At 70.0% G+C, this 56,718-nt stretch carries 51 protein-coding genes and 2 tRNA genes (1 of these 53 running past the window's edge); 42 read left to right on the top strand and 11 right to left on the bottom strand.

Annotation, left to right across the window (positions count from 1 at the left end; all coding sequences use genetic code 11):
- The 15 genes from GTZ93_RS11055 to GTZ93_RS11125 all read left to right on the top strand — a co-directional run.
- A protein-coding gene (locus GTZ93_RS11055; RefSeq protein ID WP_139917351.1) for an MlaD family protein crosses the window boundary here: on the top strand, nt 1-907 show its 3' portion. 623 nt of this gene lie to the left of the window's left edge; 907 of the gene's 1,530 nt are visible here — the last part of the coding sequence; its start codon lies beyond the left edge, outside the window; it ends in the stop codon at nt 905-907.
- Nucleotides 908-1,034: 127 nt separating this feature from the next.
- Entirely contained in the window at nt 1,035-1,964 is a 930-nt protein-coding gene (locus GTZ93_RS11060; protein WP_120596391.1) for a PfkB family carbohydrate kinase, read from the top strand.
- A 161-nt stretch (nt 1,965-2,125) separates the two neighbouring features.
- A complete protein-coding gene (locus tag GTZ93_RS11065; RefSeq protein WP_120577481.1) occupies nt 2,126-2,464 on the top strand; it encodes a TIGR02266 family protein in 339 nt (112 codons plus the stop codon).
- Nucleotides 2,465-2,471: 7 nt separating this feature from the next.
- The gene (locus GTZ93_RS11070) at nt 2,472-3,203 is read left to right on the top strand and encodes a metallophosphoesterase family protein (protein ID WP_120526312.1); all 732 of its coding nucleotides are present in this window, start codon (nt 2,472-2,474) and stop codon (nt 3,201-3,203) included.
- A gap of 102 nt (nt 3,204-3,305) precedes the next feature.
- Complete coding sequence (locus tag GTZ93_RS11075) at nt 3,306-3,980, top strand: hypothetical protein (protein ID WP_126934940.1); 675 nt, start codon at nt 3,306-3,308, stop codon at nt 3,978-3,980.
- 31 nt (nt 3,981-4,011) lie between these two features.
- Nucleotides 4,012-4,854 carry an archaetidylserine decarboxylase gene (asd, locus tag GTZ93_RS11080; protein WP_139917349.1) on the top strand — a complete coding sequence of 281 codons (843 nt, stop codon included), beginning with the start codon at nt 4,012-4,014 and terminating at the stop codon, nt 4,852-4,854.
- A gap of 26 nt (nt 4,855-4,880) precedes the next feature.
- On the top strand, nt 4,881-6,143 hold the full coding sequence (gene hisS, locus GTZ93_RS11085) for a histidine--tRNA ligase (RefSeq protein ID WP_167548045.1): 1,263 nt from the start codon (nt 4,881-4,883) through the stop codon (nt 6,141-6,143).
- Nucleotides 6,144-6,343: 200 nt separating this feature from the next.
- Nucleotides 6,344-6,727, top strand: a complete 384-nt coding sequence (locus GTZ93_RS11090) for a S24/S26 family peptidase (RefSeq protein WP_219629062.1) — start codon at nt 6,344-6,346, stop codon at nt 6,725-6,727.
- A complete protein-coding gene (locus GTZ93_RS11095; protein WP_120577474.1) occupies nt 6,724-7,038 on the top strand; it encodes a PqqD family protein in 315 nt (104 codons plus the stop codon). The genes GTZ93_RS11090 and GTZ93_RS11095 overlap by 4 nt, the downstream gene beginning before the upstream one ends.
- Nucleotides 7,035-7,613 carry a hypothetical protein gene (locus GTZ93_RS11100; protein WP_139917343.1) on the top strand — a complete coding sequence of 193 codons (579 nt, stop codon included), beginning with the start codon at nt 7,035-7,037 and terminating at the stop codon, nt 7,611-7,613. Before GTZ93_RS11095 ends, GTZ93_RS11100 begins: the two co-directional genes overlap by 4 nt.
- Nucleotides 7,614-7,626: 13 nt before the next feature.
- Entirely contained in the window at nt 7,627-10,644 is a 3,018-nt protein-coding gene (locus GTZ93_RS11105) for an outer membrane protein assembly factor BamB family protein (protein ID WP_139917341.1), read from the top strand.
- 12 nt (nt 10,645-10,656) lie between these two features.
- Entirely contained in the window at nt 10,657-10,821 is a 165-nt protein-coding gene (locus GTZ93_RS11110) for a hypothetical protein (RefSeq protein WP_158624425.1), read from the top strand.
- The gene (locus GTZ93_RS11115; RefSeq protein WP_315967320.1) at nt 10,818-11,654 is read left to right on the top strand and encodes a hypothetical protein; all 837 of its coding nucleotides are present in this window, start codon (nt 10,818-10,820) and stop codon (nt 11,652-11,654) included. The genes GTZ93_RS11110 and GTZ93_RS11115 overlap by 4 nt, the downstream gene beginning before the upstream one ends.
- A 72-nt stretch (nt 11,655-11,726) precedes the next feature.
- Nucleotides 11,727-12,608 (top strand): tRNA (adenosine(37)-N6)-dimethylallyltransferase MiaA, encoded by an 882-nt coding sequence (miaA, locus tag GTZ93_RS11120; RefSeq protein WP_139920626.1) that lies wholly within the window; start codon nt 11,727-11,729, stop codon nt 12,606-12,608.
- Between the two features lie 181 nt (nt 12,609-12,789).
- A complete protein-coding gene (locus tag GTZ93_RS11125; protein WP_257979362.1) occupies nt 12,790-13,383 on the top strand; it encodes an HdeD family acid-resistance protein in 594 nt (197 codons plus the stop codon).
- A gap of 117 nt (nt 13,384-13,500) precedes the next feature.
- Here the strand turns inward: GTZ93_RS11125 and GTZ93_RS11130 are convergent, their stop codons facing one another.
- From GTZ93_RS11130 to GTZ93_RS11145, 4 genes are all read right to left on the bottom strand, one after another.
- Nucleotides 13,501-14,382: a hypothetical protein gene (locus GTZ93_RS11130; protein WP_139920621.1), complete on the bottom strand. Its 882-nt coding sequence runs from the start codon at nt 14,380-14,382 to the stop codon at nt 13,501-13,503.
- Between the two features lie 95 nt (nt 14,383-14,477).
- Nucleotides 14,478-16,214 carry a response regulator gene (locus GTZ93_RS11135; protein WP_139920619.1) on the bottom strand — a complete coding sequence of 579 codons (1,737 nt, stop codon included), beginning with the start codon at nt 16,212-16,214 and terminating at the stop codon, nt 14,478-14,480.
- A 26-nt stretch (nt 16,215-16,240) separates the two neighbouring features.
- Nucleotides 16,241-17,197, bottom strand: a complete 957-nt coding sequence (locus tag GTZ93_RS11140) for a diguanylate cyclase (RefSeq protein WP_120580134.1) — start codon at nt 17,195-17,197, stop codon at nt 16,241-16,243.
- Nucleotides 17,198-17,735: 538 nt separating this feature from the next.
- The gene (locus tag GTZ93_RS11145; RefSeq protein ID WP_120580133.1) at nt 17,736-18,482 is read right to left on the bottom strand and encodes a tetratricopeptide repeat protein; all 747 of its coding nucleotides are present in this window, start codon (nt 18,480-18,482) and stop codon (nt 17,736-17,738) included.
- 99 nt (nt 18,483-18,581) lie between these two features.
- Between GTZ93_RS11145 and GTZ93_RS11150 the strand changes: the two genes are divergently transcribed.
- The 5 genes from GTZ93_RS11150 (at nt 18,582) to GTZ93_RS11170 (ending at nt 21,419) form a co-directional block, all read left to right on the top strand.
- A tRNA-Leu gene (locus GTZ93_RS11150) sits at nt 18,582-18,667 on the top strand.
- A gap of 92 nt (nt 18,668-18,759) precedes the next feature.
- The gene (locus tag GTZ93_RS11155) at nt 18,760-19,425 is read left to right on the top strand and encodes a response regulator (RefSeq protein WP_139920618.1); all 666 of its coding nucleotides are present in this window, start codon (nt 18,760-18,762) and stop codon (nt 19,423-19,425) included.
- Nucleotides 19,426-19,440: 15 nt separating this feature from the next.
- Nucleotides 19,441-20,820 carry an RsmB/NOP family class I SAM-dependent RNA methyltransferase gene (locus GTZ93_RS11160; protein WP_180946128.1) on the top strand — a complete coding sequence of 460 codons (1,380 nt, stop codon included), beginning with the start codon at nt 19,441-19,443 and terminating at the stop codon, nt 20,818-20,820.
- A gap of 60 nt (nt 20,821-20,880) precedes the next feature.
- Nucleotides 20,881-21,279: a hypothetical protein gene (locus GTZ93_RS11165; RefSeq protein WP_120580131.1), complete on the top strand. Its 399-nt coding sequence runs from the start codon at nt 20,881-20,883 to the stop codon at nt 21,277-21,279.
- A 67-nt stretch (nt 21,280-21,346) separates the two neighbouring features.
- A tRNA-Ala gene (locus tag GTZ93_RS11170) sits at nt 21,347-21,419 on the top strand.
- Nucleotides 21,420-21,509: 90 nt separating this feature from the next.
- Here the strand turns inward: GTZ93_RS11170 and GTZ93_RS11175 are convergent.
- Nucleotides 21,510-25,205 (bottom strand): ATP-binding protein, encoded by a 3,696-nt coding sequence (locus tag GTZ93_RS11175; RefSeq protein WP_257979361.1) that lies wholly within the window; start codon nt 25,203-25,205, stop codon nt 21,510-21,512.
- 287 nt (nt 25,206-25,492) lie between these two features.
- Entirely contained in the window at nt 25,493-26,413 is a 921-nt protein-coding gene (locus GTZ93_RS11180; RefSeq protein ID WP_139920614.1) for a class I fructose-bisphosphate aldolase, read from the bottom strand.
- A 232-nt stretch (nt 26,414-26,645) separates the two neighbouring features.
- Between GTZ93_RS11180 and GTZ93_RS11185 the strand changes: the two genes are divergently transcribed.
- Nucleotides 26,646-28,454 (top strand): TolC family protein, encoded by a 1,809-nt coding sequence (locus tag GTZ93_RS11185; RefSeq protein WP_161662768.1) that lies wholly within the window; start codon nt 26,646-26,648, stop codon nt 28,452-28,454.
- A 66-nt stretch (nt 28,455-28,520) separates the two neighbouring features.
- Nucleotides 28,521-29,156: an MlaC/ttg2D family ABC transporter substrate-binding protein gene (locus GTZ93_RS11190; RefSeq protein ID WP_120579411.1), complete on the top strand. Its 636-nt coding sequence runs from the start codon at nt 28,521-28,523 to the stop codon at nt 29,154-29,156.
- An 85-nt stretch (nt 29,157-29,241) separates the two neighbouring features.
- Here the strand turns inward: GTZ93_RS11190 and GTZ93_RS11195 are convergent, their stop codons facing one another.
- Nucleotides 29,242-30,423, bottom strand: a complete 1,182-nt coding sequence (locus GTZ93_RS11195; RefSeq protein ID WP_139923891.1) for an N-acetyltransferase — start codon at nt 30,421-30,423, stop codon at nt 29,242-29,244.
- A 9-nt stretch (nt 30,424-30,432) separates the two neighbouring features.
- The gene (locus tag GTZ93_RS11200) at nt 30,433-31,989 is read right to left on the bottom strand and encodes an aminotransferase class I/II-fold pyridoxal phosphate-dependent enzyme (protein ID WP_120579413.1); all 1,557 of its coding nucleotides are present in this window, start codon (nt 31,987-31,989) and stop codon (nt 30,433-30,435) included.
- Nucleotides 31,990-32,420: 431 nt separating this feature from the next.
- On the opposite strand from GTZ93_RS11200, the gene GTZ93_RS11205 reads away from it, so the two are divergent.
- The 5 genes from GTZ93_RS11205 to GTZ93_RS11225 all read left to right on the top strand — a co-directional run bounded on the left by GTZ93_RS11205 (nt 32,421) and on the right by GTZ93_RS11225 (nt 38,868).
- Nucleotides 32,421-34,901: an efflux RND transporter permease subunit gene (locus GTZ93_RS11205; RefSeq protein WP_139920206.1), complete on the top strand. Its 2,481-nt coding sequence runs from the start codon at nt 32,421-32,423 to the stop codon at nt 34,899-34,901.
- Complete coding sequence (locus tag GTZ93_RS11210) at nt 34,898-35,878, top strand: phosphatase PAP2 family protein (RefSeq protein ID WP_180946115.1); 981 nt, start codon at nt 34,898-34,900, stop codon at nt 35,876-35,878. The genes GTZ93_RS11205 and GTZ93_RS11210 overlap by 4 nt, the downstream gene beginning before the upstream one ends.
- A 62-nt stretch (nt 35,879-35,940) precedes the next feature.
- Entirely contained in the window at nt 35,941-37,140 is a 1,200-nt protein-coding gene (locus GTZ93_RS11215) for an aminotransferase class I/II-fold pyridoxal phosphate-dependent enzyme (protein WP_121755245.1), read from the top strand.
- A gap of 13 nt (nt 37,141-37,153) precedes the next feature.
- Nucleotides 37,154-37,873, top strand: a complete 720-nt coding sequence (locus GTZ93_RS11220; RefSeq protein WP_121755246.1) for a methyltransferase domain-containing protein — start codon at nt 37,154-37,156, stop codon at nt 37,871-37,873.
- Nucleotides 37,874-37,893: 20 nt separating this feature from the next.
- Nucleotides 37,894-38,868, top strand: a complete 975-nt coding sequence (locus GTZ93_RS11225) for a hydroxymethylglutaryl-CoA lyase (RefSeq protein ID WP_120579417.1) — start codon at nt 37,894-37,896, stop codon at nt 38,866-38,868.
- Between the two features lie 24 nt (nt 38,869-38,892).
- Here the strand turns inward: GTZ93_RS11225 and GTZ93_RS11230 are convergent, their stop codons facing one another.
- A complete protein-coding gene (locus GTZ93_RS11230) occupies nt 38,893-40,887 on the bottom strand; it encodes a TIM44-like domain-containing protein (RefSeq protein ID WP_139920198.1) in 1,995 nt (664 codons plus the stop codon).
- 104 nt (nt 40,888-40,991) lie between these two features.
- Between GTZ93_RS11230 and GTZ93_RS11235 the strand changes: the two genes are divergently transcribed.
- A complete protein-coding gene (locus tag GTZ93_RS11235) occupies nt 40,992-41,768 on the top strand; it encodes an enoyl-CoA hydratase-related protein (RefSeq protein WP_139920200.1) in 777 nt (258 codons plus the stop codon).
- A gap of 80 nt (nt 41,769-41,848) precedes the next feature.
- On the opposite strand, the gene GTZ93_RS11240 is transcribed toward GTZ93_RS11235, so the two are convergent.
- Nucleotides 41,849-42,229: a YtxH domain-containing protein gene (locus GTZ93_RS11240; protein WP_120597835.1), complete on the bottom strand. Its 381-nt coding sequence runs from the start codon at nt 42,227-42,229 to the stop codon at nt 41,849-41,851.
- Between the two features lie 217 nt (nt 42,230-42,446).
- Here GTZ93_RS11240 and GTZ93_RS11245 point away from each other — a divergent pair, with 217 nt between their 5' ends.
- The 14 genes from GTZ93_RS11245 to GTZ93_RS11310 all read left to right on the top strand — a co-directional run bounded on the left by GTZ93_RS11245 (nt 42,447) and on the right by GTZ93_RS11310 (nt 56,050).
- Nucleotides 42,447-43,976, top strand: a complete 1,530-nt coding sequence (locus GTZ93_RS11245; RefSeq protein WP_120579421.1) for an acyl-CoA carboxylase subunit beta — start codon at nt 42,447-42,449, stop codon at nt 43,974-43,976.
- Nucleotides 43,977-44,019: 43 nt separating this feature from the next.
- A complete protein-coding gene (locus GTZ93_RS11250) occupies nt 44,020-45,165 on the top strand; it encodes an acyl-CoA dehydrogenase family protein (RefSeq protein WP_139920202.1) in 1,146 nt (381 codons plus the stop codon).
- The gene (locus tag GTZ93_RS11255; RefSeq protein ID WP_180946116.1) at nt 45,165-46,028 is read left to right on the top strand and encodes a hypothetical protein; all 864 of its coding nucleotides are present in this window, start codon (nt 45,165-45,167) and stop codon (nt 46,026-46,028) included. The genes GTZ93_RS11250 and GTZ93_RS11255 overlap by 1 nt, the downstream gene beginning before the upstream one ends.
- Before the next feature lie 14 nt (nt 46,029-46,042).
- Nucleotides 46,043-46,816, top strand: a complete 774-nt coding sequence (gene rnc, locus GTZ93_RS11260; RefSeq protein WP_167548050.1) for a ribonuclease III — start codon at nt 46,043-46,045, stop codon at nt 46,814-46,816.
- 67 nt (nt 46,817-46,883) lie between these two features.
- A complete protein-coding gene (locus tag GTZ93_RS11265; protein WP_139921190.1) occupies nt 46,884-47,555 on the top strand; it encodes a peptidylprolyl isomerase in 672 nt (223 codons plus the stop codon).
- A complete protein-coding gene (locus tag GTZ93_RS11270; RefSeq protein WP_120576875.1) occupies nt 47,552-48,109 on the top strand; it encodes a peptidylprolyl isomerase in 558 nt (185 codons plus the stop codon). Before GTZ93_RS11265 ends, GTZ93_RS11270 begins: the two co-directional genes overlap by 4 nt.
- 83 nt (nt 48,110-48,192) lie before the next feature.
- Nucleotides 48,193-49,146, top strand: a complete 954-nt coding sequence (gene era, locus GTZ93_RS11275) for a GTPase Era (protein ID WP_120576876.1) — start codon at nt 48,193-48,195, stop codon at nt 49,144-49,146.
- A gap of 70 nt (nt 49,147-49,216) precedes the next feature.
- Nucleotides 49,217-50,626: a ribosome biogenesis GTPase Der gene (der, locus tag GTZ93_RS11280; RefSeq protein ID WP_139921192.1), complete on the top strand. Its 1,410-nt coding sequence runs from the start codon at nt 49,217-49,219 to the stop codon at nt 50,624-50,626.
- A gap of 95 nt (nt 50,627-50,721) precedes the next feature.
- Nucleotides 50,722-51,531: a tetratricopeptide repeat protein gene (locus GTZ93_RS11285; protein WP_390624862.1), complete on the top strand. Its 810-nt coding sequence runs from the start codon at nt 50,722-50,724 to the stop codon at nt 51,529-51,531.
- A 46-nt stretch (nt 51,532-51,577) separates the two neighbouring features.
- Nucleotides 51,578-52,717 (top strand): outer membrane protein assembly factor BamB family protein, encoded by a 1,140-nt coding sequence (locus tag GTZ93_RS11290; protein ID WP_257979398.1) that lies wholly within the window; start codon nt 51,578-51,580, stop codon nt 52,715-52,717.
- Nucleotides 52,714-53,151, top strand: a complete 438-nt coding sequence (locus tag GTZ93_RS11295; RefSeq protein WP_120576879.1) for a (deoxy)nucleoside triphosphate pyrophosphohydrolase — start codon at nt 52,714-52,716, stop codon at nt 53,149-53,151. The genes GTZ93_RS11290 and GTZ93_RS11295 overlap by 4 nt, the downstream gene beginning before the upstream one ends.
- The gene (locus GTZ93_RS11300; protein WP_120576880.1) at nt 53,151-54,026 is read left to right on the top strand and encodes a ribonuclease H-like domain-containing protein; all 876 of its coding nucleotides are present in this window, start codon (nt 53,151-53,153) and stop codon (nt 54,024-54,026) included. Before GTZ93_RS11295 ends, GTZ93_RS11300 begins: the two co-directional genes overlap by 1 nt.
- Before the next feature lie 11 nt (nt 54,027-54,037).
- Nucleotides 54,038-55,102 carry a hypothetical protein gene (locus GTZ93_RS11305; RefSeq protein ID WP_139921198.1) on the top strand — a complete coding sequence of 355 codons (1,065 nt, stop codon included), beginning with the start codon at nt 54,038-54,040 and terminating at the stop codon, nt 55,100-55,102.
- Nucleotides 55,103-55,171: 69 nt separating this feature from the next.
- Complete coding sequence (locus GTZ93_RS11310) at nt 55,172-56,050, top strand: DUF3014 domain-containing protein (protein ID WP_139921200.1); 879 nt, start codon at nt 55,172-55,174, stop codon at nt 56,048-56,050.
- 3 nt (nt 56,051-56,053) lie between these two features.
- Here the strand turns inward: GTZ93_RS11310 and GTZ93_RS11315 are convergent, their stop codons facing one another.
- A complete protein-coding gene (locus GTZ93_RS11315; RefSeq protein WP_139921201.1) occupies nt 56,054-56,611 on the bottom strand; it encodes a hypothetical protein in 558 nt (185 codons plus the stop codon).
- Nucleotides 56,612-56,718 lie beyond the last annotated feature (107 nt).

The following is a 56,718-nucleotide window of genomic DNA, read 5'->3' on the forward strand; positions in this document are numbered from 1 at the left end:
GCGCGCCCTCACCCAGGGCAACGGCGCGGAGGTGACGCGCATCGTCACCAACGTGGAGCGCATCACCCAGGACGTCCGCGAGGTGCTGGGCACCGTCAAGAACATCGTGGGCAGCGGGGAAGGGGAGTTCAAGGAGAGCGTCTCCAGCCTCAAGCAGACGCTGGGCCGGCTGGACAACACCCTGGCCAACCTGGAGGACATCACCCGCAAGGTGAAGGACGGCGAGGGCGCCGCCGGCGCGCTGCTCACCGACGAGCAGCTGGGCCAGCGCCTCAGCGAGGCCGTCACGGACGTCAGCGAGTTCGCCACCCGCCTGAGCACCCTCCAGACGGAGGTGGGCCTGTTCAGCAGCTACCTGCTGTCCCAGGGCGCGTCGAAGAACGGCCTGACGCTGAAGCTCATCCCCAAGCCGGACAAGTACTACCTGCTGGAGATCATCGACGACCCGCGCGGCTCCGTCAGCACGCAGGTGGTGCAGACGAACCCGCCGTCGGAAGGGGACCCGGTCATCCAGACGCAGAAGGTGACCCGGGAGTCCTTCAAGGTCAGCCTCCAGTTCGCCAAGCGCTACTACTTCACCACCCTGCGCGTGGGCCTCATTGAATCCACGGGCGGTGTGGGCGCGGACCTGCACCTCTTCGACGACGTGCTGACCCTGAAGATGGACGCGTTCAACTTCACCGCGGACGAGCTGCGCTACCCGCGCCTGCGCGCCATGCTGAAGGCCCAGGCGTTCGACCACCTGTACGTCATGGCGGGCATGGACGACATCCTCAACGCCAGGCAGCGCGACGCGGCGACCCGGCGCCTGATCGCCGGCCGCGACTTCTTCTTCGGCGCGGGCTTCTTCTTCACCGACGACGACCTGAAGTCCCTCATCACCGCCACGGGCATCCCGACCTTCTAGACCGTTGTCCCCTTGACGTTACCGGGAAGGTGTCGTACCCGGCACGGGCACGGGGTTTCCCCTGGAATGCGCCGTGCCCTGACGCGATGCCGTACCCGCGCCGGGTCACCCCCAGGAAGAAGCCTTCATGTCTCTGCTCGTCGTCGGTTCAATCGCGCTGGACTCGCTGGAAACGCCCTTCGGCAAGAAGGAGGACGTGCTGGGTGGCTCGGCCACCTACTTCTCCACGTCCGCGTCCTTCTTCAGCCCCGTTCAGCTGGTGGCGGTGATTGGCGAGGACTTCCCGGAGGCGCACCTGCAGTTCCTGCGCGGGCGCGGAATCGACCTGGAGGGGCTCACCCGTGAGGCCGGCCGCACCTTCCGCTGGAAGGGCAAGTACGGCTGGGAGCTCAACGAGGCGCAGACGCTGGACACCCAGCTCAACGTCTTCGAGTCCTTCTCGCCCAACCTGCCGGCCGCCTACCGCGAGACGCCCTACGTCTTCCTGGGCAACATCCACCCGGAGCTCCAGTCGCGCGTGCTGGACCAGGTGAAGGCGCCCAAGCTGGTGGCCGCGGACACGATGAACTTCTGGATCCAGGGCAGCCGCCCCGCGCTGCTCAAGACGCTCCAGCGCGTGAACCTGCTCTTCATCAACGACGCGGAGGCGCGCCAGCTGTCCGGCGAGCACAACGTGGTGAAGGCCGCCCGCGCCATCCTGGCCATGGGCCCGTCCCGCGTGGTCATCAAGCGCGGCGAGCACGGCGCGCTGCTCTTCGACCAGGACCACATCTTCGCCTGCCCGGCGTTCCCCCTGTCGGAGGTGTTCGACCCCACCGGCGCGGGTGACACCTTCGCCGGCGGCTTCATGGGCACCCTGGCCAGCTCCGGCGCCGGCAAGGTGGATCAGCAGGTGCTGCGCAAGGCCATGGTCATGGGCAGCGTGATGGCGTCCTTCACCGTGGAGAAGTTCAGCCTGGAGCGCCTGCGCGAGGTGCAGCGCCCGGAGATCCACGCCCGCTTCGCCGAGTTCAAGAAGCTCACCCACTTCGACGACCTGGGCCCGCTGGGCGGGTAGGGGAGCACGGGCGAGAGGACGGATGGCCCGGTGTGGAACTTGACGGGCCGCACCCACCCTCCCTAGGCTCGGGCGGACGCAGTGGATGAATAAATCCGGTGCGGACGTCCTTTTTCAGCGCCGACGTGGACGGGAAGGTGCCACGTCGGGAGGTCCCCGGGTTGAGCGACAATCGAAAGTACGCGCGGGTCGGCACCCACCTGCGCTGCTGGTGCGAGGGTGAGAACGTGACCCTGTATGCACGCATCGCCAACCTGAGCGAGGGCGGCCTCTTCTTGAGGACGAGCACCCCGCTGGCGGCGGGGACGCGGACGCAGGTTCGGCTCACCCAGCAGGCGACGGACACGCAGTTGCAGGCGCAGGCCACGGTCGTCTGGTTGCGGCAGGAAGTGCAGCCGGCCGGCCGCCCTCCGGGCATGGGCCTGAGATTCGAAGCGTTGGACGCGGACGCGCTGACGAGTCTGCGGCGCATCATCTCCCAGCAGCAAACCCACCCCTAGGGTTCCCATGCGCATCGCCGTCATCTCCGACATCCACTCCAACATCGAGGCCCTCACGGAGGTGCTGAGGGTGGCGGAGCACCAGAAGGTGGACCGCTTCGTGTCGCTGGGGGACATCGTCGGTTACGGGGCGTCCCCCAACCCGTGCTGCGACCTGGTGCGCTCGGTGGCGGAGATCACGCTGCTGGGCAACCACGACGCGGCGGTGGCGGGGCGGATGGACTACTCGTACTACTACGACGCCGCCCGGCACGCGCTCGACTGGAGCGCCAACGTCATCTCCGACGAGAACCTGGCCTGGCTGCGCAGCCTCCCGTACACGTACCGCATTGGCGAGGTGGGCTTCTGCCACGGTTCGCCCATCGACCCGAAGGCGTACGAGTACATCTTCGCGCTGGAGCAGGCGCGGGAGCTGACGCCGTACGTGGCGGAGCTTCCGGAAGTCACCTTCATTGGCCACAGCCACCTGTGCCGCGCGTTCGCCATTGGCAACGGCGAGGTGAACGACGTGGTCGCGCAGAAGTTCGTGCTGCGCAAGGGCTACAAGTACATCGTGTCCGTGGGGAGCGTGGGCCAGCCGCGCGACTACGACAACCGGGCCTGCTTCGTCATCTGCGACACGGACGCGCGCACGGTGGAGTACCTGCGCGTGGAGTACGACATCGAGACCTCCGCGCAGAAGATCTTCGACGCGGACCTGGCGCTCAACTTCGGCAAGCGGCTGTTCCTGGGCGTGTAGGTGCGCCTGCCCGCGCCCGTGCGGAAAAGGGGCGCGGCTGGACGGAAGGTGGCATAAACCGGGGCCGTGCGCCCCCAGGTCCCCCGTTCGAAGCGGCCCTTCATGGGCCTTGGCCTCGCAGTCTTCCTGTTCGCCGCCGGATGCAGCCGCTCGCCCGCGCCGCCCTCGCCCGAGTTCGAGCAGGCCAGCCGCCGGTGGACGGCGCTCTACGCCCAGAAGCTGGACGACGCGTACCTGGACCCCTCCATCGGGGAGATTGAAGCGCAGCTGCAGCGCGTGCCCGCGGACAGCGTGGACTCCCTCGCGTCCCAGTCCCTGCTCCAGCGCATCCAGGAGGGCCGCACGCGCATGCAGGCGGCCCAGGAGGAGCAGCGCCGCGCGGTGGCCAGCGCCAGCGCGCTGCCCACGATGGACCCCTCTTCGACGGACTTTCCGCGCCAGGCCGAGCCCGTGGCGGCGGAGCCGGTGGACGCCGGGCCGGCGGACGCCGGGGTGATTGCCGGGCCCCAGACGGGCACCCCGGCCTCCGAGCTGGTGGCCGGCTTCGAGGGCTGCTTTACCCGCGGCACGGCCGTGACCGTGGAGGGGCGGGGAATGCGGGACACCTGGCAGCTGAGCGACCGGGCGTCCTGCCAGCTGGGGTACCCCTCTCACCGGGACTCCGTGCTGGTGGTTGAAGACGGCCGTGTGCTGGCGCTGTTACCCAAGAGCGCCGTGCGGACCGTGCGCCGTTATGAGGACGGCGGCACGGTGCCCGTGGACGATGGCGGGCGTTGAACTTCTCTCTTTCAAGAGCTGACGACCTTCGATGAACGAACAGACCTTCATGAAGTTGATGCGCGTGCTCCCCAAGTCGGCGGTGTCCTCCGCGGTGGGGCTGGCCACGCGCCTGCCCGCGCCCGCGCCGGTGCACCACTGGGCCATGCGCACCTTCGCCAAGGCGTACAACGTGGACATGGAGGAGGCGGAGCACTCCTTCGAGAAGTACCCGACCTTCGCCCAGTTCTTCACCCGCGGCCTGAAGCCGGGCCTGCGCCCGGTGGACGACGGCGAGAAGGTCGTCGTGTCCCCGGTGGACGGCCGGGTGTCCCAGGTGGGCTACGCGGACAACGGCCGCTGCCTGCAGGCCAAGGGCATCGAGTACACGGTGGACGAGCTCCTGGGTGACTCGCAGGCGGCGAAGCCCTTCCACGGCGGCGCCTGGACGACGGTGTACCTGTCCCCGCGCGACTACCACCGCATCCACTCGCCGCTGGGCGGAACCATCACCGGGTACGCGTACATCCCGGGTGAGTTCTGGCCGGTGAACCCCGCGTCGGTGAAGAACAAGCAGTCGCTGTTCTGCGTGAACGAGCGGCTCGTCACGTACCTGGACACCGTGGCCGGCAAGGTGGCCGTGGTGAAGGTGGGCGCCACCTGCGTGTCGCGCATCAAGGCGTCCTACGAGGACATCACCACGCACGTGGGCCAGCCCGGCAAGGTGCACAACTACGGCGCGGGCATCCCGGTGGAGAAGGGCGGCGAGCTGGGCCGCTTCGAGATGGGCTCCACCGTCATCCTCTGCTTCGAGCCCGGCCGCGTGCGTTGGGATGACAGCATGCAGCCGGAGGCGGTGGTGCGCATGGGCACGCGTATCGGAGTCATCACGTGAGCCAGAAGATCAACGGCGTGAAGGGGATGAACGACCTTCTGCCGGGCGAGATTGAGGTCTGGCAGTTCGTGGAGTCGACCGCGCGCACGCTGTTCGGCCGCTTCGGCTACGGCGAGGTGCGTACGCCGATGGTGGAGGACACGGCCCTCTTCGTGCGCAGCGTGGGCGAGGAGACGGACATCGTCGGCAAGGAGATGTACACCTTCGAGGACAAGGGCGGCCGCAGCCTGTCCCTGCGTCCGGAGGGCACGGCGCCCGCGGCGCGCGCGTACATCGAGCACTCGGTGAACAACCAGGAGCCGGTGTCGCGCTGGTTCTACATGGGGCCCATGTTCCGCTACGAGCGGATGAAGACGGGCCGCTACCGTCAGTTCTCCCAGATTGGCGCGGAGGCCTACGGCGCCAAGGAGCCCGCGCAGGACGCGGAGCTGATGGACGTGGTGGTGCAGTTCCTGGAGGCCCTGGGCCTCACGGACGTCACCCTGAACATCAACTCGCTGGGCGACGACAACTGCCGGCCCGCGTACCACGCGAAGCTGGTGGAGTACCTCAACGCGCACAAAGAAGAGCTGTGCGCGGACTGCCAGCAGCGGCTGGAGCGCAACCCGCTGCGAGTCCTGGACTGCAAGAACGAGAAGTGCCAGGCGGTGGCCGGGGCCGGGCCCAACGTGCTGGAGTTCCTCTGTGAGCCGTGCCGCACGCACTTCACGGACCTGCAGCGCAAGCTGGGCGCGCTGGGCATCCGCTACGTGGTGAACCACCGGCTGGTGCGCGGCCTGGACTACTACACGCGCACCGTCTTCGAGTTCATCGCCTCGCACCCCGCGCTGGGTACCGCCAGCACGGTGGGCGGCGGCGGGCGCTACGACAAGATGATGAAGGGCCTGGGCGGGCCGGACGTGCCCGCGGTGGGCTACGCCATGGGCCTGGACCGGCTGGTGCTGCTCTTGAAGGAGAGCGGCAAGACGTTCACCCAGCGGCCGGACCTGTTCATCGCCGTGGCGGACGAGGGCTCGCAGGACGAGGGCCTGAAGCTCGCCAGCCGCCTGCGCCGCGAAGGCCTCAAGGTGGACTTCGACACGCGTGGCGGCAGCCTCAAGAGCCAGATGAAGCGCGCGGACAAGTCCGGTGCCCGCTTCACGCTGGTGCTGGGCGAGCAGGAGCGCACCAGCGGCCAGGCGAAGCTCAAGCCCATGGCCGGGGGTGAGCCCGTTCCCGTGGCGCTCGACAGCGTCGCCGCCACCGTGCGCGCGCAGCCAGATGCCCCGGCTCCGGCCCCCGCGGCCTGATCCAACCGCCCCCTCCGGCATGACGCGCCAGGCCGGAGGGGAGGGGGGCGGCCCGTCTTCCCAGAAAACCCGGGAGTAAAGGTGTTAAGCAGCGTAAGTCCTGGGAATCGCTGGGGGATTGAGGCCTCGGAGATTCGCGGACATTGAGAGGGTGGAGTAAGATTCCATCCGCAATGTCGAGCGCTCCCCAGCCCGTTTCCATGATCGATGGCCCACGTTGGATCCCTGTCGCCGGGGACAGCATGTGGCCGTCGTTGCGGGCGGGTGACGTGGCGGAGGTGGAGCCGCTGATGGAGGCGCCGCGCCCGGGTGAGGTGGTGCTGGCGCGCTTCGAGTCCTCGCTGGTCCTGCACCGGGTGCGGTGGTGCGACGGCAGCCTCTGTGCGCTTCGTGGGGACAATGGCGCCATGGAAGATCCGCCGCTGCCTCTCGTCCGTATCCTCGGGCGGGCGCGGCGTGTGCGCCGGGGCGGCACGCTGCTGGAGATGGACCGTTGGGACGTGGGGCCCCAGCGGCTGGGCCGCTGGCGCGCGACGCTGAAGCGCCAGGTGGCCGCGTGGCTGGGAAGGACGGGCCGCGCATGAGCTTTCAGGAAGGCAGCGTTCCCCGGAAGCGTTTGGGGACCTCGGGGGAGGGCTTCGGCGCGGACTTCCTGGTGCTGGACGCGGAGGGGCGCACGCTGCGCGGGCTCAACCCGACGGCGGCGCGCATCTGGGCGCTGTGCGACGGAAAGCGCACGGCCCGGGCGGTGGCGGAGCAGGTGGCTTCCGAGTTTTCGACCGACGTCGGTCCGGTGCTGACCGACACGCTGGGCTTCCTGGGGGAGCTTCAGCGGCGAGGTCTGTTGGACGAAGTGCGCGCGCCGGCCGGTGCCGCGCCTCTGGAGGAGACATGATGCGGGCGCTCGTGGCCGTGCTGGCGGGGGCGATGGTGCTGTCGGCGTGCTCGGAAGGGGTGTCCCCCCTGCCGCCGTCGTCGGCCGTGAAACCAGGGCAGGGCAGCGGCCCCGTCACCCCCGTGGATCCAACGGACGTGCTGGCCGGTGGCGGGAGCGTGGCCCGGCCGCCGCCTCCAGCCCCCACGGACGAAGAGCCGCCTCCGGAAGAAGTCTTCGAGGAGGAGCCGCCGCCGGTGCCGCTGCCGCCCCCGACCGGGAGCGCGGAGGTGGTGGGCGTGGGCTCGGAGCCCGCGGCTTTGTCCGAGGTGCAGCAGGTGGACGTGGACTTCGTGGTGAGCGGCGTGCGGAACAAGGGCCTGGTGGACGTGGAGTTCATCGCGCCGGGCGGACGTCCGTACGAAAAGCGCAGCGCGACGGTGGAGGCACCGCCGGACGAGACGCGCACGCTGCGCTATTCGCTGCCGGTGGCGGGCACGCCGGTGTCCATGACGCGCATGACGGGCACCTGGCAGGTGCGCTTCTTCCTGGATGGGGCGCAGCTGGCCGCCACGTCCTTCACCCTGGAGCCGTGACGTGAGGCACGCCATGAACGTCCGCATCCTCGCGCTCTTCGCCGTGCTGTTGCCCGCGGTGGGCTTCTCCCAGACCTGGACCGTGCGCCCCGTCCCTTCCGCCGGAGAGACCGTCGCGCGCGTGGTGATGGAAGACGCGTCCGACCTCGTTCTGGAGGTGACGAACACGACCACGGCCACGAGCGACGCCCGTGTGTCGGAGGTGTCCTTCGTCCTTCCGACGGGCTACCAGATCCTGGGGGGCCTGCCCGCGGAGGAGAACCCGAACTGGAAGGTCGAGTACATCGACGCCAACGAGCGGCGCATCACCTTCCAGTCCACGTGGGGCTGCGTGGACGAGGGGCGCGGCCTGGCTCGGAATGAGACCGCACGCTTCGTGCTGAGCGTGGTGGGCCCGTCGAACCGCACCACCGACAACACCACCGAGCGCCTGGCGGCGGGCACGTACGCCCGCGACCAGTGCGACGGCACGAGCTACACGTTCAACGTCAACAACATGACCGCATGGACTCGCGGCATCCTGGCCGCGAACGTGACGCTGGTGCCGCGCGTGCTGGCGGTCAACGGCTCCACCGTGGCGCGCGTGGTGGTGGAGAACCGCGGCACCGGCGCCGCGACCGTGAGCGTGGACAACCCCACCTCCACGAGCAGCGTGCCCCTCACCACCGTGAACAAGGACGGTGGCAGGTCCGTGGCGGTGCGGTCCGCGGGCGTCTTCGCGGTCAATCTGAGGCCTACCGCCGCCGGCGCCGTGGCCGCGCGCGTCCGGGCGCGCACGAGCAACTCGAACGCGCCGCTGGTGGACTCGCCCCTGGCGAACGTGGGCAACCTGGTCGCGGCGGCGGACATGGACGTCGTGGACGCGTTCGCCGGTGAGCAGGTGACGCTGCGCCTGATTGTGTTCAACACGTCCACGACGAACGCGTACACGCAGGTGCGCCCGCGCGCGCCGGTGCCGCTGGGCAACGCGACGGCGTCGCTCGTGTCCGGTCCGTCGCCGGAGAGCGTGGCGCAGCTGGCGCCGGGGGCTTCCGCGCAGTTCACGTGGCGCTATCAGGTGTCGGGCGCGCCCGGCGCCAGCTACCAGTTCCAGGCGCAGGTGGACGGGACGCTCAACGGTTCGGCGGTGGCGGGGGACCTGGTCACGGCTCGCAAGGGCCGCATCGTGGAGCACCGCGTGCGGCTGAGCCATGAGACGGTGTCCACGGCGGCTACGTCCCTGACGGTGGGCTACACGGTACAGAACCGGGGCACGCTGCCCATCTACGAGGTGAAGCTGTTCAAGCCCGCGGTGAACTACTTCTCCGTGGCCGCGTCGGGGCCACAGGCGTTCGGGGACTGGAACGTCTACACGGACACGACCAGCTACCTCTGGGAGTCGGAGTCCGGCATCCCGGTGGGCGGCGAGGCCACCTTCCGCATCACCTATTCGGGCTTCACCGCCGTCCTCGCGGACACGGCGTTCCGCCACCGGTTGGAGCTGAACCAGGGCTGGAACGATCCGCGCATCCGCGTGGAGGCGACGATGACGCTGCTCGCGGTCACCGCGGCACCGGACGTGGATCGCCTCACGGGCGTGGCCCGCGACGGCAGCGTGACGCTCACCTGGGACAACCCCTTCAACCACGGTGGCACGCTGGTGCTGCGCGCCCAGGGGACGAATCCGCCCAACACCGCGCCGACCAGCGGCGTGCGCTACGCGGTGGGTGACGTGCTGGGCAACGCGACGGTGGCCTACGAGGACGAGTTCAGCTCCGCGTCGTCCATGACGGACACGGCGGTGACGAACGGCACGACGTACACCTACCGCGTGTTCAACGCGGATGATCAGCTGCGCTACGGGCCGGGCAACCAGCCCACCTCGCAGGGGCTGCTGGCCACGCCCCGGGCGCGCGTGGCGGGCAACCCGCTGTGGTGCTACTCGGTGGGGTTGGACACGACGCTGCAGCCCGTGACGGAGCTGGGCGTGGGCATCTTCAGCTCCTTCAACGATTCGGTGGTGGCCACGCTCACCCACACCGTGAACCCGTCCGAGGACGGCGCGGAGCGCTTCCGGCCGGTGAAGATGGCGGGCAAGATCGCCACTCGCTTCCCGGTGGTGCCGCTGCTGGGCCGGCCCGGGCAGCAGTGGATCGTCGTGGGAGATCAGACCGGCGTGCCGGCGGTCCTCAACGCGGCCACGGGCGAGTTCCTCTGGAGGAACAACACGCTGGGCCTGGGGAACATCAGCTCGTTCCCGGTGACGCAGCTGCTCGACTACGCGAACCCGGAATACCGGACGACGTACTCGAACGTGGACCTGGCCATCTTCGCCACGCGCAACACGTCCGCGCAGAACCAGGTGGTCGCGCTGAACGCGGCGACGGGCGCGCTCATCTGGCGCTACCGGCCCGGGGACCTGGGCATGGTGAGCGGCGGCATGCTGATGGACTACACGACGAACCGGCTCTACGTGCCGACCCGGTCGGGCACGAGCGCGGCCACGCTGCGCGTGCTCAACAGCCTCACGGGCGCGGAGGTGGCGCGGCTGTCGCTGGGCGACCTGGAGTTCGGTGTCGTCCGCAACGCCACGAGCAACCAGATCCTGGTCACCGCCAACGACGGCCGGGTGCACGGCGTGACTCCGTCCACCTTCGCGCTTGCGTGGACCGTCCAGGTGGACAGCGCCTCGCAGCGGACGTTCTCCCACTTCGCGCGACCCCAGGGGCGCGGCTTCGTGGTGAGCCGGACGAACAACACGGTGGAGCGCTATGAGATGGACGCGACCAACGTGCCGAAGCTGCTGTGGACGACGCCTGTCGAGAACCCGTCCGGCTCCTTCACCCTCAACCAGAACGGGGTGGCGCGCCTCTACGTCGGCAGCACGGACGGAAAGGTCCACCAACTGGAGCTGGAGGGTGGGGCGGACACCGGGCAGGTGACCGTGGGGCCGGCGCAGGCCATTGGCGTGCCGACCATCGACCACACCGTAAGCCGGTTGCATGTCGGCACCACGGATGGTCGAATCTGTGCCTTCCCGGTGCCCTTCTAGGTGGGCCATCACGTGAGCCAACGACCTTCACAGCCTCCCGCGGGTCCCTCCGTGCCGAAGCCGCCGGCCGCGCCCGCCGTGTACGTGGCTCCCGCCATCCTGTGGGAGCAGCCCTTCGTCGCGCTGGCGCAGCTGTCCATGTGCACCATCCCCGGCGAATCGGAGTGCATGCCGTGAACGGCGGGGACCCCCTGTCGGGTCCCCGTGACGGCGCGCTCCGGATCACCCTGGCCGGGTGGACCGTGGCGCTCGATGTGGAGGATGACGCGCTCGCCGGTCCGCTCCGGCGCGTGTTCGGCGCGTTCCTCGCTCCGGATGCCGTGGCTCCCGATGCCCGGCTGGTGATGCGGAACCCTCCCAGCCCGATTGCTCCCCCCACCGTGCAGGAGCTGCCCCGGCTGGAGCCTGGCGACTCGGGGACGCTGCGCGTGGAGGGCGCCGGGTACTCCGCGTTGCTCTCCCCGGACCGGTGCCACGCGGACGTCATTGGAGCCGGGCGGTACCCGGTGGAGAACGTCATCAAGGTGATGCTCGCGTCCTCGCTGGCGAAGCGTGGCGGGCTGCTCATCCACGGCGTGGGGCTGGTGCACGAGGGCCGGGCCGCGCTGTTCGTGGGGCACTCCGGCGCGGGCAAGAGCACCCTCGGCGGGCTGTGGCTTGAGGCGGGCGGGACGGTGCTCGCGGATGAGCTGGTCGCGGTGTGGCCCGTGGAGGGGGGTGGGTGGAGGGCCGCGGGGACGCCCTGGAATGTGCCGACCCGGACGGCCGAGGCGGCGCTCGTCGCGGTGGGCACGCTGGGCTGGGATTCGACTTCGCGGTGGGACGCGCAGGGGGCGGGGGAGGTGGCCCGCGTGCTGCTGCTGAATGCGTTGTTGCCCGAGCCCACGCCCGCGGGCCGGGGGGCGCTGGTGGGCGCGGCTGGACACGTGCTGTCGTCCGTGGAGACCACCCGGCTCGTGTTCTCGCGGGATGCCAGCGCGGCGGAAGTGGTGCGGGCGCGGCTGGCATAGCGGGGGCTCGCGCTCGCCTCGCGTCTGCGTTACAGCGGGCGTGGGAGGCGGACGCTGGTGGCTGAGACGCGGGTGCCGTTGACGGTGATCGCTGGACCCACGGCGTCGGGGAAGACGGCGTTGGCCATCGCCTGGGCTCGCGACGCGGGCGGGGAGATCGTCAGCGCGGACTCGCAGCAGGTGTACCGCGCCTTCGACATCGGCACCGCGAAGCCGTCCGCCGAGGAGCTGGCCGCCGTGCCGCACCACCTGGTCTCCTGCGTGGATCCGCTCGAGCCCTTCTCCGCCGCCGAGTACCAACGCCGTGCGGACGCGGCCATCGCGGACATCGCCTCGCGGGGCCGGCCGGTGTTCATCGTCGGCGGCACCGGCCTGTACCTGCGCATCCTGCTGCACGGCGTGGTGGACGCGCCCGGCGCCCTGCCTTCGCTGCGCGCGGAGCTGGAGACGCTCGCGGCGGAGCAGGGGAGGGAGGCCGTGCACCGCCGGCTGGCCGAGGTGGATCCGGAGACCGCGGCGAAGCTGCCCCCCCAGGACCTGGTGCGCGTCGTCCGCGCCCTGGAGATCCACGCGCAGACAGGCGTGCCCGCGTCCGAGTTCCGCCGCGCCCATGCCTTCGCGCCGGACCGCTATCCCTTCCAGCTCTACGTGCTCGACCCGCCGCGCGAGTCCCTCTACGCCGCCATCAACGCGCGCACGGAGGCGCTCTTCTCCCGGGGGCTCGTGGAGGAGACACGGGCCTTGTTGGAGCAGGGCTACGCCGACGCGGCACCCATGCGCAGCGTCGGCTACGTGCAGGCCCGCGCCGTGGTGGAGGGGCGGATGACCCGCGAAGAGGCCATCGCCGACACCGCGCAGGAAACCCGGCGCTACGCCAAGCGGCAACTCACCTGGTTCCGCAAGGAGCCCGGCGCGGTGTTCCTGTCGCCACCGTACGCTCGTCCTGCCCTCTAGGCGCGGCAGGCCGCCCTGGCCCCTGCTCGCCGTTCCGCCTCATTTCGTCCCGCGGCGCCGATTGTTCGCGCCCGGTCGCGCGCCCATCTTCCACGAGGAAGCGCTACCCCCACCACGTCCACTCCCGGACCGACAGGCGGCCGAGGGCCCGAGGCGGGCAGCCATCACCGTGGAGATCGCCATGCGAACAAACGTTGAACGCGCGCCGGAAACCCAGCCGGACCGTCCCTCCCGGGGAGCCTCCGCCATGTGGGGCGGCCCCTTCCTCCTGGGCCTGCTGACGGCGATCGCGGGGGTCGTGCTGCTGGGCGCCACGTTCTTCACCAGCATGGTCACCGTCTTCTTCGTGGGGATGATGCTGGTGATTGGTGGCGTCCTGGAGATCGCCGCGGCCGTCCGCTCACGCAGCGAAAGCAGGAGTGCCTTCTGGTCCTTCATGCTGGGAGGCGTCCTCACCACCGTGGTCGGCATCCTCACCGTCATGTACCCGGCCGCGGGGCTGGCCTCCCTCACGCTGCTGATCGCCGGCTACTTCTTCGCCACCGGCCTCTTCCACGTCATCACCTCCGTCATGGACCGCTACTTCCAGTGGGGATGGGACCTGGCCTACGGCCTCATCTCCCTGGTCCTGGGCCTCAGCGTGATGGCCAGATGGCCCGCGTCCTCCGTGTGGCTCGTGGGCACGATGGTGGGGCTCGCCGTCTTCTTCCGAGGCATCTCGATGATGTCCGGCTCGCTCATCCTGCGGCGGGGACTGCATCGCGTGGAGGCTTGAGCACCAGGATGACACCCTCTGGCGCTCATTCACCGTGGGTGAAGTAGGGATATCGGCGGGTGAAGTCTCGGCCGGGGGGGACCGGCGCCGGTGCTCGGCGCCGGACCGGTTCGCGGCCTACTTCGTCTTCTTGTGCGCGTCGTCGAACTGGTCGGAGAACTGATCCCGCGACACGTGCTTCAGGTCGCCCTTGGCGTCCGGGCGCTCCAGCGAGAAGTCGTGGATGGTGCCGCGCACCAGGTACTCCTGATCCCGCGCGGAGTTCATGCTCGCGCGCTCGCGGTAGGTGAAGCTGGGCTTCGTCGGATCCACGCCGACGTCCGCGAGGATCGGCCGCTCGTGGGGCTCCGGCTGCCACACCGGCGTGCCGGGCTGGCTGCGGTTCACGGCCGTCTCGTCCAGGCCCGGATGCGTGGACGTGCGGATGTCCCGCTGGATGTCGAACTGATCGAAGACGTCCCCGCCCTTCGCGTCGCGCGCAGGGTTGTGGACGATGCGGCTCTGGCCGTAGTCCGGGTTGTCCACGAGCTTCTTCTCCGTGGCCTGGCCATCCACGCCCACGGGCACGCCGCTGAAGGACGTGAAGGGTGAGTGGGCCTTCGTCTCCTTCGCGCCGTCCACGTGCGCCGTCAGCGTCACCGTGCGGTCCTTCGCATCCACCGGCTGCAGCTTGCCGTCGCGGTCGATGGCCGACTTCGGCGTGTCGTACTTCGGCTGGACCTCGTTGAAGGGGAAGTTGTCCCGGCGGGTCAGCTCTACTTCCGGCCGGATGCGCGGCGCGAACTGGTTGTTGCCGCCGTCACGCCGATCCTCGACGTCCATGATGTCGCTCATGATGTCGTGCTGCTGGAACTTGATCCGGTTCTGCTCGGCGCGGAGCTTGAGCGACTGATCCTCCTGCGAGGGAACCTTCGTGGAGAACGAACGGGTGATCTCCGGCGCGTGCTTGAGCAACCGCGACGACGTCTGGGTGGCGCGAAAGAACTTCGAGGCGAGCATGAGGGATTCCCTTTTGATGGAGCATGAAGTGCGAAGTTTCATGCGTTTGTAGGGATTATCCCGTCAGCGTGATTGTGGTTGCGTGAAGGTGGGTGTCAGGACGCAAAACGGTCTTCGCCGAAGGTTTCCGCGACCGAGGGGCGGATGACGTCGCGCAGCGAGCCGAGCGGGTCCGGCACGCGGCCGGTGAGCTGGCACAGGAGGCGGTCCGGGTTCACCGGCTTGGGCAGGAAGGCCTCCGCCCCCGCGTCGAGCGCGCGCTGACGCACGTGCGGACGGTTGAGGCCGCTCATCACCAGCACTCGCGTGTCGCGGGTGAGCGGGTGCTGCTTGAGGCCTTCACACAGACGCAGGCCGTCCACCCAGTGCAGCACCACGTCCAACAGGATGGCGGTGGGCGGACGGCGCGCCACCGCGCAGAACAGCGCCAGCTCGTCCGCGAAGGACACCACGCGCGCGCCGGTGCTCTCCAAAAGCAGCGTGAGCGCCTCGCGCGTGTCCGCGTCGTCGTCCACCACGTAGTAGAGGTCCGGCTCCACCTCCGGCACCAGCGTGGGCACGGGCTCGATGGGCGTGCGCAGCCACGAGCCCACCACTTCCCGCACGCCCGACCAGCGCGCCGCGGACAAGAGACCCAGCGGAGTAGGGGAGCTCAACCCCAGCACGCCACCGCCGTACACGCCGCCCGCCGTGTGCTTCGCGCGTGCCGCGACGAACGCCGCCGGAGCCCGCTTGCCCGCGCGGCGCAGCCACGTGAGGGAGCGCGCTCCCGCCGCCGCGTCCTCCATCAACTCGCCCAGCCCGTCGCGCACGTAGCGGCGCTCCAGCGACGGTGCGTCCAGCCCGCCATCCAGCAGCGCCACCGCGGCGCGGCTGCACGACGCCAGCGTCTCCGACAGGCCCAACTGCAGCGGATGGCCGAAGGCCGCGGGGCCTACCACCAGCTGCCCGGGCGCCACCAGCATGCGGCCGGGGCCGAAGGGCAGGCGCGTCGTCTCCAGGGTGGTGAGCTCGAAGCCTTCATCGAGCAGGCCGTCGCGCGCGGCCATCATCAGCACCTGGCACAGGTCCGCGGGCGTCACCGCCGCGCCAAAGGCCAGCGCGTACACGGACGACGCGCCCGGGATGAGGAACAGCGCATCCACGGTGGGCAGCGGCGCCACCCACAGCCGCGCCACCGGCGCCAGGTCCCGGCCCGGCATCCCGCCCTGGATGCGCGCCTGCACCGCCGGCATGGACGGCGCCGGCTTGAAGCCCTTGAAGAAGGCGTCACCCAACAGCGGCCCCGCGCCCGCGGCCAGCGCCACCGCGTGGAAGCGCTCACCGCTGCCCTGCGCGCGGACGACCAGGGGGCCCGCGTTGCGCACCGCCGTGGGCGCGTCCGGGGCGGGCGCCTGCCGCTCCACGCGCTCCACGTGGCGGTTCACGAACCGGGCGCCCTGCGCGCTGGCCGCCGTGGACAGCACGTGGCGCACCATGTCCAGGCCGCCTTCGCCGCGGGGCCAGCCATCCACGACCCAGAGGCCGCCGGCCGCGCAGGGCAACAGCTCGCGTTCGCCCTGGGAGATGATCTCCACGCCGCGCAGTTCGTGCGCGCGCCACTCCGGAGGAATCCGGCAGCCCAGCGCGGCGAGCCGCGAGCGGCACTCCGGCGTGAGCAGGGCAGGGGGCGCGGTGCGCTCCTCGGTGCCTCCCGCGTAGACGCGCACGTCCAGGGCCACGCCCCGCGCGCGGCCGTTGAAGAGAAGAGAGGCCGCCAGCCCCGCCCCGGCGATGCCGCCGCCGACGATCGCCACCCTCGAACCACTCGCCAGCTTGCTGGTTCCGCTCATCGCGCGCCCTCGTTCCCTTCCCGCCGTCAGTGCCGCTGCGCCGCCGGTGAGTGGACCGACTGGCCGTACACCACCACCCGGTCGCGCCCCTCCCGCTTGGCCTCGTAGAGCGCGGCGTCCGCCGCCTTCAGCAAGGCCTCCGTGCTCTCACGCGGGGAGTCGGCCGTGTGGTCCGCCACGCCCACGCTGATGCTCAACCCGAAGGGCGCCGGGCGCCCGTCACCGCGCTGCACGTTCACGCCGCGCAGCTCCGTTCGCAGGCGCTCCGCGAACACCGCGGCCTCATGCGACGTCTGGTGCGGCAGCAGCACGACGAACTCGTCTCCGCCGAAGCGCGCCGCGAAGTCGGACTCGCGCAGGTTGCCCTGCATCAGCGTGGCCAGGGCCAGGATGGCGCGGTTGCCCACGTCGTGGCCCATGCCGTCGTTGATGGCCTTCAGGTGATCCAGGTCGATGACCACCACGCTCATCGCGTAGCCGTAGCGCAGGGCGCGCTTGAACTCGTCCTCCAGCCGCACCGACAGCGCCCGGAAGTTCGCCAGGCCCGTGAGCGCGTCCGTCTGCGCCAGCACCTGGAGCTTGCGCTGCTGCTCGCTCTGGCGAACCGCGCGGTCGATGCGGGCGAGCAGTTCGCGCGAGCTCGCCGGCTTGTGGATGAAGTCCACGGCGCCCATCTCCAGGCATCGCTCCAGGGTCGCCTCGTCCGCGTCCCCCGTGAGGAAGATGACCGGCACCATCTCCGTGCGCACGTCGCCCTGGAGCGTCTCCAGGACCGCCAGCCCATCCCCGGAGGGCAGGAAGCGATCCAGCAGCACCAGGTCCGGGCGGTGCTCGCGCGCCAGCTCCACGCCCGCGTCCGCGTCCGAAGCGGCCAGCACGTCGAAGCGTGGAGCGAGCAGGTCCATCAGGCCTTCGCGCACGCCGGTGTCGTCCTCGATGATGAGCAGGAGCGCGCGCTCACTGCTGCGGCCGTGCCGTTCCATGAACTGGTTCGCTCCGCTCGCCTGACCCGAAATGGCAGGCCGAAAGTCTCGGGCGCCACGCCCTTCCAGGTGCTCCCCACGCCCTTGCGCCCCACGCGCACCCGCCGCCGCCTCGTCCTGCAAGCACCCACCCACCCATCCAAACTTCACCCGAGACCTCCGGCTGCCAAGCCCGTCCGCCTCCGCGGGGGCTTTGGGAACCATCCGTTCCGATCACCCGCGTGCCCCTGCCCGAGAGCAAGCCTTGTGCCCCGCGCTTCACCTGCGGGACGGCCTCTTTTCAGGGGGTTGCATGGGGGCCGGCGAGACAGCCAACAAGACAGCCGGAAGACGTTGCAGCGTGGAGCCCGCGCGCACGGTAGGAATTGCCGGACGCGCGTCGCTCCGGCGCCGTGCGCGGAGGTGGGGTAGAGCGGCTGATCCGTTGGGAACTCCCCGGAAGCGCGCTCAACGAGGCGCCTCGACGGGGTTGCTGCAAGCAGCGAAAGGGGGCCCTGGCGCCATTGCATTGGCGCCGGGCCGTCACTCCGCCGGGAGTTCAGCGCCGGTTCGTGAACTGCACGCGGCGGCCACCACCCGCGGGAGGCATCATCGGGGGCGCCTCGAGGCCGAACTGCCACCAGAGCGGCTCGTAGGGCTTCATCTTGAGACGCTTGTCGTTCTGCAACTGAGCGAGGCTGCCCTTGAGCTTCTCGTCGGAGGGGTTCTGCTCCACGCCGCGCGCGAGCACTCGCTGGGCGCTGTCCTTGTCCTTCAGCTGGAGGAGGCACCACGCGTACGCGGCCCAGACGATGGACTCCTTCTTGCCGCTCTTCACCGCGGCCTCGAAGGAGGTCTTCATGGCGGGCACGTCATTGCGGCGGAAGTGCAGGGCGCCCTCCATGGCCTTGGCCATGTAGTTGCGGCCGCTGGCCTTCTCCAGGTGGGGCTTCGCGCCGTCCAGGTCCTTCACCATGTACTTCAGCATCCCGATCTGAGCGTGGAGCTCCGGCCCGATCAGGAACTGCCACTTGTCCCAGACAAGGCCCTGCTCCAGCGTCTTGACGGCGCGGTCCACGCGTCCCTGGGCCTCCTTCTGGTTGGCGGGCTGACCCTGGAGATCATTCTGCACCGTCGTCATCAGCGCCTGGACCCGGGTGGAGACCCGGCGGGCGAGCACGATGTAGGCAGCGAAGAAGACGATGACGCCGGGCACGATGCCGGCCCACCACGAGAAGCCGCCGGCGAACTTCACCAGCACGCCGACCGCCAGCCCGATGGCCAGGGAGATGAGGAGGTTGTACATGCGCTGCCCCTTTAGCGGTGTGCGTGGACAGCCGCAATCTTCGGATGCACACGAACCGAAGGCGCGATATACGTTCGGCCGCCTCGCTCACACCCAAGGGGCCCTCTGTCGAAATTGGTAGACGAGGCGGACTCAAAATCCGCTGCGGCTGACCCCGCGTCCCGGTTCGAGTCCGGGGAGGGCCATCTTCAAACGCAGACCCGGCGCCCGAGATGCCGTCGTTTACGGGCCGCCCGAACGTGAAAGCGCTCCCCTGTTCCCCGCGCTGGAAGATGCGATGAAGGTCCTGCTGGTCGAGGATGATCCGAGCCTACGCGAAGGAATGGGAGAGCTGGTCTCCGAGCTGGCGGACGTGCAGGCGGTGGGCACCCTCGACGAAGCGCTGCGCGCCCTGGCGGCGGGCCGCTTCGAGCTGGTGATGACCGACATGCGCATCGCTGGGGGGCACACGGACGGCCGGGGCGTCCTGGAGGCCGCGCGCCGGCAGCGCCACCCGGTGGCCATCGTCAGCGCCGCCAGTTCGGACGAGGTCGCCCAGGTCCTGCACCCCTCGGTGCCGGACGCGCTGCTGATCAAGCCCTTCCAGGTCGACGACATCATGGAGCTGGTGGAGCGCTTCCTGACGCTCAAGCGCCAGGTGGTCGCCGCCTCCCAGGCGCCCGTGGACGGGGACTCACCGGAGTGGATTGAATCATCACCCGGAGTGAAGTGTGCCGGTGCGGCGCCGGACAGCGACCGGATGTGGATGAGGTTGGCCGCCGAAGCCGCCTTTCTCTGGAGCCGTTCCCGGTCCGCCCATGGGGTCCTCCTGTTGGAGGGCGACCTGGAGCTGGACGGCGAGCGTTATTCGGCACCGTGCTACCTGTTCCTCTCCCAGGGCGCGTCGCCCCAGGTGAAGACGTGGGCCGGTGCGCTGGCCGTGTGCGTTCCGCTGCGCGGCTAGGCAAAGAGGTCACCCGTGGACATTCCCCTCTGGCCCACGCCGCATGAGCCGTCACGTCTGGGGCGTCCGTCCCGGCGCGCGGCCACCGCGGCGGTGGAGACGCACATCGCTGTCCTCAAGGGCGAGCCGTTGAAGGCCGCGCTCGCCACCGCGCTGAGGGAGGCGGAAGGCCTGGGCGGACAGGAGCGGCGCTTCGTGGCCCTGGCGGCGCGCGAGCTGTCCCGGCACACGCGGCTGTTGGACCTGGCGGCGCGGCAGCTGGGGCATTCCCCGGGCAAGCACGCGCTCACGGAAGATACAGCGCTGGTGCGCTACACGCTCTGGCGGCGCCTCTTCTGTGGCGAGGGCTGGGCGCGCATCGGGCCAGAGGTGAAGCTGCCGGGACCGGTGCGGCCGCGCACGCTGCATGACGCGGTGCTGGAGGGGCTGGCGACGAAGCCCCTCGCGGAGCCCGCCGCGGCGGAGGGCTCGGAGGCCGTCATCGAGCGGCTGGCCACCCGGTACTCGTTCCCCGGTTGGCTCACGCAGCGGCTGGCGCAGGTGTATCCGGAAGCGACGCTCGCGGGGCTGATGGCGTCCCTGGATGACGAGCCGTCGCTGCACTTCCGCGCGCGGCCCCCGGGCACTCGCGACGCGGTGCTCGCGGCGCTGGCGGAGGAGGGCGTGGCGGTGGAGGCGGTGCCCTGCGCTCCAGACGCGCTGCGGGTCGCGGACTCCAGCCACCGCATCTTCGAGTCGCGGACGATGAAGGCCCGGCGGCTCCAGGTGCAGGACGTGGGCAGTCAGCTCATCGTCCTGGCGTGCCTGCCTCCCGGGGCGACCTTGGAGGGGCTCGCCGTGGCGGACGTATGCGCGGGGGCTGGCGGCAAGACGCTGGGGCTCGCGGACCTGGTGGGCGCGAAGGGGAAGGTGCTCGCGGGAGACCGCTCCAAGCGGCGGCTCTCGGACGCGCGCGACCGGGTGCGCGAGTTCGGCCTGAAGCAGGTGACGTTCCCGCACCCGGTTCCGCTGGAGGCGGTGGACGTGGTGCTGGTGGACGCGCCGTGCAGCGGCACGGGGTCCCTGGCGCGCGAGCCGGATCAGAAGTGGAAGCTGTCCGCGAAGGCCATCACGGAGTTCCAGGCCACGCAGTCCAAGCTGCTCGCGGAGGTGGCCGCGCAGGTGAAGCCGGGGGCGCGCATCATCTACGCCACGTGCTCCGTGCTGCCGGAGGAGAACGACGCGGTGGTGGAGGGCTTCCTCCAGAAGCACCCGGGCTTCGCCCTGGAGCCGGTGGGGGAGGGCTGGGCGCCGGAGCTCCTGGTGGGAGTGGACGGTCCCTACCTGCGCGCCCTGCCGCCCCGGGTCCCTGGCGGGGGCTTCTTCGCCGCCCGGCTGGTCCGCAAGGCGGGTTGACAGTCGCCGAGCCGCCACGTTACGCACGAACGACCTTCTCCTCTCCCGAGGGTGACAGCCGTGGCGGCAGATCCGAAGCAGAACGAAGTGATGCAGCAGATCAACGAGGCCTTCCAGGCGGCCGAGGCCAAGCTGGCCAAGCTGCGGGAAGCCGTCGAGCGCAACACGGAACTGGCGCGGGCCAACGGCAAGGCGGCCTTCCTCAAGGACAAGAAGGAGCAGACCCACCGCGAGCTGGGCGAGGCCGTCTGGCAGTCCGTCCAGGCAGGCCGGCTGGAGCTGCCCGCGAGCTTTGCCCGGCTGCTGCAGAACATCGCGGCGGCGGAGAAGGCGGCGGCGGACCACGCCGCGTCCCTCACCGACCTGCTTCGGGAAGGAGAAGAGGTGGCGGATCGTTTGAAGGTAAAAACCGTCGCGAAGCCGCAAAAAGTTGTGGCGTCCGGAACGAAGAAGCCGTAGAAGTCGCGCCGCCTCACGGCACGGACCGCCCCCCACGGCGGAACGGGCAGCACGCAGTAGAAGAGACGGGGCTATAGCTCAGCTGGGAGAGCGCTTGAATGGCATTCAAGAGGTCACCGGTTCGATCCCGGTTAGCTCCACACTGAATTGAGAGAGGCCCGCGAGAGAAATCTCGCGGGCCTTTCGCTTTTGGGGCCTCCGACAGAGGGGGCCGCGTCTCGGCGCCCTCGCTACGGGTTCGCCGGGACGTCGCGGGGAAGCCGCACGGTGAAGGTGGTCCCCGCCTCGGCGGTGGACTCCACGGTGATGATGCCCCCGTGGGCCTCCACCAGCTTCTTCACGATGTAGAGCCCCAGGCCGATGCTCCGGCTGCTGTGGTCCACCTCGCCGCTGGGGCGCTGCAGTGGCTGGAAGAGGCGGCCCATTTGCTCCGGGGAGATGGGGGCCCCCGCGTTGTGGATGGACAGCGTCACGGTGTCGGCCGTGCCGTGGGTCTCCACCCGGATGGCGCTGTCCCGGGGGCTGTACTTCAGCGCGTTGGTCACCAGGTTCTGGGCCAGCTGCCCCAGCCGGTCCGGATCCCACGCGCCCAGGCCGCTGCCGCTCCGGCGCCGGCGGATCTCCCGGTCCGGGTGCGTGGCTTCAATCTCCTCGAGCACGCCGTCCACGATTTCGTGCAGGTCCGACGCGCGCCGCTGGATGTGCAGCCCGCCGCCCAGGCGCGCCTGGGTGAAGTCGAGCAGGTCGCGGATCATCCGGTGGGCCCGCTCCGCGGCGGACTGGATCCGGCTGACGGCCTTGGTGCTGCGCTCGTCCAGCTCCTCGCGGCGCATCAGGCTGGCGGCGCCCAGGAGGATGGCGCTCACGGGGTTGCGCAGGTCGTGGCTGACGATGCCGATGAGCTGCTGCTCGAAGTCCGCGCGCTGCTGCTGCTGGGCCTGGGCCTGGCGCAGCTCGTGGACGTCCATGGAGGTGCCCACCCACTTGGTGATCCGGCCCTCCGCGTCCCTCACGGACAGGGCGCGCACCAGGTGCCAGCGGTACAGGCCGTCCCGGTAGCGCACCCGGTGCTCGGACTGGAAGCGGTCGCCGCGCAGCAGGGCCTCCCCCCAGGCCTGGGCGCTGGAGGCAAGGTCGTCGGGATGGATGACGTGCCGGTAACCCCGGTCCAACAGCGTCTCCGCGCTCACGCCGGTCTCCTCCGTCAGCACGCCGTTCACGTAGATGACCGAGCCATCCGGGGCGGTGACGAAGACGGCCTCCGGCAGCGCCTCCGCGAGCGTGCGGAACTCCTCCTCGCTGCGGCGCAGGGCGTCCTCCGCGGCCTTGCGCAGGGTGACGTCCTGCATGGCGCCCACCATGCGGATGGCGGTCCCGGCCTCGTCGCGCACCACCCAGCCACGGTCCTCCACCTGGGCATAGGTGCCATCCGCCTTGCGGAAGCGGTACTCGGCGCGCCAGTCGCTGCCTTCGGGCGCGTCCGCGAGGGCGTGGAGGCTTTCGACGGCCTGCGCGCGGTCCTCCGGATGGACGGCGTCCGTCCACCAGTCCAGCTCGGGGGGCACCGCGTCGAGCGGGTAGCCGAAGAGCGTGTGGACGCCCTCGCTCCAGGTGAGCTGCTGGGTACTCAGGTCCAGGTCCCAGACGGCGTCCTTCGTGGCCCGGGTGGCCAGCCGGTAGCGCGTCTCCGATAGCTTGAGCGCCTGGAGCAGCTCCTCGCGTTGGGCGCGGGCCCGCGCGGCGTTCACCGTTCCCTCCAGGCGGGCCACCAGCTCGCGCACGCCGAAGGGCTTCACCAGGTAGTCGTCCGCGCCGGCGGTGAGGCCCTCCACCTTCGCCTCCTCGCCCGCGCGCGCGGACAGGAGGATGACGGGGACGTGCGCCGTGCGTGCATCCTCCTTCAGCGCGCGCAGGAGCCCGAAGCCGTCCAGCCCCGGCATCATCACGTCCGACAGCACCACGTCTGGTGGATGCGCCCGCACCGCGGCCAGGGCGGAGGCGCCGTCCGCCACCGACTCCACCGTGAAGCGGCCCTCCAGCGACCGCCGCACGTAGTCGCGCATGTCCGCGTTGTCGTCCGCCACGAGCACGTGCCCCCGCACGACTCCCGGGGGCGCCTTCGGGACGGGCACGGGAGCGGGCGCTTCCTCTGCGTCCGACAGCCACTGCGCCGCCTCCTGAACGAAGACCTCCGGATTCGGGGCCCGGACGGCTTCCCGCGAGGAATGCCTCAGCTGCTCGGGCGGCAGGTGCGCCGTGCCGGTGGGCAGGGACACGGTGAAGGTGCTGCCCCGGCCCAGCGTGCTCTCCACGGCGACGCGGCCGCCGTGCAGCTCCACCAGCTCCCGCACGAGCGCCAGCCCGATGCCGCTGCCTTCATGACTGCGCCCCCGCGTGCCCTCCACCCGGTGGAAGCGGTCGAAGACGCGGGGCAGTTCGTGCGCGGGGATGCCCGTGCCCGTGTCGCTGATGGACAGCTCCACCCGGCCTTCCTGCTCGCGGAGCCGGACGGTGAGGGTTCCGTGGAAGGTGAACTTGAAGGCGTTGGAGAGGAGGTTGAGGACGACCTTCTCCCAGAGATCGCGGTCCACCCAGACAGGGGTGGACAGGGAAGGGCAGTCCACCTGGAGCCCCAGCTCCGCCTTCTTCGCCAGCGAGTCGAACGCGCTCGCGAGCCCCGCGGTGAGCGGTCCCAGGTCCGTGGGCTCGAAGGTGGCCCGCATGCGGCCCGCCTCCAGGCGGCTGAAGTCGAGCAGGCTGTTCACCAGCTTGTGCAACCGCTGGCTGTTGCGCTGGACGAGCATCAGCCGCTCGCGGTGCGCGGGCTGCAGCGGATGATCCACGTCCGCGAGCGCGTCCCCCAGCGGCCCCAGCATCAGCGTCAGCGGCGTGCGGAACTCGTGGCTGACGTTGGAGAAGAAGGCCGTCTTCGCCCGATCCAACTCCGTCAGGGCCTCCGCCTGCCGCCGGGCGTCCTCGTGCGCGCGGGCCCCGGCGATGGCGGCGTCCAGGCTCCCGGCGACGAGCTCCAGGAACGATTGGTACGACGCATCCGCGGGCAACCGCGGGGACATGCCCAGCACGAGCACGCCCGTGGGATTCGACTCGCCGGGGCGGGCCATGGGCAGGACGAGCGCGGAGCCCGGCTGAGGCACGCCGTCCCGCAGGGGGAGGGGCCCGAAGCGGGCCTCGAGCCCCTGGACCCGCTCGGCCTGCCCGGAGCGGATCGCCTGGGCCAGGGGCCAGGGGGAGGCCGCGCCCGCCTCCAGGCCCACCTCACCAGGGCAGAAGGCGCCGTCCGCCTCCAGGCCCATGCGCCCCTCCAGCCGCGCCCGGGCGCCGTCCGCGTCCACGCGGTAGAGCAGCGCGAACGGGAGGTCCGCGGGGTTGGTGGCGAGCGCCTCCATTCCGCGCGTGGAGGCGTCATGGACGCGGAGGCTCCCGCCCGCGCGTGAAGCCACCTCCTGCAGCGTCCGGAGGCGGCGCGCGTCCAGCACCTGGCTGGTGGTCTCCACCACCGTGTCGAGCACGCCGTTGATGGCCCCGGATTCGTCGCGGACGGGGCTGTAGGCGAAGGTGAAGTAGGTCTCCTCCAGGAAGCCGTTGCGCACCATGAAGAGGCACTGGTTCTCCGCCATGATGGCGCGGCCCTCGCGGCGGACCTGCTCGACCCACGGACCAATCTCGTCCCAGATCTCCGTCCAGACCTCGCGCCCGGGCCGCCCCATGGCGAAGGGGTGCTTGTTGCCCAGGATGGGCAGGTAGGCGTCGTTGTAGAGCTTCACCGCGTCCGGTCCCCAGAACACCATCATGGGGAAGCCCGAGTTCAGGCAGACGCTGGCGATGGTGCGCAGGGACTGCGGCCAGGAGGACACCGGACCCAGCGGGGTCTTGGACCAGTCCATGGAGCGCATCAGGGCGCCCATCTCGCCACCTCCGGCGAGCACCCCCCGGGCCGCCGCGCGGTCGGCGTCGTCCGGCCGGGGCGCGGGTGCGTTCGCACCGTGCCCACCGGACGTCCTGGAACCGTGACTCATCCCCGTTGCGTAATCGAAGCCCCTCTGGGAGGCCATGGGACGAACGTGGGAGGCCGACCGCTCCAGCGCCTGCCAGCCTGCCAGCGTTCACGGCGAAACGGTCCCGTGAGCCTGGCGCCCGTCCCGCGAAGTACGGGGCCGGGAAGGGCGCCACGCCACGGATGACCGCGCGGGGACTACTTGCCCGCGAAGACGTTCATCACGTCCTTGAGCAGCTTGAGCGACTCGCCGTGGGGACGCTGGAAGGCGTTGCGGCCCATGATGGAGCCGAAGCCGCCACCCTGGTGGATCTGCTTGATGTCCTCCATGAGGGCGGACGTCTCCTTCGCCTCGCCGCCGGAGAAGATGACGATGCGCTTGCCGTTGAACGCGGAGCGCACCACCTCGCGCACGCGGTCCGAGAGCGTCTTGGTGGAGATGTTCGCCTTCTCGAAGGCCTTCTTCGCCTCCGCCTGCTCCAGGAAGTCCGTGGGCGGCTTCACCTTGATGATGTGCGCGCCCATCTGCGCGCTGATCTGCGCCGCGTACGCCACCACGTCGATGGCCGTCTCGCCCTCCTTGCTCAGGGCGCCGCGCGGGTAGGCCCAGAGCACCGTGGGCAGGCCGTAGGACTTGGCCTCCGCGATGATGTCGCGCAGGTCTTCGTACTGCTCGTTGCGGGCCGCGGAGCCCGGGTAGATGGTGTAGCCCACCGCCGCGCAGCCCAGGCGCACCGCGTCCTTCACGGACGACGTCACCGCGGACATGGGCGCGGCCGTCTTGGCCAGCGAGTCGGAGTTGTTCACCTTCAGGATGAGGGGAATCTCACCGGCCAGCTTGCCCGCGATGGCCTCCAGGAAGCCCAGCGGCGCCGCGTACGCGTTGCAGCCGGAGTCGATGGCCAGCTGCGCGTGGTAGTCCGGATCATACCCCGCGGGGTTGGGACCGAAGGAGCGCGCGGGGCCGTGCTCGAAGCCCTGATCCACCGGCAGGATGACCAGCTTGCCCGTGCCCGCGAGCGTGCCGTGGTTCAGCAGGCGCGCCAGGTTCGTCAACGTGCCGGGATTGTCGGAGGGATACCAGGAGAGGATCTGCTTGACGCGGTCGGTGTAGGCCATGGGTTTTCCTTGAAGGAAGGCGTCGAAACTGGCGCGGGATTCTGCGGTCCTTGTCCGCGCCCACCAAGCACTGTCTGAACGGAATGTCCGCGACTGTCACGCCCTCTACGCGCCGTCCCGCGCGAGCCGACTGGAGGGAAGCCGACATCCGGCCCCCCGGGTAGGTGCACAGAAATGCTGCGCCGTCGCGGGCTTCCGGATATGCCCGGCGGCACACGAGGCGGACCACAGCATGGGCAGAGAAGTCGGCAGGGTCGTCGCAGTGGCAATGATGCTCACCGGTGGCGTGGCGGGCGCGCAGATCTCGCCCACGACAGCCCCCTCGAATGCTCCTGGAACGGGGGCGCCGGGGACCGCGGCTCCCTCGCCCGGCAACCTGTCCCCGGGCACCGTGCCCACCCCTTCGCCCGGCACCACTCCGGCCCCCGGCCCCTCGGGCACCGGTTCGTCCGCCGCCAACCCCACCCCTGGCACGCGCGCGCCGCTGCCGGGCCCCGCCGCCGTGAACCCCGGTCCGGCCGCCGAGCCGGGCAACGCCGCCGCCCAGGGTGCCACCGCCGGCACGCCCAAGCCGGCCTCCGCCACGCCGGGCGCGCAGGACCTGGGCACGTCACCCATCGCCCCCGGCTCGGGAGACGGCGCTCGGGGTGACCTCACCCCTGGCGCTCCCAGGGGCGCCCCGGAGGAAGCCCAGACCCAGGCCCCGGGCACCTCCCAGGCCACGAAGCCCTTGAAGGGGCCCATCACCCTGGCCCAGCTGGTGGCGCGGGCTCGCACGCAGGACGCGCGCGTGGCGGAGGCCAGCGCGGAGCTGCGCAAGTTCCAGGCGCTCTATGATCAGGCCCGCTGGGCCTGGTTCCCCCGGTTCGAGATCACCCTGGGCGCGGGCGGTCCCGTCCCCGAGGCGCGCAACAACGGCCTGGGCGGCCCGCCCACCACGGAGGCGTCGCTGGAAGGCGACTGGAACTTCGGCAAGGTGGGCGTGACGGTGTTCTCCACCGGCAACGCGGTGCTGCCGCTGTACACGTTCGGCAAGCTCTCCGCGCTGGAGAAGGCGGGCGAGCAGGGCCCCAAGGTGGGCGCGGCGCTGCGTGAGCGCGTGCGCGCGGAGGCCGGCTTCCAGGCCGCGCAGGCGTACTACGGCTACCAGCTGGCCCGTGCCGGCCTGAAGCAGCTGGAGGACGTGTCCAAGCGCCTCAAGGACGCGGGCGACAAGATCGACGCGCTCCTCAAGGAGGACTCGGATCAGGTGACGAAGCTGGACACCTACAAGCTGGGGTACTTCCGCCATCTGGTGGAGTCGCAGCGCGCCACCGCCGTCCAGGGCGAGCAGTTCGCGCTCACCGCCATCCGGCTCCTCGCCAGCGCGGGTCCGGACGAGCAGGTGGAGGTGATGGAGGAGGACCTGCCGCTCCAGGGTGACGTGAACGTGCCCGACCTGGAGACCTCGCTGAAGCAGGCCAACGAGCGCCGCCCGGAGCTGAAGGCCATCGCCGCGGGCATCATCGCGCGCGAGCAGGAGGTCATCATCCGCGAGCGCAGCTACTACCCGGACCTGGGGCTCGCGGGTTACTACGACGTGCGCTGGACGAGCAGCGCCACGCGCCAGCGCAGCCCCTTCGCGTACGACCCGTTCAACGACCGCACCGCGGGCCTGGGCCTGGTCATCCGGGGCACCTTCGACATCCCCATCAAGGACGCGCAGCTGGAGCAGGCCCGCGCGGAGCTGGACAAGCTGCGCGCGCAGGAGCTGACGCTCAAGGCCGGCATCCAGCTGGAAGTCACGCAGGTGCAGAGCCAGCTCGCCGCGTCCTACTCGCGCGCGAAGTCCTTCACGGAGGCGGAGAAGAACGCGAAGCGCTGGGCCACCGCCGCCTACGCCGCCTTCGACCTGGGCACCGGAGACACGCGTGAGCTGGTGGACGCCTTCACCGCGCTGGCCCAGGCCTCCGCCGAGCGCGGCAAGAGCTGGCACGACGTGCGCGTCGGATTGGCGTCACTCGCCCGCGTCACCGGTGCCGTCCCCGCGACGGATGAATAACCCTTCCAGGCTGCCAGTCCTCACAGGTGTCGTCACACCTGAACTTCAACCCGGAGCTTCATCGATATGATTGCTTCCCTGCTTGCCGCCACGCTGCTCGCCGCCGCTCCCGTGAGCCCGCTCAACGTGGTGAAGAACGGCAACGCCGCCGTGCAGAAGGCGGCCAACGCCCCTGGCGCCAATGTGCAGTCCCTGGCGACCGTCGTGGAGTCCTTCGTGGACTTCGAGGAGCTCGCCAAGCGAGCCCTGGGTGAGAAGGCCTGGGCGGGCCTCACCGCCGCCCAGCGCAAGGACTTCACGGAAACCATGACGGGCCTGCTGCGCGCCTCGTACGCCCAGAAGGCCATCGGCCAGGCGAAGGCGGACGTGAAGTACGGCAAGGAGAGCGTGCAGGGGACCGAGGCCACGGTCGACACGGAGCTCACCGTGAAGACGGACCAGGTGCCCGTGAACTACCGCCTCTACAAGGCCTCGCCCAAGGCCGACTGGCGCATCTACGACGTGATCACCGACGAGGTCTCCCTGGTGGACACCTACAGCGGCCAGTTCAAGAAGATCCTCTCCACCAAGGGCTTTGACGGCCTGCTGACGACGCTCAAGTCCAAGCGCGCCCAGCTGGAGAAGGAGAACGCCGGCACCAGCGCGGCCTCCGTGAAGGAGTCCGCCGCCGGGGGTTCGGGCGCCGCGCCGCAGGTGAAGTAGGGCAGGGCGCTTCCAAACGACTTTCAAGCAGTGACCTTCCGCCCGGGTGCCTCAAGCGCCCGGGCGGAAGCGTTTCAGGACGACGTCAGACGGGCCGCTGGAACACGCGGTACGTCTTGGAGCGCTGGCCGCCCATGGACTCGATGGCGCGGTTGACCAGGTGGTTGTCCTCCAGCGTCCACGAAATCTCGCCGCCCGAGTACCCCAGCTCCTTCGCGGTGCGCAGGGTGTCCAGGTAGAGGATGGCGTCCAGGCCGCGGCGCCGGTAGCCCTCCTTGATGCCCAGCGTGAGCAGGCGCAGCCGCTTGAGCTTGCGCGACGCCAGCACCAGCTTCACCAGGCCAATGGGCAGGCCGAACGTCGTGAGCCGTCCGTTGGCCGCCTTGAACGCCGCGTTGGCGTCCGGCAGCGTCATGGAGAAGGCGACGGGCTCACCCTTCACCTCGGCGATGAGCACCAGCTCCGGACGCACGATGGCCTTCATCTCCTTGGCCATGTGCTCGAACTCGCGGTCCGTGAAGGGGATGAAGCCCCAGTTCTTCTCCCAGGCCGCGTTGTAGATCTGCTTGATGCGGGCGACCTCCGCGGGGAAGTCCTTCAGGTTCACCGGGCGCACGGTGACGCCCTCGCGCTGACGGATCTTCTCCGCGATGCGCGCCACCTTCTCCGGCGGCGGCGTGGACGCGGACAGCTCGAAGGCGAACAGGTCCTTCGCCTTGGTGAAGCCGCACGTCTCCAGCAGCCCCGCGTAGTACGTGGGGTTGTAGGGCATCATCAGCGCGGGAGGGCTCTCGTAGCCCTCCACGAGCAGGCCCCAGTCCTGATTGGAGGAGAAGTTGGCCGGCCCCAGCACGGAGTCGATGCCGCGCGCCTTCAGCCACGCGCTGGCCGCGTCCAGGAGGCCCCGGGCCACGCCCGCGTCGTTCACGCACTCGAAGAGGCCGAAGAAGCCCTCCTTCGTGCCGTGGAACTCCATGTGGCGTGGGTTCTTGATGGCGGCCACCCGGCCCACCACGTCCTGCCCGCGACGCGCGAGGAACAGCTCCACCTCCGCGTAGTCGAAGAAGGGGTTCTTCTTCGGGTCCAGGAAGTCGCGGCGCTCCATCTCCAGCGGCGGCACCCAGTTCGGGTTGTCACGGTAGAGCGAGTACGGCAGCCGGATGAACGCCGTCCGGTCCGCCGCGCCGCGCACTGGGGTCACCTGCACGTCGGTGGTCATGGGAGTAGGGGAGGCGGAGGCGTCTTCGTGCTTGGCGGGGTGGGCCATGGGTGGGGATCAGTTCCTTTCGGCCTGGTTGCCGCCGTCGGAACTGTCGCTGCCGTTGCGCATGAACAGCTGGGCGCCCTTCTCCAGGAGCACGCCACCCAGCTCGCTGCGCTTCTCCCACAGCTTCTTGGGCGCGCCGCCCAGCCGCCGCAGGTCCTCCGGCTGCAGGTTCGCCGCGCGCCAGGTGAGCTGCTCCACCGCGTCGAAGAACTTCCCGGCCATCTCCCGCGACGACATCCGCGACAGCTGCTCCAGGCTGAAGCCCTTGTCCGCGAGCAGGCCCGCGCTGCCCGCCGCCCACGTCTCGCTCGCCTTGTTGCTGCGCACCGCGCTGCCCGGCCGGGCGATCTTCACCGGCTCGTACACCGTGGGGCGCGTCTCCGGGATGACGTTGAGCTTGCGGCCGATCTTCTCGAACGTGTCCAGCACCTGATCCAGCTGCGCGTCCGTGTGCGTGGCCATGTAGCTGGTGCGGATGAGCGCGTGGCCCGCCTCCACCGCCGGCGGAATCACGGGGTTGGCGAACACACCCGCCTCGTGCAGCGCGCGCCAGAAGCGGAAGCACTTCACCTGGTCGCCAATGTGCACGGGCACCACCGGCGTCACCGACACGCCCGTGTCGAAGCCCATGGCGCGGAAGCCGTTGTGCATCTTCTCCGCGATGTCCAGCAGGCGCTCGCGGCGCTGCGGCTCCGCCTCGATGATCTCCGTGGACTTGAGCGCCGCCGCGATGGACGCGGGCGTCATGGACGCGGAGAAGATGACCGAGCGCGCCTTGTGGCGGATGTAGTTGATGACCTCGAAGGGGCCCGCGAGCACGCCGCCCAGCGACGCGAAGCTCTTGGAGAACGTGCCCATGACCAGGTCCACGTCCTTCTCCAGGCCGAAGTACTCGGAGGTGCCCCGGCCCAGCTCGCCCAGCACGCCCATGGCGTGGGCGTCATCCGTCATCACGCGGGCGTTGTACTGCTTGGACAGCTCCACGATGCGGGGCAGGTTGCAGACGTCGCCCTCCATGGAGAACACGCCGTCCGTGACGATGATCTTCCCGGCGCCCGGCTCCGCCGCGGCGAGCAGCTGCTCCAGGTGGTCCATGTCGTTGTGGCGGAACTTGCGCTCGGTCGCGAACGACAGGCGCACGCCGTCCACCAGCGACGCGTGGTTCGCGCGGTCGCTGAACACGATGTCGTGACGGCCCAGGATGGACGCCAGCGCCAGGTTCGTCTGGAACCCGGTGGAGATGACGATGGCCGCCTCGCGGTTGAGGAACTTGGCCAGCCGCGCCTCCAGCTCCTCATGCAGCGCCAGCGTGCCGTTGAGCAGGCGCGAACCGGAGCACGTGGTGCCGAACTTCTCCGTCGCCTTGATGGCCGCTTCCTTCACGCGCGGATCCGCCGCCAGGCCCAGGTAGTTGTTCGAACCCACCATGATGACCCGCCGTCCCTCGATCTCCACCTCCGTGGAACCGTGCGACGCCTCGATGGCCCGGAAGTACGGATACAGCCCCGTGGCCTTGGCGATGCGGTAGTCCTTCCAGGTACGGCACTTGTCGAACACGTCGCTCATGGTGGTCTTTCTTACGCGTCGGAGGGTGTGATCCGAGCCGCTTTCCATGTGCAGGGCGCGTTCCAGGATCGGATTGCCCGGCCGCGTGAACACCCAGGGGGTACGACGCGAGGGGGTCAATAAAGAGGGAAAACCGCACTGTCAAGGCGGGGACGGTCCCATTGCACCGGGTGTGGGGCATCCGTGTCAGGGCGCGCCTTGACAGTCATGCCGCATTGGTGGCACGCCGCGCCCCCGGGCCTTCGTTCGCCAGTGGATGCTTCCGCACCCCGGGCACACATGGGTTCACACGGGGAATGGGTCGAGAGGGGCCATCTGTTCCGGGGGCCTGGATCATGGCTGGGTTATTGCTACGCCGGCCAGCATCAGAGGAGCAGACGGTGTCTCAAGCACGACGGCAGCGGTGGTTCGAGGGCTTCATCCAGGCAGCGATGTCGCGCCCCTGGCAGGTGCTGCTCGCTGTCGCCCTGGTGACGGTCGCCGCGGGCTTCTTTGCCTCTCGCCTGGAGTTCAGGGGATCCTTCGTGGAGCTGCTCCCGGAGGGTGCCCCCGAGGTCCGGGATCTGACACGCGTGTCAGAGAAGGCGGGCGGAGACGGCTACCTGGTCATCATGGCCAAGGGGGCGGCCCCGGAGGCCCTGAAGGCCTACGCCACGGAGTTCCAGCGGCGGCTGGAGGCCCTGCCGACGGTCCGCTACGTCGAGCACCACTATGACGTGGCCTTCTTCCGCCGCCACGGACTGCTTCTGCTGCCCACGGCGGAGGTCGCCTCCCTGCGTCAGGACCTGGAGGCCCGCGTCCGCTACGAAAGGGAGCGCGCCAGCCCCCTCTTCGTGGACCTGGGCACGGAGGAGGCGCCGCCCACCTTCGAGGAGATCGCGAAGAAGCACACCCCGGACACGGCGCTGCCGGAGACGCTGGCGAACAAGGAGGGCACCGAGGTCTACCTGATGATCAAGCCGTCGGGGACGGCGGGGGACCTGGAGTTCGCGCGGAACTTCGTGGCCACGGTGTTCGACACGGGCCGCAAGCTCGCGGCGGAGAAGTACCCGGGCGTGACGCTGGAGGCGACGGGCAACTTCCAGAACCGCATCGAAGAGGACGCGGTGATGCGCGGTGACCTGTCCAACGCGGGCATGCTGTCCGCGCTCATCGCCGTGGGCCTCATCCTGCTGGCCACCCGGCGCATCTCCGCGCTGGCGGTGGTGGGTGTGCCGGTGATGGTGGGGCTGGTGCTGACGTTCGCGTTCGCGCAGGGCGCCATCGGTCACCTCAACATCGTGACGGGCTTCCTGGTCGCCATCCTCATCGGCCTGGGCATCGAGTACGGCGTCCACCTGACCATGCGTTACTGGGAGGAGCGCGAGCGGCTCGGCGTGAAGGAGGCGCTCACGGCGGCGGTGCGCGGCACCTTCAGCGGGGCGCTCACGTCCGCCTTCACCAACGCGGCGGCGTTCTTCGTGCTGGTGCTGGCGCAGTTCCATGCCTTCCAGCAGTTCGGCCTGCTCGCGGGCGTGGGCGTGCTGATGGCCGTGCTGTCCGCGTACGCGCTGGGCCCGTCGCTGCTCGCCATCGCGGAGCGCATCCGCCCGTTCCGTCGCGATGCGGCGCCTGGCGCCCAGGCCTCCGCGCCCGCCGCGGCTCAGAGCGTCGAGCGGGCTCCGGCTCCGGCGAAGGAGTGGCGGCGCTGGCCCACGGGCGTCATCGTCGCGGTGGCGCTGTCGGTGGTGGGCTTCGCGGCGTACTCGGTGGGCATCGCGCCCCGGTTGGGCTTCGAGACCAACCTGCGCAACCTGAAGGGTGACTCGCCGGCGTCGCGGTTGGACGACCACATCACGGAGCAGATTGGCGCGCCGCTCAACCCGGCCATCCTCTCCGTGGACACGCTGGAGCAGGTCCGCGAGGTGGAGGCCGTCATCGCCCAGGTGAAGGCGAAGAACGGCGCCAACTCCGTGTTCCTGCGCACCGCGTCGTTGAGCGACCTGGTGCCCTCCGACGTGGCGGGCCACGAGGCGGAGATGGGCCGCATCCGGACGCTCCTGGACGGGCTGCCGAAGTCCGCCCAGGAGGACCCGCGCGTGAAGGACCTGCGCGGGATGGTGGACGCGAAGCCCTACGGCCTGGACCAGCTGCCGGTGGAGGCCCGCCGCCGCTTCGAGGCGCTGGACGGCAAGGGGATGTTCCTCCTGCTGTTCCCGTCCGTGTCCAACTACGACACGCAGGACCTGAATCGCTGGGCGGGGCAGCTGGATGAGGTGATTGCCGGGGCGAAGGCGAAGGGCATCGACCTGGCGGTGCTGGACAGCAACCGCATCGCGGCGCGCATCTTCTCCCTGGTGCGCATGGACGGGCCGTTCATCCTCTGGTCCGCGGCGGTGGTGGTGTTCCTGGTCATCTTCGCCAGCCTGCGCAGCTTCAAGCGCGCGCTGCTGGTGGCGGGCCCGCTGTTCCTGGGCATGACGTGCCTGGCGGGCGGGATGTACCTGTTCGACGTCCAGCTCAACTTCATCAACGCGGTGGTGCTGCCCAACCTGTTGGCCATCGCGGTGGACAACTCGGTGCACCTGTTCCACCGGTACGAGGAAGAGGGCCCCGGGTCGCTGGGCCGGGTGGTGCGCAACACCGGCTTCGCGGCGGTGGTGGCGACCCTGTCCAACGCGGCGGGCTACGGAGCGCTCCTCGTGGCGAACCACCAGGGCTTGCGCAGCATCGGACAGATTGCCCTACTAGGGGTCGTGAGCACCTTCCTGGGAACGACGGTGTTCTTCCCGGCCATGCTGGCGCTGTTGGAGCGGTGGAAGGGGCGGCGGTCCGCGGTGGCGCCGGAGTCGGGCGCGGTGGTGCGGAGCCTCAATCTCGGGGGGGCCGGCGAGCTGCCGGCCGAGTCGCCGGGGGAGCGCAAATCGGCGTGAGCATCTGGTCATTCAGCGAAGGCCGCGTGCGGCCCGTCGTGACGTCATCGGACGAAGCGCTCGTGCGCTTCCGGCAGGTGGACCTCGTCCTCATGGTGGCCTGCTCGGTGGCCGCCCTGGTGTGCGTGGGCCCGGCCCGCTGGGCGCCGCACTCCGGCCGCAACGCGCTCCTCTTCCTCTTCTTCGCGCTGGGCCTGCCGGCCATGCGCATGCTGGAGGCGCGCTTCCCGCGCCAGCCGCTCATCGCCATCTTGGCGGACTTCTGGCTCCTGCCAGTGTCGGCGCTGGCCCACGGATGGCTGGGGCCCATCGTGGACTGGATGAACCCGGTGGTGAAGGACGCCCAGCTCATCGCGGTGGATCAGAAGCTGTTCGGCTTCCAGACCGCGGTGGCGCTGGCGCACGTGATTCCGCCCTGGGTCAACGACGTGCTGATGCTCTGCTACTACGGGCACTTCATGTGGCCGCTGCTGCTGGGCGTCTACCTGTACGCCCGGGGCAGGGGGTCCACGCCCGCCTTCGACGAGTACCTGCTGGGTCTGGGCCTGCTCCTGGGCTTCAACTACGCGGCGTACTCGCTGGTGCCCGCGGTGGGGCCCCGGTACTTCCTCATCGGCGCGTTCGACGGGCCGGCGACGCAGGGGTGGATCCTCACGCCGCTGTTGGAGTCCATGATGCGCACGCCGGTGTACACCCGGGACTGCTTCCCGTCCGGGCACACCGGGGTGATGCTGGTGGTGCTCTTCTACGCGTTCCGGTTTGCCCGCCGCTTCTTCTGGGTGATGCTCTTCCCGGGCATGGGGCTCATCTTCGCGACGCTGGCGGGGCGGTTCCACTACGCCATCGACCTCATCTGCGCGGTGCCCCTGGTGATGGTGGTGACGGGGCTGGCGCTGGCCCTGTCCCGCTCCGCCCGGCAGCGCGCGGTGGAACAAGGCGCGCGTTCCGTGCCCGCGGACGCTATCGTCCGGCCCTGAACCGCCAGCCGGTCGCCCCGGGGGTCGGGGTGGACGTGCGCTGGCCTCCAGAGGCCTGACCCATGTCCCCCCGGCCCGTGCTCGCGCAACGCGTCTCCCGCTTCGGCACCACCGTCTTCTCCGAGTTCAGCGCGCTCGCCCTGAAGCACCAGGCCGTGAACCTGGGGCAGGGCTTCCCGGACTTCGACGGGCCGGACGCGGTGAAGGAAGCGGCGTGGAAGGCCATCCAGGGCGGCGTCAACCAGTACGCCCCCGGCATGGGCGCCAAGGACCTGCGCAACGCCATCGCCGAGCACGCGCAGCGCTTCTACAACCACGCCGTGGACCCGGACACGATGGTCACCGTCACCAGCGGCGCGACGGAGGCCATCCTCGACGTCATCCTGGGCCTGGTGGATCCGGGCGATGAAGTGGTGGCCTTCGAGCCGTTCTACGACTCGTACGACGCCAACATCGCCTTCGTGGGCGCCACGCCGCGCTTCGTGCCGCTGCGCCCGCCGGACGCGGAGCACACCACCTGGTGGTTCGACCGGGACGAAGTGCGCGCCGCCTTCGGTCCGAAGACGCGGCTGCTGATCCTCAACTCGCCGCACAACCCCACGGGCAAGGTCTTCACGCGCGAGGAGCTGGAGTTCCTGGGCAACCTCTGCGCCGAGCACGACGTGAAGGTGCTGGCGGATGAAGTCTACGAGCACATCGTCTTCGCCCCCGCGAAGCACATCCGCGCGGCCACGGTGCCGGTGCTCGCGGACCGCACGGTGACGGTGAGCAGCGCGGGCAAGTCCTTCAGCCTGACGGGGTGGAAGGTCGGCTGGATCATCGCGCCGCCGCCGCTGCGGGACGCGGTGCAGCGCGCGCACCAGTTCGTCACCTTCGCCACCGCGTCGCCGTTCCAGGCCGCCATGGCCGTGGCGCTGCGGCTGCCGGACAGCTACTTCCAGGAACTGACGGCGCTCTACACGTCCAAGCGCGAGCGGCTGCTCACGGGCCTGCGCGAGGCGGGGCTCCAGGCCTTCTCGCCGGAGGGCAGCTACTTCATCCTCGCGGACATCGCCGGGTACGGCTTCGCGGACGACGTGGCGTTCTGCCGGCACCTGGTGACGGAGGTGGGCGTCGCGGGCATCCCGCCCAGCGTCTTCTACGGCCCGGAGCACCGGCACCTGGGACAGCGCTTCGCGCGCTTCGCCTTCTGCAAGACGGAGGGCGTGCTGGACGAAGCCGTGCGCCGCCTGCGCGAGAAGCTGCCCGCCCTCAAGCGCTGAAGCGCGCACGGCCGTGAGCGACTTCTTCGGAGAGCTGTACCTGCGCAGCACGCTGCCGTACCTCTCCGAGGCGGTGACGGCCCGGGAAGTCGACTACCTGTCCCGGGCGTTCGCGGACGTGGAGGGCCCGGTGGTGGACCTGGGCTGCGGCCACGGCCGGCACGCGGCGCGGCTCAACACGGAGGGCTCGCTCGCGGGCAGGGTGGTGGGCCTGGAGCTGGATCCGCTGTCCCTTCGCCTGCGCCGCCCCGGCTTCCCCGTGGTGCGAGGCGACCTGCGGGCGCTGCCCTTCCAGGACGCGACCCTGGGGGGCGCCTACGCCTGGTATTCGACACTCTTCGCCTTCAGCGACGCGGAGCATGTCCAGGTGCTGCGCGAGGTGGCTCGGGCGCTGCGGCCCGGCGGGCGGTTGGTGTTCCAGACGGTTCCCTACGAGCGGCTGGCCGGAAGTCCGGGCGCATCGTTCCGCGAGCGGTTACCGGATGGGAGTCTCCTGGAGGAGGAGAGCCGCTTCGACGCGACGCGTGGAAGGGATGTCGGGCAGCGTCAGCTCACCTTGCCTGACGGTCGCGTGCTGCGGGCGGCGTACACGCTTCGTTACTATCCTCTTGCGGAACTGAAGGGGCTGTTGGAAAGCACGGGCTTTTCGGTGCAGTGGGTGCACGGCGGCCTGGACTCCGCGCCGATGACACCCGAGTCGACCGACCTCATCGTGGGAGCCGGGCGCCGGTGACGGAGCCCCGGACACGTCCAGTGGATCCGAAAGAGACATCGCGAACGCGGGTCGGCCTGCTGGGGCAACTGCCCCGCCGGGTCGACGTGTACGAGGTCGGCCCCCGCGACGGCCTGCAGAACGAGCTCCGCACGCTGCCCACCCGAGACAAGGCGCGGCTCATCAACGCCCTGGTCGCCGCGGGGGAGAAGCGCATCGAGGTGACGTCGTTCGTGTCGCCCAAGTGGATCCCCCAGCTGGCGGACGCGGAGGAGTTGCTCAAGCAGGTGGGCCGCCGCCCCGGAGTCGTCTTCTCCGCGTTGGTGCCCAACCTGAAGGGCCTGGAGCGCGCGCAGGCGGCGGGCCTGGAGGAGGCCGCGGTGTTCATCTCCGCGTCGGAGGCCCACTCCAAGAAGAACATCAACAAGACCATCGCGGAGGCGCTGGCCGGCGCGAAGGAAGTGACGGCCGCCGCCCGCAAGGCCGGCATGCGCGTGCGCGGCTACCTGTCCACCGTGTGGGGCTGCCCCTACGAGGGCCACGTCCCGGTCGAGCGCGTGGTGGACATCTGCCGCCAGTTGGTGGACGCGGGCATCTACCAGCTGAGCCTGGGTGACACGATTGGCGTGGGCACGCCCCGGCAGACGGAGGAGATCCTCACGGCGCTCCTCCAGCACATGCCGGTGGACACGCTGGCGCTGCACCTGCACGACACGCGAGGCACCGCGCTGGCCAACGCGCTGGTGGGCCTGTCCGCGGGCGTCACCACGTTCGACGCGAGCATCGGCGGACTGGGCGGCTGTCCCTACGCGCCGGGCGCCGCGGGCAACCTGGCCTCCGAGGACGCCGTCTTCATGATGCACGGCATGGGCGTGGACACCGGCATCGACCTGGACAAGCTGGTGGAGGCCGGGGAGATCGCCCAGGAGCTCATCGGCCGGAAGCTCGCGGGCAAGTACCTCCAGGCCGCGCTCGGCGAGCGGGACAAGAAGGCCACCCGCCGCGCGCAGACCTGAGCCTCCCCACCGGGGACCACGTGGCTAGTGGTCCCCGAGCAGCGCCGGAAGCTTCTCCTCCAGGCCCAGGTGTTGGGCGGCGATCTGCAGCATCTTCCGCTCCTTGCGGTCGATGCGGCCGTCCACCAGGGCCATCTCCACGATGTGGCGCAGGAAGACTTCCGCTTCCGGGCTGCCGCGCGGCACCAGGCGCTCGAAGAGCTGCGGCCCGGCGTTGAGGGCCATCTCCACGTTAGCCCACGACACGCTCCAGCGCTCCGCGCACAGCTTGAGCAGGCGACGCTCGGCGTTCGAGACCTCGCCATCCGCGGCGGCGATGGCGGCCATCATGTAGAGCAGCCGCTCGCGCTCCTTCACGTCCGTCACCACCCGGTCGCCGTCGCCAACGCCGTCGCCATTGCCATGGCCGCCGACGTCCACGGGCGGGGGCGCCACGGTGCCGCGCTCGGACCGGCGGGCCTCCTGGTAGCGGGCCGCGTTCCGGGACGTGCGCTGCGCGTGGTGGACGTTCCAGGACTCGAAGGGGAGGGCGGACGCGAGCACCCAGTCGCGCTCGCCGTTGCCCAGCACCGTGCCGCAGAACTCGCAGGTGTTGGCCGCGCTGTTGGTGGTGGGCGCGTTGCACTGCGGGCAGCGGTCCGTGGACATACCCGTGTCCGTGTTCGTCTTCGCGCCGTGGCGACGCAGCAGCGTGAAGACCCACCGCTGCGGCACCGTGGGCAGGCTTGGCGGCTTCTCGTTCGCGGGGCCAATGCCCATGCGAGCGCTCCACCGGATTTCGACCTGCGCCTCGTCGAAGGACTCCGGATGCACCTCCAGCGCGCGCACGTCCACCGCGCCCACCGCGCACTCCAGGAAGACGCGCCGCCGGCCCTGCTTCGCCAGCTGACCCAGCTCCGCGTTGAGCTTCGTGAGGGCGTCCGCGTTGGCGACCTTGGACAGGCGCTGCGTCTCGTTGCGGCTCTGCGCGTCGATCCACTTCCAGAACAGCAGCGACGCGCGGTCCTCCAGCATCTCCAGGTTGAGCGCCGGGTCGTCCGCGCGCGCCTGCATCAGGCCGTCCACCTGCTTGTGGTGGCGCACGTGCTCCACGCCCTGCGTGATTTCAGAGAGCGTCCAGTCGTAGTTACCGGAGTTCACCACCGCGTTGCAGAACTCGCAGGTGTTGGACGCGCCGCCCTTGTAGGGCGCGCCGCAGTTGGGGCACTTGCCCTGGAACAGGTCCTCACCGATGCGCGTCTGCGCGCCGGGCTTGCGCACGAAGGTCCACACCTCCGTGAACGTCTCCGGCGCCACCTTGCTGGCGGCGGCCATGGCCTGCGCGTCCGTCTGGTTCGCGGGCACGTCCGTGTCGCGGATGCTGGCGCGCACGCGCACGTGGATGCTGTCGTACCACGGGGTCTGGTGCAGGCCGATGAGCTGCACATCCAGCACCTTCATGTCCGCGAGCGCGTCGCGCACGCCCTGCGCCTGCATCAGCCCGAGCTGCACGTTGAAGCGCTGCCACGTCGCGTCCGACAGGAAGGGGCGCACCGGCGTCATGTCCCGGCGGAACCACGACTTCTGCAGCTCGATGAAGAGCCAGCGCACCTTCTCCAGCGTGGGCTCCAATTGGAAGGACGGGTCCTTGAGCTTCAGCGCGTTCACCCAACCCTGCACGTCGCGGCCGGACACCTCCGTGCGCACCTCCGCCTCGCGCTGATCCAACGCGCGCCGGGTGGTGGCGTCCGGGTGCAGGTTGCGCTTGTAGAGCCAGTACGCGACGCCGCCGATGATCAGCAGCGGGACGGTCACCTTCGGGTAGAGGAAGAGGAGCCGGATCAGGTCGAAGATCAGCCAGAAGGGCAGGCCGTCGCCCCCGCCGCCGCCGTTGTTGCGGTCGCGGCCGGACGTGTAGTGCTCGCCTCCACCGCCGCGTGCCAGGGCCACGAGCGGCAGGGCGAGCACGAGCAGGGCGGACACGGTGAGCAGGCCAGGCAGCCACCGCCACGGGCGTTTCGCTGTTGAGCACGAAGGCATGGGCAGGATCCTATCCGTTTACGGCTTGCCAGACTGGAGAACAGGTTTCAGGCTGCGCGCCATTCACGCGGGCCGCCCAGCGCGGTCCGTCACGGGGAGCGAAGATGCCGGAGTTCAAGGTCGAGGCCCGAGGGGCCATCGAGATCTGGACCATCGACGGGGAGAGCCGCCGCAACGCCATCAGCCGCGCGATGCACCAGGAGCTGGACGCGCTCGTGTCCCGCGTGTCCTCCGGCCGTGCCGTGCGCGCCGTCATCCTCACCGGCGCGGGCGACAAGGCCTTCTGCGCGGGCGCGGACCTCAAGGAACGCACCACCATGTCGGAAGACGAGGTGCGCGCCTTCCTCAACGGCCTGCGCGTCACCCTGCGCTCGATTGAAAAGAGCGACTGCGTCTTCATCGCCGCCATCAACGGCGCGGCCTTCGGCGGCGGCACGGAGCTGGCCCTGGCGTGCGACCTGCGCGTCGCCTCGCCCGCCACGGAGATGGGCCTCACGGAAGTGAAGCTGGGCATCATCCCTGGCGGCGGTGGCACCCAGCGGCTGTCCCGGCTCATCGGCCCCGGGCGCGCCAAGGACCTCATCCTCACCGCCCGGCGCGTGAACGCGGCGGAGGCCTTCACCATCGGCCTGGTGAACCGGCTGGCCCCGGAAGGGCACCTGCTGGAGGTCGCCTTCCAGCTCGCGGAGGCCGTGGTGGAGAACGCCCCCGTGGCCGTGGCCACCGCCAAGCACGCCATCGACGAGGGCACCGGCCTGGAGCTGGACGACGCGCTGGCGCTGGAGCTCAAGAAGTACGAGGAGGTGCTCAAGACGGAGGACCGGCTGGAAGGGCTCCGCGCCTTCGCGGAGAAGCGTCCTCCTGTCTATAGAGGCCGCTGAGTCCTCCGAAAGCGACAGGGGCGGCAGGCCCGCGGTTGCCCGCGGACATGCTGCCCCTGGTTGCTTCCCTCAACTCAGCTTCAGGCGCTGGCGGTCTTCTCGCCGCCGATGTTCACGCCCTGTTTGTTGATGTAGCCCATCGCCTTGTCCTTGACGGTGGTGCGCAGCTCCGTGCCGCGGCTCGGGGCCATCAGCAGGGCCACGATGCTGCCCGCGGCGGCGCCCAGCAGGAACGCCCCCAGGCCGCCCATGCCCGCGCGCGCCGGCTTGTACGTCGTCAATCCCACATAGCGCAGCGCGTCGTCCGGGTCGAAGTTGTCCCAGGACTTCCGCGCGACCTTGCCTGCCTTGTCCGCGTAGTCGGGCAGCTGATCCAGCAGCTGGTGCGCAAGGAACTGGCGGTACAGCTTGCTCTTGGCAAAAGCCTTCGCCTGCCACGTCGCCTTCTTCGCTCTGAACATGGGTCCCTCCTGGGCCGGATGCGGTTCACGGGGCGAGTGTGGCCCGCCTGGGTGCACACCCCCCGTGCAGCATGAAGGTAGGCAGGGAAGCCCCAATCGACACCCCCCCGAAGCGCTCCTCCGTGGCCTCATGCGTCGTCCGTTGGACGGCACGGCTGGTGGCCGGCATGGCAAGAAGGCAGCCAGGCCAGGGGTTTCTTGGTATGGGACGACGGCCATGTCCTCAGATCAGAAACTGCTCGAGAAGGTCTCCCAGGTGGAGAAGGGCGGCGCGCCCAAGTACCACGCGAAGAACGCGGAGGCGGGCAAGCTCTTCGCGCGCGAGCGCATCCAGCTGCTCGTGGACGCGGACTCCTTCGTGGAGGACGGCAAGCTCGCCAACAACCTGGACCCGGAGCTGCCCTCCGACGGCGTCATCACCGGCGTCGGGCGCATCGACGGGCGCGCGGTGGCCATCATGGCCAACGACTCCACGGTGAAGGCGGGCAGCTGGGGCGCGCGCACGGTGGAGAAGATCCTCCGCATCCAGGAGACGGCGAAGGCGCTGCGCTGCCCGCTGCTCTATCTGGTGGACAGCGCGGGTGCGCGCATCACGGACCAGGTGGAGATGTTCCCCGGCCGACGTGGCGCGGGCCGCATCTTCTACAACGAGGTCCACCTGTCGGGCTTCGTCCCTCAAATCTGTCTGCTCTTCGGCCCTTCCGCCGCGGGTGGCGCGTACATCCCCGCGTTCTGCGACCTGGTCATCATGGTGGAGGGCAACGCCTCCATGTACCTGGGCAGCCCCCGCATGGCGGAGATGGTCATCGGCGAGAAGGTCACCCTGGAGGAGATGGGCGGCGCGAAGATGCACTGCTCCGTGTCCGGCGTGGGCGACGTGCTGGTGAAGACCGAACAGGACGCCATCGCCGCCGCGAAGCAGTACCTGGCCTTCTTCCCGGAGAACTTCTCCAAGGCCCCGCCGACGGTCGAACTGAAGGCGCCCAAGCACAGCGGCAAGCGCGTGGATGAGATCATCCCGCCGGATCAGAACAAGCCGTTCGACATGCACGCCCTCATCGCGGAGCTCATCGACGAGGGCAGCTGGTTCGACGTGAAGAAGCTCTTCGCGCAGGAGCTCATCACCGGCCTCGCTCGCATTGGCGGGCGGCCGGTGGGCATCGTCGCGAACCAGCCCAAGTACAAGGGCGGCGTGCTGTTCGTGGACAGCGCGGACAAGGCGGCCCGGTTCATCTGGCTGTGTGACGCGTTCAACATCCCGCTGCTGTACCTGGCGGACGTGCCGGGCTTCATGATCGGCACCAAGGTGGAGCGCGCGGGCATCATCCGCGCGGGCGCGAAGATGATCTCCGCGGTGTCGGAGGCCAGCGTGCCGCGCATCTGCGTGGTGGTGCGCAAGGCGTACGGCGCCGGCCTCTACGCCATGAGCGGCCCTGGATTCGCCCCGGAGGCCACGCTGGCGCTGCCCCAGGCGATGATCGCCGTGATGGGCCCGGAGGCGGCGGTGAACGCCGTCTATTTCAACAAGATCCAAGAGCTGCCGGAGGCCGAGCGGCCAGCCTTCGTCCAGAAGCTCCGCGACGAGTACAAGCAGGACGTGGACATCTTCAAGCTGGCCAGCGAGCTCATCATCGACGCCGTGGTCCCCGGCGACTCCCTGCGCGGGGAATTGATGCAGCGTTATTCGCTTTATGCGGACCGGTTCCAGCCCCGTGCGGAGAAGAAGCACGGCGTCCACCCCGTCTGAAGTTCCCCCACCCGCATTCACGCTCTAGATTCCGCACCCGACCATGGACTTCGAACTTCCTGAAAGCCACCGCGCCCTGCAGGCCTCCCTCCGTGAATTCTGCGAACGCCGCGTGAAGCCGTACGCGCGCGAGTGGGACAAGGACGAGAAGTTCCCCATGGAGGTGGTGAAGGAGCTGGGGCAGCTGGGCGTGCTCGGCATGCTCGTCTCCGACGAGTACGGCGGAGCGGCCATGGACTCGCTCGCCGTGGCGGTGGCCGTGGAGGAGATCGCCCGCTACGACGGCTCGCTCGCGCTCACGGTGGCCAGCCACAACGGCCTGGGCACCAGCCACGTGCGCGTGTTCGGCAACAAGGCGCAGCACCAGCGCTACCTGCCCAAGCTCGCCTCCGGTGAGTGGCTGGGCGCGTGGGGCCTCACCGAGCCGGGATCCGGTTCGGACGCGTCCGGCATGCGCACCACCGCCGTGCGCAAGGGCGACAAGTGGGTGCTCAACGGCGCGAAGATGTTCATCACCCAGGGCACGGTGGGTGACGTGTTCGTGGTGCTGGCGCTCACGTCGCCGGAGAAGCGCCAGAAGGGCATCACCGCCTTCGTGCTGGAGAAGGGCATCCCCGGCTTCAGCCAGCGCTCCATCCACGGGAAGCTGGGCATGCGCTCGTCGGACACGGCCGAGCTCATCATGGAGAACGTGGAGGTCGGTGACGACGCCATCGTGGGCGAGGTCGACCGCGGCTTCATCGACACGCTCAAGATCCTCGACAAGGGCCGCATCACCATCGGCGCGCTGTCGGTGGGCCTCCTGCGCGGGGCGCTGGAGGAGTCGGTGGCGTACTCCAAGGACCGCACCGCGTTCGGCCAGCCCATTGGCGAGTTCCAGGGCCTGCGCTGGATGATGGCGGACATGAAGACGGAGCTGGAGGCGGCGCGGCTGCTGGTGCACCGCGCGGCGCGGCTCGCGGACGCGGGTCAGCCGTACTCGGAGGAGGCCTCCATGGCGAAGCTGTTCGCGTCGGAGGCGGCCATGCGCGGGTGCAACAAGGCCGTGCAGATCCACGGCGGCTACGGCTACACGCGCGAGTTCCCCGTGGAGCGCTACCTGCGCGACGCCAAGCTCTGTGAGATTGGCGAGGGCACGAGCGAGATCCAGCGGACCATCATCGCCCGCGAGACCTTCAAAGGCGCCTGATGGATACCGCTCGGCTGCGAGAGCTGGGGCTCCAGGTTCGTGAGGAGCCGTCCGGCGTCGAAGTGGTGCTGGACCTGGAAGCCGCGTCCCTGGTGAATCCCATCACCAAGGACTTCATCACCGAGATCACCTTCCAGGTGATGGGGGACCGGCTCATCCCCATCGCGCCGCCAGCCGTGGTGGGCATGACGCCCATCCTCCTGTCCGCCATCGACGCGGCGGAGGAGATGCAGGCGCTCCTGCTGGACACCTTCAGCGACCACGTCTTCCACCTGCAGCGCCGCTCGGAGGAGCTGCAGCTGCTGGGCCTGCCGGCGGACGTGGATCCGCAGTCGCTGGTGCTGTCCACGGACGTGAGGGATGGCCAGCTCGCGGTGAAGCTGGTGGCGGACCGGCAGGGCAACTTCCGCATCGCGCAGGCCATCCGCGGGCTCGAGGAGCTGGTCACCGCCGCCGGGCACGTCATCGAGCTGTCCGAGTTCCGCGAGAAGGCCGCGCTGACGGGCTACCTGTCCGCGCTGCTCGGCGAGCCCGTGGCGCGCGCTCCGCAGGCGGCGTCGGGCGCGGAGCCGGTGCGCTTCGTGGAGATCGTGGAGAAGTTCGGACCGCAGTCGCTGGTGCCGCCGCGCAGCAGCCTGGAGTTGCTGGCGCAGCTGCAGGTGGAGGGCAAGGCCTACCGCTTCGCGGCCGCGCGCATCGCCGGGCGCACCTTCCGGGGGCTCCTGGCGGGCACCCAGGGCAAGGTGTGGGCGGGCCGCTTCGAACTGGATGAGTTCCCCGGCGTCGTGCAGCTGGTGGCCGAGCTGTTGAAGGTCGCTCCCGAGGCCGTGCGACTCGTGGGCCCGGACGCCCCCCAGGAGTGAGCCGCGTGGAGAAGATGACCCTGGTGGAGCGGGTGCAGACCCTGGAGACGCGCCTGGGCGTGCAGTTCTCCAAGCGCGACCTGGCCCTGGAAGCGCTGACGCACAAGACGTACGTCAACGAGAACCGGGACCAGAACCTCAAGGACAACCAGCGCCTGGAGTTCCTGGGCGACGCCGTGGTGGACCTGGCCGTGAGCCACCGGCTGATGGACCGCTGCCCCGGCGTCCCCGAAGGCGAGCTCACCAAGATGCGCGCCCGCATCGTCCACGAGGAGGGCCTGGCCCGCGTGGCCCGGAGCCTGCGCCTGGGCGAGCTGCTCCTGCTGGGCCGGGGCGAGTCCCAGTCCGGAGGCCGCGACAAGAACTCGCTGCTCGCGGACGCGATGGAGGCGGTGCTGGGCGCGGTGTACCTGAGCGGCGGCCTGGAGCCGGCGCTGTCCCTGGTGGACCGCATCTTCGGGGAGCTGGTGGAGGAGGTGGCCTCCGGCGCGGGCCGCCTGGACTACAAGACGCTCCTCCAGGAGCTGGCCCACGAGAAGCTCAAGCTGTCGCCGCGCTACCGCGTGGTGGCGGAAACGGGCCCGGAGCACTCCAAGGTGTTCGAGGTGGAGGTGTGCATTGGGGAGGCCGTGTACGCCCGGGCCAGCGGCCGGAACAAGAAGGAGGCCGAGCAGGCAGCCGCGCGCACCACGCTGGAGCGCCTGAAGGAGGAGTCGGCTTCCCTGGCATCCCCGGCTGTCGTGGCGCCCATCCCGGGAGGTCCTTCACCGGACGACCCTCCGGCGTGAAAGCCCTTGGAGGGGGAGGGGGGTGGGGGGTAGGGTCCGCGCCTTCCTGCCCTGGAGTTTGTTCCGCATGCACCGTCTTCTCGGTCTCACCGTGGCGCTGGCCGCCGTCGCGGCGTTGGCCGCCGAGCCCGTCGCGGGCCCCTGGACGAAGAAGGTCCAGGCCGGCAAGGACCTCTACGCGACGCTGAAGACGAGCCAGGGCGTCATCACCGTGAAGCTCTTCTCCAAGGACGCGCCCAAGACGGTGGAGAACTTCGTGGGCCTGGCCACGGGCGAGAAGGCCTGGACGGATCCGAAGACGGGCGACCCGGTGAAGGGCAAGCCGCTCTACGCCGGCACCGTCTTCCACCGCGTCATCCCGGGCTTCATGATTCAAGGCGGCGACCCCACCGGCACCGGCCGGGGCGACCCGGGCTTCCGCTTCGAGGACGAGTTCCAGAGCGGCCGCAGCTTCGACAAGCCGGGCATCCTGGCCATGGCCAACGCGGGCCCCAACACCAACGGCAGCCAGTTCTTCATCACCACCGCCACGCCCGCGCACCTCACCGGCCGCCACACCATCTTCGGCGAGGTCGTCACCGGCTACGACGTGGTGGAGAAGATCGGCACCGTGCCGCGCAGCGCGCAGGACCGCCCGCAGACGCCCGTGGTCCTGGAAACGGTGACGCTGAGTGAGAAGGCGCCCAAGAAGCCGGCCGCGCCCAAGCCCGCCGCCCCCAAGAAGGGCACCCCGCAATGAGCTTCATGGAGCTGGCCCACGCGGGCACGGAGCTGTTCGGCACCTTCCAGACGACGGAGGGGCGCATCGTCGTTCGCCTGTTCTCCAAGGACTCGCCCAAGACGGTGGAGAACTTCGTGGGGCTGGCCACCGGGGAGAAGCCCTGGAAGGACCCGGTGACGTTCCAGCCCCAGCACGGACGCCCGCTCTACGACGGGACGCTCTTCTTCCGCTGCATCAAGGACTTCATGATTCAGGGCGGGGACCCGACCAGCCGGGGCAACAACGGGCCGGGCTTCCGTTTCGAGGATGAGTTCCAGAGCGGCCGGCGTTTCGACAAGAAGGGTGTTCTGGCCATGGGCAACACGGGCCCCAACACCAACGGCAGTCAGTTCTTCATCACCGCGGCGCCGCAGCCCCACCTGGACAACCGGTACACCATCTTCGGCGAGGTGGTGGAAGGGCAGGACGTGGTGGACCGCATCGCCAATGAGCTTCCCAAGGATTCAAGCGACCGTCCCCGCCGGGACGTGCGCATCCAGACGTTGACCATCTCCACGGCGCGGCCTTCGTAAGCAGTCCGCCGCCGTACCCTGGCAGTTCCCACGGGGCCTTCCCGAAGTCGGAGTCGGAAGGCCCACTGATCATCTCCGGAAGTATGGCCTCTCAGTCCCAGAAGAAGACCCCTCGCGCTGGCTTCGCCGCGCTCATCGGCCGGCCCAACGTGGGCAAGAGCACGCTGCTCAACGCGCTCACAGGCGAGAAGATCGCCATCGTTTCGCCCAAGCCGCAGACCACCCGCAACCGCATCCTGGGCGTGGTGACGCGCCCGGAAGGGCAGGTGGCGTTCATCGACACTCCCGGCATCCACCAGGCCAAGGGAGAGCTCAACCGCTACATGGTGGAGGCCGCCATCTCCGCGGCCGAGGAGGTGGACCTGGTCCTCTTCCTCATCGAGCCGCCCCAGGGCGAGACGCTGGACGTGACGCCGGGCAACCGCGCCATCCTCGAGCGGCTGGAGAAGGTGGGCAAGCCCACCTTCCTGGTCATCAACAAGATCGACTCCATCCCCAAGGCGAAGCTGCTGCCGCTCATCGCGCTCTACGGCCAGGAGTTCCCCTTCGCGGAGGTGGTGCCTATCTCCGCACGGGAGAAGGACGGCGTGGATCACCTGTTCCAGGTCGTGCTGGGACACCTGCCGGAGGGCGAGCCCCTTTTCGCGGAGGACATGCTCACGGACCAGCAGGAGCGCGTGCTGGTGGCGGAGTACATCCGCGAGCAGGTGCTTCGGCACTGCCGCCAGGAGATCCCGTACTCCACCGCGGTGCTGGTGGACGTGTTCGACGAATCCGAGCGCGAGCCGCGCCCCGGCACGCCCCCCGGCCAGCTGGGCGGCCTCATCCGCATCGCGGCGTCCATCTACGTGGAGCGCGACAGCCAGAAGGCCATCCTGATTGGCAAGCAGGGGCAGATGCTGAAGCTCATTGGCACGGACGCTCGCAAGTCCGTGCAGCGCCTGCTGGGTGCGCACGTGTACCTGGACCTGCGCGTGCGCGTGGAGGCCCGCTGGAGCGAGCGCGCCGCGGGTTTGAGGAAGCTGGGTTACGAGTGATGTCGCCGCGGAAGTTTGTGTCGCTGACGTCGTTGCATTCGAAGTCGTCGTCGCTGTCGAAAGAGACTCCATGAAGCCGCTGGTCGCCATTGTCGGTCGCCCCAACGTGGGCAAGAGCACGCTGTTCAACCGCCTGGTGGGCCGCCGCATCGCGCTCGTGCAGGACGAGCCCGGCGTCACCCGCGACCGGCACTACTCCGACGCGGAGTGGGAGGGCCGCGCCTTCACCCTCATCGACACGGGCGGCTTCGTCCCCGGTGAGAAGGACTCGCTGCTCAAGCAGGTGCGCGAGCAGGCGCAGTTCGCGGTGGAGGAGTGCGACGTCATCATCTTCGTCGTGGACGCCCGCGCGGGGATGACGACGGCGGACGAGGCCGTCGCCAACTACCTGCGCAAGTCGGGCAAGCCCGTCGTCGTGGCGGCCAACAAGCTGGATAACGAGACCGGGCTGATGCAGTCGCTGTCCGGCGAGTTCTTCCGCCTGGGCCTGGGCGACGTGAACGCCATGTCCGCCGAGCACAACCTCGGCATGGGCAGCCTGATGGACTCCGTGGTGTCCAAACTCCCGGAGAAGCAGGAGGGCGAGGACTCGGAGGCGCCGCCGGACGACGGGAAGATCCGCGTGGCCATCATCGGCCGGCCCAACGTGGGCAAGAGCACCCTGGTCAACGCCATCCTCAAGGAGAAGCGCGTTGTCACCAGCGAGGTCGCCGGCACCACGCGCGACCCCATCGACTCCGAGGTCACGTACAAGGGCAATCAGCTCATCCTCACGGACACCGCGGGCATCCGGCGCAAGAAGACCATCGCGCACCAGGTGGAGCAGTACTCCGTCATCGCGGCGCTGAAGGTGCTGGAGCGCAGCGACGTGGCGGTGCTGCTGATGGACGCCACGGAGCCCGCGGTGGACCAGGACGCGAAGCTCGCGGGCCTGTCCATGGACCGCGGTCGCGCGCTGGTCATCGTGGTGAACAAGTGGGACCTCATCGCGGAGGACAAGCGCCGCCAGGAGGCCTTCCGCGAGGACCTCAAGATCGCCCTCAAGTTCGTGGGCTACGCGCCGGTCATCTTCACGTCCGCCCTGCACGGCTCCAAGGTGGAGAAGGTCGTGGACGTGGCGGTGGAGCTGGCCAAGCAGTTCCGCTTCCGGGCGCCCACCCCGCAGCTCAACAAGCTGCTGGATTACATGGTGGACAACAACCCGGCGCCCATCGTGAAGAGCAAGCCGCTGCGCCTGTACTACATCGCCCAGGTGGCGGCGGCCCCGCCGACGTTCACCCTCACCTGCAACGAACCGCAGGGCGTGCCGGACATGTACAAGCGGTACATCACCAACCAGATCCGCAAGACGTTTGATTTGCGGGTCCCCATCCGCCTGCTCTTCCGCGAGCGGCCAGGCAAGGCCAAGCGCGAGGCGCGCAAGAAGCCGCACCTGGCCGGCAAGGGTGGCAAGGGCGGGAAGCGGGCAGGGCGCGACTGACCGCGCTCGCGCGTTGACACTCCCAGCGGGCGCTCTTTACAGTGCGCCGCTTTCCCAGAGCGAAGAGCACCGTCGAGCCGGAGAGAGGTCCCCTCATCGTGGCCCAGCAGAAGACCGAGAAGATTCGCCAGCAGGAGCTTCGTCAGCCGGACGCCTTCCAGAAGGCGGGAGCGGACGCGCGGGACTGGCTGATGCAGCGCCAGAAGTTCCTCGCCATCGGCGCGGGCGTGCTCGTGCTGGGCGCGGTGGGCGTGGCCATCGCCAGTGAGGTCTCCAAGCGCGGCGAGGAGACTGCCTCCATGGCCCTGGGCCAGGCGCTCACCGTCCTGGACCGCCCCGTGACGGGCGTGGACCCGGCGGACCCGTCCGCCACGGAGCCCCCGTTCCCCACGGAGGGGGCCCGCGACGAGGAGGTCGTGAAGCAGCTGGCCGCCTTCCGCAAGGAGCACGGCGGCACCCGCTCGGCGACGACGGCCGCCCTGCCGCAGGCCAAGGCCGAGTTCCGGCTGGGCAAGAACGACGACGCCCTGGCGTCCCTGGACGTCTTCCTCAAGGGCGCCCCGGAGAACGACGCCCTGCGCGCGAGCGCCCTGGAAGGCCAGGGCTACGCCTACGAGGCCAAGGGTGACTACGCCCAGGCCATCACCTCCTTCGAGGCGATGGAGAAGGCGGACACCGGCGAGTACCTGATCGGCATGGGCGCGTACCACAAGGCGCGCATGCTGATTCTCCAGGGCAAGAAGGACGACGCCGCCCAGGTGCTGTCGAAGATTCCGACGGACCACCCGAACAGCGCCGCGGCCCGTCAGGCCACCGAGCGCATGGCGGTGCTGGCCGCGGAGGGCGTGAAGGTGCCCACGCCGGCACCTCCCGCCGCGCCGGCCACGGACTCGGGGCAGCCGTAGCGCGCTCATGACCATGCGGCTTGCTCGGTGGAAGCGGTGGGTGGGAATGGTGGCCGGGGTAGGGCTCCTGGCCGGGTGCGCGACGGCGCCGCTGTACGGCAACCCGGAGCTGCCCGCGGCGCCCCGTCAGCCGCCGGTGGATTTCTTCCAGGTGAACTGGTGGACGGGGCTCGTCGACAAGGTCCCGCTGCTGGAGTACTCGCCGCGCGAGCCCGCCTCTCCGGTGTACGACCCGGAGAGCCGGAACGTCATCGTGCAGACGCGTGACGGTTATGTCCGCGCGGTGGGGCCGGACGCGAAGGTGTCCTGGACCTTCCGCACGGGGGCCCGGGCGCTCGCGGGCGGCCTGGTCAGCGAGGGCGTCGTCTACCTGCCGGGCGGGGATGGCGTGCTGTACGCGCTGGACGGACGCACCGGCGCGGTGAAGTGGAAGTACGCCACCAGCGAGTCCCTGGCCACGGTGCCGGTGCTCGCGGACGGCCTGGTGCTGGTGGCCACGGACACCGACACGGTGTTCGCGGTGAAGGCCACGGACGGCACCTGGGTGTGGCAGTACCGGCGCGACCCGCCGTCCGGCTTCACCATCCGGGGCGCCTCCGCGCCGAAGGTGGACCAGGACACCGCGTACGTCGGCTTCTCCGACGGCTTCCTCGTCGCCCTCAAGGTGGAGGACGGCGGCGTCGTCTGGGAGAAGTCCCTGTCGGGCGCGGGCACGGAGTTCCTGGACGTGGACACCACGCCCGCCATCGACTCGGCGGGGCGGCTGTATGTGGCCTCGTACAAGAACGGCCTGTACGCCCTGGAGGCGGATACCGGCGCCGTCATCTGGAACGCCAGCGTGGGTGGCCTGACGTCGCTCCTGTCGCGCGGCGAGGTGGTGTTCGCCACTGGCGACGGCCGCCTGGACGCCTACCTGGGGGAGACGGGGAAGCTCATCTGGTCGCTCCCCCTCAAGGACAAGACGGCGTTCGCTCCCGTGTTGGCGCGGGGAATGCTCCTGGTGCCCAACGAGCGTGCGCTGCTGTTCGTGGATCCGACGACGGGCAAGTCGCGCCTGGCGTGGAACCCGGGCGTGGGCATCTCCGCGCCGCCGTTCGTGGTGGGCTCGCGGGTGTACGTGCTGTCCAACAACGCGTACCTGTACGCGCTGGACATGAACGACGTGAAGAAGGGGCCGCGCTGGTGACGCGCGCCGTGCCCCGGACGGTGCGGGTGGTGGCCGCGCTGATTCCCCGGCCCGGTCCGGAAGACGGCGGGCCGCGGTACCTGGTCCAGCAGCGCCTTCCCGGTGGGAGCCGCGCGCTCCTCTGGGAGTTCCCCGGCGGCAAGGTGGAGGCGGGCGAAACGGACGAGGCCGCCCTCGCGCGCGAGTGCCGCGAGGAGCTGGACGTGGAGCTGTCCGTGGGCCGCCGCCTGTGGGAGGGCCGGCACACGTACCCGGACCTCACGGTGGAGCTGGTGCTGCTCGCGGCCACGATTGTGTCCGGTGAGCCGAAGCCGCTGGGCGCGCACCAGCTGGCGTTTCACACGCCCACGGAGATGCAGGCGCTGCCGTTCTGCGAGGCGGACGTGCCGCTCCTGGATGATCTGCTGGCGGGAAGGCTGGGTGCGCTCGATTGATGCTGCTGCACACGTTCCAGCTCATCCCCGGCGTGGGGCCGTGGCGCGAGAAGGACCTGTGGTCCAAGGGCATCCGGACCTGGGATGACTTCCCGGACGGCGGCATCGTCATCAGCCGCAAGGCGGACACGGCGGCCCGCGAGCGCATCGCGGAGGCCCGGGCGGCGCTGGCCCGGCGCGACTTGAAGGACCTGGCCCGCATGGTGCCGCCGCGCGAGCACTGGCGTCTGTTCCCGGAGTTCCAGGACGACGCCGTCTACTTCGACATCGAGACGGACGGCAGCAAGACGCAGGTGCCCACGGTGGTGAGCCTGTTCGACGCCGCGGGGCTGCACGTCTTCATCCAGGGCCGGAACATGGACGCGCTGCCAGAGGCCATGGCGAAGCGGCGGCTGTGGGTGACGTTCAACGGCTCGTGCTTCGACGTGCCGGTGCTGAAGGAGTACTTCGGCGAGAAGAACTTCCCGGTGCCGGAGGCGCACATCGACCTGCGCTTCGTGACGCGGCGGCTGGGGATGGGCGGCGGGCTGAAGGAGATTGAGGACAAGCTGGGCGTGGGACGGCCGCCGCACCTGAAGGGTGTGAATGGCTACGACGCGGTGCTGCTGTGGCGTGCGTACCTGCGGCGCGGCGACGTGGAGGCCCTGCGCTACCTGGTCGAGTACAACCTCTACGACTCGTTCCAGCTCCGGTCGCTGATGGACCTTGCGTACAACAAGGGCGCGGACGACCTGAACCTGGACGTCCCCCGGCTGAAGGTCTTCGAGCGCGGGGACCTGCTGTACGACGTGAGCCGGCTGCTCCTGGAGTTGGGCCCCACCGAGCGCGACGTGGACACGCTCGCGCGCGTGCGGGCCATGGAGCAGGATTCCTGAGCGGCCAGGTCGTGCCTTGGGTTGGCCGGCCGCGGCCCGGCACGCCGTGGGGCATCCCCAGCCGCCGCGTGGCGCTCACCCGGATCACGACCCTGCCGGTGATGGACGCGGAGTGGGCGGGTGACGGCTTCGTGCTGCCTCCCGCGGCCTCGGGCTCGGACGTCGCGGTGGGGCTGGCCGTGGGAATGCGGCGCCTGGCCGTGCTCGGGGCGCGGGAGTCCTGGCCGCCGGAGCGTGCGCTGGAGCTGCCCAGGACCGCGGGGCTCGTGGCGTTGCATCCGTCGCTCGGGTGCGCGGCGGTGCTGGGCCCGGGGCGCATCGAGATGGTGGGCCGGGCGCTGGACGGGAGTCCGGTGGACACGCCCGCGCGGGCCTGGACGCGGAACACGCAGGCCCTGGGGTTCGACATCACCGGCGAGGGCCTGTGGACGAGCGGCGTCCAGGACGGGCGGGCGTCGCTGCGCGTCCTGGATGCCCGAACGTTATCGGACGTAGCGGGGACGGAGGCGGGGCTCGAGCTCGGGGCGCCGACGCTGGGTGAAGACGACCTGGACGGGCTGCACGAATGGATGCCGCATCCGAGCCTGCCGGTGATGGGCGTGGCGGTGAGCCTGGGCCAGGAGGGCACGTGGCTCACGTTCGTGGAGCGCGGCGCCACGGGGCTCGTGCGTGGCGCGGCGGTGGCTTCGGTGGAGGCGCCGTTCTATCCGGCGGGGTTCCTTCCGGACGGCTCGGGCTTCGTTGGCGTGGGCGGCACCTGGGTGCGGCGCTGGACGTACCCGGAGGCCACGCTGGCGGCGGAGTTCCTGCTGCCGGAGCAGGGCACGCTCGCCACGGGGTACAGCGGGCTGGTGACGGAGCGGGCGGTGCTGGTGGCGGTGGAGGACCTGTTGGAGGCGGGGGAGTGGTACCTGCTTCAACTGGACCCCGCGTCGCTGCGGCCCGTGTGCGCGTGGGAGCTGCCGTTGTCCACGGAGGCCGTCACGTCGGTGCACCTGTTGCCCGGCGGCTTCATTCTGTCGCCGGAGGACGGCCAGCTCTGGCGCCTGCCAGACGAGGTCCTCTCCGCGCGGTGAACACAGACGGCGCGGATTGTTCACGCGCGCGTGGAATGGCTCGGAGGCCTGTCTGTAAGGTCCGGGACCATGAGCGATCCGAACTTCGTGAATCAGGGCCCTGGAGCCATTCCGCCGACGCCGGAGGCTGAGCCGCCGAAGGCACCGTCGCGGGGCAAGGTCCTGGGCATCCTGGTCGCGCTGATGGTCGTGGGCGTGGTCGGTTCGTACTTCGGCCTGAGGCGGCAGTCCGAGGCGCCGGTGGTGACGGCAACGCCCGTCGTGGACGCTGGCGTGGCGGAGGTGCCTCCGGAGGTGTCGCTGCCGGAGAGCGACGGCCGCATCCGCGACCTGGTGGGCAAGCTGTCGGTGGACCCGGAGCTGGCGAAGTGGCTCCAGGAGCGCGACCTGGCGCGCCGGTTCACCGCGTCCGTGAGCAACATCGCTGAAGGCGAGAGTCCTCGGGCTTCGCTGTTGTTCATGGCGCCCGTGGGGGCGTTCCAGGTGGGCGCGGCCGGGGCGAACGGGCGCTCGGAGATCGCGCCGTTGAGCTACGCGCGCTACGACCTGGTGGCCCGGGTGCTGGGGTCGCTGGACGCGTCCGGCGCGGCGATGGTGTACCGGGAGCTGAAGCCGCTCTTCGACCAGGCGTACCGGGAGATTGCACCACCGGATCAGCACTTCGAGACGGCGTTCGGCCGGGCCATCCAGCACCTGCTGGCGGTGCCGGTGCCGAAGGGGCCGGTGGAGGTGGAGTCCAAGGGCGCGCTGTATGTCTATGCGTCGCCGGAGCTGGAGGGCCTGAGCAAGGCCCAGAAGCACCTGTTGCGGATGGGCCCGGGGAACATGCGGCTCATCCAGGCGAAGCTGCGGGAGCTGCGCACGGCGCTGAACCTGCCGACCCCGGCGCCAGCCACGCCCGAGCCGTTGCCGGATCAGGCGCCGGGGCAGTCCGAAACGCAGGAGTGACGGCTACCTGGACTTCTTCTTGCCGCCCTTGGCGGGCGGCGGAGGCGGCTTGGGCTTTTCCTTGTCGCCGATGATCTGGAACGAGGCCCGGAGGTCCTCGACGTCGCGGCCGATCGAGTCCTGGAACGACGTGCCGGTCTGTGAGTCCACGACGAGGGTGTACGAGTAGCCGGTCTTGAGTGGCTGCGGCAGGTGGATGCGGTACACGAGGCCGTCATCGGCCTCGGACACGGAGTCGTCGGAGACCATGGCCCGGTCGGCTTCGTCCATGAGCCGGACGCGGTAGTTCTTGAGGCCCAGGGTGCTGCGCAGCTCCAGGTCGGAGGTGGGCTCCACGAGCGGCTTTTCCTCCAGGGCCAGGGGGATGAGCGCGGTGCCGCCATCCGGCGACAGGTACTGGAGCGTGAAGACCACGGCCTCGGGACCCGAGTCCGGGGCCGCCGTGGCGCTGGTGACGCCGCCGTCCACGGGGGCCTGGGCCGTCTTGTCAGGGCAGCCCGTCAGCAGGGCCGCGGTGAGGCCGCAAAGCGCGGCGAGTCCGGTTCGTCGGAAGAGGCGCATGGGGCGGCAAGGTACGTTCCGGAACCGGGCTCGGGAAGCACGAGATTCCACGGCGTGACGGCCGGAGGTTGGTGGCCGACGGTGGCGCCTCACCGTGCTATCAGTTT

This window comes from Corallococcus exiguus, from assembly GCF_009909105.1.
Lineage (GTDB): Bacteria > Myxococcota > Myxococcia > Myxococcales > Myxococcaceae > Corallococcus > Corallococcus exiguus.

Coding starts and splice junctions, on each gene's coding strand:
- GTZ93_RS11060 (WP_120596391.1), top strand. CDS start 1,035: ATGTCTCTGCTCGTCGTCGGTTCAATCGCGCTGGACTCGCTGGAAACG.
- GTZ93_RS11070 (WP_120526312.1), top strand. CDS start 2,472: ATGCGCATCGCCGTCATCTCCGACATCCACTCCAACATCGAGGCCCTC.
- GTZ93_RS11075 (WP_126934940.1), top strand. CDS start 3,306: ATGGGCCTTGGCCTCGCAGTCTTCCTGTTCGCCGCCGGATGCAGCCGC.
- asd (WP_139917349.1), top strand. CDS start 4,012: ATGAACGAACAGACCTTCATGAAGTTGATGCGCGTGCTCCCCAAGTCG.
- hisS (WP_167548045.1), top strand. CDS start 4,881: ATGAACGACCTTCTGCCGGGCGAGATTGAGGTCTGGCAGTTCGTGGAG.
- GTZ93_RS11090 (WP_219629062.1), top strand. CDS start 6,344: ATGATCGATGGCCCACGTTGGATCCCTGTCGCCGGGGACAGCATGTGG.
- GTZ93_RS11095 (WP_120577474.1), top strand. CDS start 6,724: ATGAGCTTTCAGGAAGGCAGCGTTCCCCGGAAGCGTTTGGGGACCTCG.
- GTZ93_RS11100 (WP_139917343.1), top strand. CDS start 7,035: ATGATGCGGGCGCTCGTGGCCGTGCTGGCGGGGGCGATGGTGCTGTCG.
- GTZ93_RS11105 (WP_139917341.1), top strand. CDS start 7,627: ATGAACGTCCGCATCCTCGCGCTCTTCGCCGTGCTGTTGCCCGCGGTG.
- GTZ93_RS11125 (WP_257979362.1), top strand. CDS start 12,790: ATGCGAACAAACGTTGAACGCGCGCCGGAAACCCAGCCGGACCGTCCC.
- GTZ93_RS11130 (WP_139920621.1), bottom strand. CDS start 14,382: ATGCTCGCCTCGAAGTTCTTTCGCGCCACCCAGACGTCGTCGCGGTTG.
- GTZ93_RS11135 (WP_139920619.1), bottom strand. CDS start 16,214: ATGAGCGGAACCAGCAAGCTGGCGAGTGGTTCGAGGGTGGCGATCGTC.
- GTZ93_RS11140 (WP_120580134.1), bottom strand. CDS start 17,197: ATGGAACGGCACGGCCGCAGCAGTGAGCGCGCGCTCCTGCTCATCATC.
- GTZ93_RS11145 (WP_120580133.1), bottom strand. CDS start 18,482: ATGTACAACCTCCTCATCTCCCTGGCCATCGGGCTGGCGGTCGGCGTG.
- GTZ93_RS11155 (WP_139920618.1), top strand. CDS start 18,760: ATGAAGGTCCTGCTGGTCGAGGATGATCCGAGCCTACGCGAAGGAATG.
- GTZ93_RS11175 (WP_257979361.1), bottom strand. CDS start 25,205: ATGGGCGCCCTGATGCGCTCCATGGACTGGTCCAAGACCCCGCTGGGT.
- GTZ93_RS11180 (WP_139920614.1), bottom strand. CDS start 26,413: ATGGCCTACACCGACCGCGTCAAGCAGATCCTCTCCTGGTATCCCTCC.
- GTZ93_RS11185 (WP_161662768.1), top strand. CDS start 26,646: ATGGGCAGAGAAGTCGGCAGGGTCGTCGCAGTGGCAATGATGCTCACC.
- GTZ93_RS11190 (WP_120579411.1), top strand. CDS start 28,521: ATGATTGCTTCCCTGCTTGCCGCCACGCTGCTCGCCGCCGCTCCCGTG.
- GTZ93_RS11195 (WP_139923891.1), bottom strand. CDS start 30,423: ATGGCCCACCCCGCCAAGCACGAAGACGCCTCCGCCTCCCCTACTCCC.
- GTZ93_RS11200 (WP_120579413.1), bottom strand. CDS start 31,989: ATGAGCGACGTGTTCGACAAGTGCCGTACCTGGAAGGACTACCGCATC.
- GTZ93_RS11205 (WP_139920206.1), top strand. CDS start 32,421: ATGTCGCGCCCCTGGCAGGTGCTGCTCGCTGTCGCCCTGGTGACGGTC.
- GTZ93_RS11215 (WP_121755245.1), top strand. CDS start 35,941: ATGTCCCCCCGGCCCGTGCTCGCGCAACGCGTCTCCCGCTTCGGCACC.
- GTZ93_RS11230 (WP_139920198.1), bottom strand. CDS start 40,887: ATGCCTTCGTGCTCAACAGCGAAACGCCCGTGGCGGTGGCTGCCTGGC.
- GTZ93_RS11235 (WP_139920200.1), top strand. CDS start 40,992: ATGCCGGAGTTCAAGGTCGAGGCCCGAGGGGCCATCGAGATCTGGACC.
- GTZ93_RS11240 (WP_120597835.1), bottom strand. CDS start 42,229: ATGTTCAGAGCGAAGAAGGCGACGTGGCAGGCGAAGGCTTTTGCCAAG.
- GTZ93_RS11245 (WP_120579421.1), top strand. CDS start 42,447: ATGTCCTCAGATCAGAAACTGCTCGAGAAGGTCTCCCAGGTGGAGAAG.
- GTZ93_RS11250 (WP_139920202.1), top strand. CDS start 44,020: ATGGACTTCGAACTTCCTGAAAGCCACCGCGCCCTGCAGGCCTCCCTC.
- GTZ93_RS11255 (WP_180946116.1), top strand. CDS start 45,165: ATGGATACCGCTCGGCTGCGAGAGCTGGGGCTCCAGGTTCGTGAGGAG.
- rnc (WP_167548050.1), top strand. CDS start 46,043: ATGACCCTGGTGGAGCGGGTGCAGACCCTGGAGACGCGCCTGGGCGTG.
- GTZ93_RS11265 (WP_139921190.1), top strand. CDS start 46,884: ATGCACCGTCTTCTCGGTCTCACCGTGGCGCTGGCCGCCGTCGCGGCG.
- GTZ93_RS11270 (WP_120576875.1), top strand. CDS start 47,552: ATGAGCTTCATGGAGCTGGCCCACGCGGGCACGGAGCTGTTCGGCACC.
- era (WP_120576876.1), top strand. CDS start 48,193: ATGGCCTCTCAGTCCCAGAAGAAGACCCCTCGCGCTGGCTTCGCCGCG.
- der (WP_139921192.1), top strand. CDS start 49,217: ATGAAGCCGCTGGTCGCCATTGTCGGTCGCCCCAACGTGGGCAAGAGC.
- GTZ93_RS11290 (WP_257979398.1), top strand. CDS start 51,578: ATGGTGGCCGGGGTAGGGCTCCTGGCCGGGTGCGCGACGGCGCCGCTG.
- GTZ93_RS11300 (WP_120576880.1), top strand. CDS start 53,151: ATGCTGCTGCACACGTTCCAGCTCATCCCCGGCGTGGGGCCGTGGCGC.
- GTZ93_RS11310 (WP_139921200.1), top strand. CDS start 55,172: ATGAGCGATCCGAACTTCGTGAATCAGGGCCCTGGAGCCATTCCGCCG.
- GTZ93_RS11315 (WP_139921201.1), bottom strand. CDS start 56,611: ATGCGCCTCTTCCGACGAACCGGACTCGCCGCGCTTTGCGGCCTCACC.